This window comes from Helicobacter pylori (assembly GCF_003637685.1).
In the GTDB taxonomy this organism is placed as follows: Bacteria; Campylobacterota; Campylobacteria; order Campylobacterales; family Helicobacteraceae; genus Helicobacter; species Helicobacter pylori_CJ.
This window is the reverse complement of record NZ_MVWW01000003.1, coordinates 57672-115342: the sequence shown is the minus strand read 5'-3', so window position 1 is coordinate 115342 and position 57671 is coordinate 57672. Positions and strand designations below refer to the sequence as shown.

Annotated in this window: 46 protein-coding genes and 4 pseudogenes (2 of these 50 cut by a window edge); 35 read left to right on the top strand and 15 right to left on the bottom strand. The window is 39.2% G+C overall.

What is annotated here, in order from left to right:
- On the top strand, positions 1-4919 hold the 3' portion of the coding sequence (locus EAL44_RS03540) for a vacuolating cytotoxin domain-containing protein (RefSeq protein ID WP_121074743.1). 4645 nt of this gene lie to the left of the window's left edge; only the last 4919 of its 9564 coding nucleotides appear in the window; the start codon falls outside the window, past its left edge; its stop codon occupies positions 4917-4919.
- A 59-nt stretch (positions 4920-4978) separates the two neighbouring features.
- Here the strand turns inward: EAL44_RS03540 and EAL44_RS03535 are convergent.
- The 4 genes and pseudogenes from EAL44_RS03535 to ligA form a co-directional block, all read right to left on the bottom strand.
- Positions 4979-5735: pseudogene (locus tag EAL44_RS03535) on the bottom strand (ABC transporter permease).
- A 157-nt stretch (positions 5736-5892) separates the two neighbouring features.
- A pseudogene (locus EAL44_RS03525) lies at positions 5893-6430 on the bottom strand (ATP-binding cassette domain-containing protein).
- A gap of 296 nt (positions 6431-6726) precedes the next feature.
- Complete coding sequence (locus tag EAL44_RS03520; RefSeq protein WP_001875765.1) at positions 6727-7059, bottom strand: hypothetical protein; 333 nt, start codon at positions 7057-7059, stop codon at positions 6727-6729.
- A 124-nt stretch (positions 7060-7183) separates the two neighbouring features.
- A complete protein-coding gene (gene ligA / locus EAL44_RS03515) occupies positions 7184-9154 on the bottom strand; it encodes an NAD-dependent DNA ligase LigA (protein WP_121074740.1) in 1971 nt (656 codons plus the stop codon).
- Positions 9155-9229: 75 nt separating this feature from the next.
- Here ligA and EAL44_RS03510 point away from each other — a divergent pair, with 75 nt between their 5' ends.
- From EAL44_RS03510 to ppa, 7 genes are read left to right on the top strand one after another with little or no spacing between them, the layout of a single operon-like run.
- A complete protein-coding gene (locus tag EAL44_RS03510) occupies positions 9230-10171 on the top strand; it encodes a chemotaxis protein (RefSeq protein ID WP_121074737.1) in 942 nt (313 codons plus the stop codon).
- Between the two features lie 34 nt (positions 10172-10205).
- The gene (gene aspS / locus EAL44_RS03505) at positions 10206-11939 is read left to right on the top strand and encodes an aspartate--tRNA ligase (protein ID WP_121074735.1); all 1734 of its coding nucleotides are present in this window, start codon (positions 10206-10208) and stop codon (positions 11937-11939) included.
- 16 nt (positions 11940-11955) lie between these two features.
- Positions 11956-12531 (top strand): adenylate kinase, encoded by a 576-nt coding sequence (locus tag EAL44_RS03500; RefSeq protein ID WP_121074732.1) that lies wholly within the window; start codon positions 11956-11958, stop codon positions 12529-12531.
- Positions 12532-12555: 24 nt separating this feature from the next.
- The gene (locus EAL44_RS03495) at positions 12556-13554 is read left to right on the top strand and encodes a glycosyltransferase family 25 protein (protein ID WP_121074730.1); all 999 of its coding nucleotides are present in this window, start codon (positions 12556-12558) and stop codon (positions 13552-13554) included.
- A gap of 40 nt (positions 13555-13594) precedes the next feature.
- On the top strand, positions 13595-14149 hold the full coding sequence (locus EAL44_RS03490) for a glycosyltransferase family 25 protein (protein WP_240448879.1): 555 nt from the start codon (positions 13595-13597) through the stop codon (positions 14147-14149).
- Complete coding sequence (locus EAL44_RS03485) at positions 14094-14885, top strand: glycosyltransferase family 25 protein (protein WP_121074724.1); 792 nt, start codon at positions 14094-14096, stop codon at positions 14883-14885. The genes EAL44_RS03490 and EAL44_RS03485 overlap by 56 nt, the downstream gene beginning before the upstream one ends.
- A 51-nt stretch (positions 14886-14936) precedes the next feature.
- Complete coding sequence (gene ppa / locus EAL44_RS03480) at positions 14937-15458, top strand: inorganic diphosphatase (protein WP_121074721.1); 522 nt, start codon at positions 14937-14939, stop codon at positions 15456-15458.
- Positions 15459-15603: 145 nt separating this feature from the next.
- Here ppa and EAL44_RS03475 read toward each other — a convergent pair whose 3' ends face one another.
- Genes EAL44_RS03475 through EAL44_RS03460 form a run of 4 tightly spaced genes read right to left on the bottom strand, consistent with a single transcriptional unit; the run spans position 15604 to position 20681 of the window.
- On the bottom strand, positions 15604-17850 hold the full coding sequence (locus EAL44_RS03475; RefSeq protein ID WP_162970341.1) for an endonuclease MutS2: 2247 nt from the start codon (positions 17848-17850) through the stop codon (positions 15604-15606).
- Positions 17850-18212 (bottom strand): hypothetical protein, encoded by a 363-nt coding sequence (locus EAL44_RS03470; protein WP_000537713.1) that lies wholly within the window; start codon positions 18210-18212, stop codon positions 17850-17852. The genes EAL44_RS03475 and EAL44_RS03470 overlap by 1 nt, the downstream gene beginning before the upstream one ends.
- Positions 18212-19561, bottom strand: a complete 1350-nt coding sequence (gene murC / locus EAL44_RS03465; RefSeq protein ID WP_121074715.1) for a UDP-N-acetylmuramate--L-alanine ligase — start codon at positions 19559-19561, stop codon at positions 18212-18214. The genes EAL44_RS03470 and murC overlap by 1 nt, the downstream gene beginning before the upstream one ends.
- Positions 19554-20681, bottom strand: a complete 1128-nt coding sequence (locus tag EAL44_RS03460; RefSeq protein WP_121074712.1) for a succinyldiaminopimelate transaminase — start codon at positions 20679-20681, stop codon at positions 19554-19556. Before EAL44_RS03460 ends, murC begins: the two co-directional genes overlap by 8 nt.
- A 153-nt stretch (positions 20682-20834) precedes the next feature.
- Between EAL44_RS03460 and ispG the strand changes: the two genes are divergently transcribed.
- From ispG to EAL44_RS03440, 4 genes and pseudogenes are all read left to right on the top strand, one after another.
- On the top strand, positions 20835-21914 hold the full coding sequence (gene ispG / locus EAL44_RS03455) for a flavodoxin-dependent (E)-4-hydroxy-3-methylbut-2-enyl-diphosphate synthase (protein WP_000892478.1): 1080 nt from the start codon (positions 20835-20837) through the stop codon (positions 21912-21914).
- Between the two features lie 2 nt (positions 21915-21916).
- Positions 21917-23122, top strand: coding sequence for a 2,3,4,5-tetrahydropyridine-2,6-carboxylate N-succinyltransferase (locus EAL44_RS03450; RefSeq protein ID WP_121074709.1), 1206 nt, complete (start codon positions 21917-21919; stop codon positions 23120-23122).
- 11 nt (positions 23123-23133) lie between these two features.
- A complete protein-coding gene (locus tag EAL44_RS03445) occupies positions 23134-24192 on the top strand; it encodes a tetratricopeptide repeat protein (RefSeq protein WP_121074706.1) in 1059 nt (352 codons plus the stop codon).
- 242 nt (positions 24193-24434) lie between these two features.
- A pseudogene (locus EAL44_RS03440) lies at positions 24435-26484 on the top strand (DUF262 domain-containing protein).
- A 45-nt stretch (positions 26485-26529) separates the two neighbouring features.
- On the opposite strand, the gene mdaB reads toward EAL44_RS03440, so the two are convergent.
- Positions 26530-27114, bottom strand: coding sequence for an NADPH:quinone oxidoreductase MdaB (gene mdaB, locus EAL44_RS03435; RefSeq protein ID WP_001945454.1), 585 nt, complete (start codon positions 27112-27114; stop codon positions 26530-26532).
- Positions 27115-27273: 159 nt separating this feature from the next.
- Between mdaB and EAL44_RS03430 the strand changes: the two genes are divergently transcribed.
- From EAL44_RS03430 to hydE, 5 genes are read left to right on the top strand one after another with little or no spacing between them, the layout of a single operon-like run.
- Positions 27274-28431: a hydrogenase 1 small subunit gene (locus EAL44_RS03430; protein ID WP_121074703.1), complete on the top strand. Its 1158-nt coding sequence runs from the start codon at positions 27274-27276 to the stop codon at positions 28429-28431.
- Between the two features lie 9 nt (positions 28432-28440).
- Entirely contained in the window at positions 28441-30177 is a 1737-nt protein-coding gene (locus EAL44_RS03425; RefSeq protein ID WP_120883994.1) for a nickel-dependent hydrogenase large subunit, read from the top strand.
- A gap of 12 nt (positions 30178-30189) precedes the next feature.
- Positions 30190-30858 (top strand): Ni/Fe-hydrogenase, b-type cytochrome subunit, encoded by a 669-nt coding sequence (gene cybH, locus EAL44_RS03420; RefSeq protein WP_121074700.1) that lies wholly within the window; start codon positions 30190-30192, stop codon positions 30856-30858.
- Positions 30855-31391: a hydrogenase biosynthesis protein HydD gene (gene hydD / locus EAL44_RS03415; RefSeq protein WP_000078616.1), complete on the top strand. Its 537-nt coding sequence runs from the start codon at positions 30855-30857 to the stop codon at positions 31389-31391. Before cybH ends, hydD begins: the two co-directional genes overlap by 4 nt.
- Position 31392: 1 nt before the next feature.
- A complete protein-coding gene (gene hydE, locus EAL44_RS03410) occupies positions 31393-32931 on the top strand; it encodes a hydrogenase biosynthesis protein HydE (RefSeq protein WP_121074697.1) in 1539 nt (512 codons plus the stop codon).
- Positions 32932-32935: 4 nt separating this feature from the next.
- On the opposite strand, the gene EAL44_RS03405 is transcribed toward hydE, so the two are convergent.
- Together EAL44_RS03405 and EAL44_RS03400 are read right to left on the bottom strand one after the other, a co-directional pair.
- Positions 32936-33349, bottom strand: a complete 414-nt coding sequence (locus tag EAL44_RS03405) for a hypothetical protein (protein ID WP_064436501.1) — start codon at positions 33347-33349, stop codon at positions 32936-32938.
- A gap of 67 nt (positions 33350-33416) precedes the next feature.
- Positions 33417-33869, bottom strand: coding sequence for a hypothetical protein (locus EAL44_RS03400; protein WP_000554089.1), 453 nt, complete (start codon positions 33867-33869; stop codon positions 33417-33419).
- Positions 33870-34049: 180 nt separating this feature from the next.
- On the opposite strand from EAL44_RS03400, the pseudogene oipA reads away from it, so the two are divergent.
- Positions 34050-34975 (top strand): annotated as a pseudogene (gene oipA, locus EAL44_RS03395) (outer inflammatory protein OipA).
- A gap of 236 nt (positions 34976-35211) precedes the next feature.
- On the opposite strand, the gene queC reads toward oipA, so the two are convergent.
- A complete protein-coding gene (gene queC, locus EAL44_RS03390; RefSeq protein WP_000434389.1) occupies positions 35212-35889 on the bottom strand; it encodes a 7-cyano-7-deazaguanine synthase QueC in 678 nt (225 codons plus the stop codon).
- A gap of 62 nt (positions 35890-35951) precedes the next feature.
- Here queC and EAL44_RS03385 point away from each other — a divergent pair, with 62 nt between their 5' ends.
- The 12 genes from EAL44_RS03385 to EAL44_RS03330 all read left to right on the top strand — a co-directional run bounded on the left by EAL44_RS03385 (position 35952) and on the right by EAL44_RS03330 (position 47276).
- The gene (locus EAL44_RS03385) at positions 35952-37160 is read left to right on the top strand and encodes a CCA tRNA nucleotidyltransferase (protein ID WP_121074692.1); all 1209 of its coding nucleotides are present in this window, start codon (positions 35952-35954) and stop codon (positions 37158-37160) included.
- Between the two features lie 13 nt (positions 37161-37173).
- Positions 37174-37677, top strand: a complete 504-nt coding sequence (locus tag EAL44_RS03380; RefSeq protein WP_121074689.1) for an SRPBCC family protein — start codon at positions 37174-37176, stop codon at positions 37675-37677.
- 14 nt (positions 37678-37691) lie between these two features.
- On the top strand, positions 37692-38549 hold the full coding sequence (locus tag EAL44_RS03375; protein ID WP_121074686.1) for an NAD(P)-dependent oxidoreductase: 858 nt from the start codon (positions 37692-37694) through the stop codon (positions 38547-38549).
- Between the two features lies 1 nt (position 38550).
- Positions 38551-39204, top strand: coding sequence for an NAD(P)H-dependent flavin oxidoreductase FrxA (frxA, locus tag EAL44_RS03370; protein ID WP_121074682.1), 654 nt, complete (start codon positions 38551-38553; stop codon positions 39202-39204).
- 164 nt (positions 39205-39368) lie between these two features.
- A complete protein-coding gene (gene gltX / locus EAL44_RS03365) occupies positions 39369-40688 on the top strand; it encodes a glutamate--tRNA ligase (protein WP_121074680.1) in 1320 nt (439 codons plus the stop codon).
- Entirely contained in the window at positions 40685-40978 is a 294-nt protein-coding gene (locus tag EAL44_RS03360) for a YggT family protein (RefSeq protein ID WP_078268767.1), read from the top strand. The genes gltX and EAL44_RS03360 overlap by 4 nt, the downstream gene beginning before the upstream one ends.
- 8 nt (positions 40979-40986) lie before the next feature.
- On the top strand, positions 40987-42669 hold the full coding sequence (locus EAL44_RS03355) for a lytic transglycosylase domain-containing protein (protein WP_121074677.1): 1683 nt from the start codon (positions 40987-40989) through the stop codon (positions 42667-42669).
- Positions 42666-43487 carry a UTP--glucose-1-phosphate uridylyltransferase GalU gene (galU, locus tag EAL44_RS03350; RefSeq protein ID WP_000591474.1) on the top strand — a complete coding sequence of 274 codons (822 nt, stop codon included), beginning with the start codon at positions 42666-42668 and terminating at the stop codon, positions 43485-43487. Before EAL44_RS03355 ends, galU begins: the two co-directional genes overlap by 4 nt.
- Positions 43488-43498: 11 nt before the next feature.
- Positions 43499-43906 carry a hypothetical protein gene (locus EAL44_RS03345; protein ID WP_108510618.1) on the top strand — a complete coding sequence of 136 codons (408 nt, stop codon included), beginning with the start codon at positions 43499-43501 and terminating at the stop codon, positions 43904-43906.
- 2 nt (positions 43907-43908) lie between these two features.
- The gene (gene murA / locus EAL44_RS03340; protein WP_121074674.1) at positions 43909-45177 is read left to right on the top strand and encodes a UDP-N-acetylglucosamine 1-carboxyvinyltransferase; all 1269 of its coding nucleotides are present in this window, start codon (positions 43909-43911) and stop codon (positions 45175-45177) included.
- 57 nt (positions 45178-45234) lie between these two features.
- On the top strand, positions 45235-46641 hold the full coding sequence (gene aspA, locus EAL44_RS03335; protein ID WP_120934306.1) for an aspartate ammonia-lyase: 1407 nt from the start codon (positions 45235-45237) through the stop codon (positions 46639-46641).
- Positions 46642-46685: 44 nt separating this feature from the next.
- Positions 46686-47276 (top strand): uracil-DNA glycosylase family protein, encoded by a 591-nt coding sequence (locus tag EAL44_RS03330; RefSeq protein WP_121074671.1) that lies wholly within the window; start codon positions 46686-46688, stop codon positions 47274-47276.
- 8 nt (positions 47277-47284) lie between these two features.
- On the opposite strand, the gene EAL44_RS03325 is transcribed toward EAL44_RS03330, so the two are convergent.
- Genes EAL44_RS03325 through EAL44_RS03315 form a run of 3 tightly spaced genes read right to left on the bottom strand, consistent with a single transcriptional unit; the run spans position 47285 to position 49812 of the window.
- On the bottom strand, positions 47285-48631 hold the full coding sequence (locus EAL44_RS03325) for a glycosyltransferase family 10 domain-containing protein (protein ID WP_121074668.1): 1347 nt from the start codon (positions 48629-48631) through the stop codon (positions 47285-47287).
- Between the two features lie 39 nt (positions 48632-48670).
- Entirely contained in the window at positions 48671-49294 is a 624-nt protein-coding gene (gene serB, locus EAL44_RS03320) for a phosphoserine phosphatase SerB (RefSeq protein ID WP_121074666.1), read from the bottom strand.
- Positions 49295-49308: 14 nt separating this feature from the next.
- Complete coding sequence (locus tag EAL44_RS03315; protein WP_045005255.1) at positions 49309-49812, bottom strand: ferritin; 504 nt, start codon at positions 49810-49812, stop codon at positions 49309-49311.
- Between the two features lie 295 nt (positions 49813-50107).
- On the opposite strand from EAL44_RS03315, the gene mqnE reads away from it, so the two are divergent.
- The 5 genes in view from mqnE to gatB are tightly spaced (at most 37 nt apart) and all read left to right on the top strand, a layout consistent with a single transcriptional unit that may run on beyond the window.
- Positions 50108-51190, top strand: coding sequence for an aminofutalosine synthase MqnE (gene mqnE / locus EAL44_RS03310; protein ID WP_121074822.1), 1083 nt, complete (start codon positions 50108-50110; stop codon positions 51188-51190).
- Between the two features lie 37 nt (positions 51191-51227).
- The gene (gene bamA / locus EAL44_RS03305) at positions 51228-53987 is read left to right on the top strand and encodes an outer membrane protein assembly factor BamA (protein WP_162970340.1); all 2760 of its coding nucleotides are present in this window, start codon (positions 51228-51230) and stop codon (positions 53985-53987) included.
- A gap of 1 nt (position 53988) precedes the next feature.
- Complete coding sequence (locus EAL44_RS03300) at positions 53989-55050, top strand: dehypoxanthine futalosine cyclase (RefSeq protein ID WP_001873862.1); 1062 nt, start codon at positions 53989-53991, stop codon at positions 55048-55050.
- Between the two features lie 5 nt (positions 55051-55055).
- Positions 55056-56354 (top strand): M16 family metallopeptidase, encoded by a 1299-nt coding sequence (locus tag EAL44_RS03295; RefSeq protein WP_121074663.1) that lies wholly within the window; start codon positions 55056-55058, stop codon positions 56352-56354.
- Positions 56354-57671: the 5' portion of an Asp-tRNA(Asn)/Glu-tRNA(Gln) amidotransferase subunit GatB gene (gene gatB / locus EAL44_RS03290; protein ID WP_162970339.1), read on the top strand. Its footprint extends 107 nt past the window's final position; only the first 1318 of its 1425 coding nucleotides appear in the window; the start codon lies at positions 56354-56356; its stop codon lies off the right edge, out of view. The genes EAL44_RS03295 and gatB overlap by 1 nt, the downstream gene beginning before the upstream one ends.

Here is a 57671-nt window from a genome sequence, read left to right as displayed (position 1 = left end):
ATATTGGGGGTAGCCAAACCCAAACGACTTTAGAAAACGCTTCAAGCCTTTCTTTTTATAATAATAGCGTGGCGAATTTTAACGGCGCAACCGCTTTTAATGGGGTGTCTTATTTAAATCTAAACCCTAACGCTCAGTTAAGCTTCAATCAAGCGAATTTCAATAACGCTAATGTCACCTTTTATGGCATTCCTTTATTTGGTAAAACGCCTGATTTTGGCAACTCTACACGCCTGATTAATTTCAAAGGGAATACGAATTTCAATCAAGCGACGCTCAATTTAAGGGCTAAAAATATCCATTTGAATTTCAAAGGCGCTTCTACTTTTGAAAATAACTCTACGATGAATTTGGCTGAAAGTTCTCAAGCGAGTTTTAACGCTCTTAGCGTAGAGGGGGAAACGGATTTCAATCTTAATGGCTCAAGCTTACTGAATTTCAATGGTGATAGCGTTTTTAACGCTCCTGTGAGTTTTTATGCCAATCATTCTCAAATTTCTTTCACTAAATTAGCGACCTTTAATTCTAATGCCTTGTTTGATTTAGAAAACAACAGCACCTTGAATTTTCAAAGCGTTTTTTTAAATGGCGCTTTAAGCCTTTTAGGCAATGGCGGTAACGCTCTAGCTATTAATGCAAGCGGGAATTTCAGCTTTGGATCTCAAGGCGTTTTGAATCTGTCCAATGTGAATTTGTTTGATGCAAAAAACAAGCCCTTAGTTTATAATGTTTTACAAGCTCAAAACATTCAGGGTTTAATGGGGAATAACGGCTATGAAAAGATCCGTTTTTATGGCATACAGATTGACAAGGCTGATTACTCGTTTAATAATGGCGTTCATTCTTGGAGTTTCACTAACCCACTCAACACAACCGAAACGATTACAGAAACCTTACACAATAATCTTTTGAAAATCCAGATCTCTCAAAATGGCGCTTCCAATAATGCAATGTTTAATCTCGCCCCTAGCTTGTATGATTACCAACAAAACCCTTATGATGAAAACTCTAATTCCTATAATCACACGAGCGATAAAGCCGGCACTTATTATTTGAGCAGCAACATCAAAGGTTTGAATCAAAACAATGAACCCGGGACTTATAATGCACAAAACCAGCCCTTACAAGCCTTACACATTTATAATCAGGCCATCACTAAGCAGGATTTGAGCGCGATTGCCAGTTTGGGTAAGGAATTTTTGCCTAAAATAGCCAATCTTTTATCTTCAGGGGCTTTAGACAATCTCAATCTCAATAGCCCGAATGGTTTTGACACTCTTTTTGATCTTTTAAAGAAATACGATATTACTTTAGATCAAGCAAATTGGAAGAGCTTGTTGGGTATTATCAATGGCTTTTCCAACACGGCTAATTATGATCTCTCTCAAGGCAATCTCGTTGTAGGAGCGATCAAAGAAGGGCAAACGAATACTAATAGCGTGGTGTGGTTTGGAGGCGATGGCTATAAAAATCCATGCGCAATTGGGGATAACACTTGCCAGATGTTCAGGCAGACTAATTTAGGGCAATTGCTTTATTCCACTTCGCCTTATTTAGGCTACATCAACGCTAATTTTAAGGCTAAAAACATTTACATTACCGGGACAATCGGCAGCGGGAACGCTTGGGGGAGTGGGGGGAGCGCGAATGTGTCTTTTGAAAGCGCAACGAATTTAGTGCTTAATCAAGCCAATATTGACGCTCAAGGGAGCGATAAAATCTTTTCTTATCTAGGGCAAGGTGGCATTGAAAAGCTTTTTGGAGAAAAAGGTTTAGGGAATATTCTTTCTAATATTGTTTATGAAGAGAGTTTGAACAATAACGCTATCCCTAAAGATTTGAATAATATGATCCCTAAAGATTTTGGATCTAAGACTTTAAGCTCCTTGCTTAGCCCTACTGAAGTGAATAATCTTTTAGGCGTGAGCGCTTTTAAAAGCGCGATCATGGAAATTTTAAATTCTAAAACGGTGGGCGATGTTTTTGGTGAAAACGGGCTTTTAAACGCGCTAGATCCTATAAAAAGAAAAGAAATTGATCAAATGCTTTTAGAACAGATTCAAGCCCATTCTTCGGGGTTTGAAAAATTCATTGTTAAAACTTTAGGGATTGAAAATGTAGAGAATTTCATCAATAACTGGTATGGCAAGCAAAGTTTGAGTGCTTTTGCGAATAATTTTGTGCCTGGAGGCTTGAATCAAGCTCTTGATCAAATAGGTTCTAGCGCTGATCCTAAAGAATTGCAAGGCTTTTTGAGCAAAACGACCTTTGGGGATATTCTCAATCAAATGATTGAACAAGCCCCCTTAATCAATAAGCTCATTTCTTGGCTGGGCCCACAGGATTTAAGCGTGTTAGTCAATATCGCTTTAAATAGCATCACTAACCCTAGTAAGGAATTATTGGGCGCGATTTCTGGCATGGGTCAAAAAGTGCTGAATGATTTGCTGGGCGAAGGCGTAGTGAATAAAATCATGAGCAATCAAGTCCTAGGGCAAATGATTAATAAAATCGTCGCTGATAAGGGATTAGGAGGCGTTTATCATCAAGGTTTGGGATCCATACTGCCTAAATCCTTACAAGATGAGTTGAAACAATTGGGCATGGGATCTTTACTCAAACCTAAAGGCTTGCACAATCTCTGGCAAAAAGGGAATTTCAATTTCGTGGCTAAAGATTATGTGTTTGTGAATAACAGCTCGTTTAGTAACGCCACAGGGGGGGAATTGAATTTTGTGGCGGGCAAGTCCATTATCTTTAATGGGAAAAACACGATTAATTTCACGCAATATCAGGGCAGGCTTTCTTTTGTATCTAAAGATTTTTCTAATATTTCATTAGACACCTTAAACGCTACCAACGGCTTAACGCTGAATGCACCACGAAATGACATTAGCGTTAAAGAAGGTCAAATTTGCGTGAATGTCTTAGATTGCATGGGCAAGAAAAAAGCTCATTCTTCAAGCGCAACAGCCCCAACCGATGAAACTTTAGAAGTGAATGCTAATAATTTCGCTTTCTTAGGTGCAATTAGAGCGAACGGATTAGTGGATTTTTCAAAAGTCTTACAAAATACCACGATCGGGACTTTAAATTTAGAGCCAAACGCCACTTTTAAAGCCAACAACTTGATCGTGAATAACGCTTTTAACAACAACTCTAATCATAGGGCTGATATCAGCGGTAATCTCAATGTGGTTAAAGGAGCGGCTCTCAGCACGAATGAAAATGGTTTGAATGTGGGGGGGAATTTGAAGAGTGAAGGGCTATTGATCTTTAATCTTAACAATAAAACCAATCAAACGATTATTAATGTGGCTGGCAATTCTACGATCATGTCTTATAACAATCAGGCTTTAATCCATTTTAATACCCAACTCAAGCAAGGCGCTTACACGCTTATAGACGCTAAACGCATGGTTTATGGTTATGACAATCAAATCATTCGTGGAGGGAGCTTGAGCGATTATCTCAAGCTTTACACCCTCATTGATTTTAACGGCAAACGCATGCAATTAAAGGGCGATTCACTAAGCTATGACAACCAACCGGTCAATATTAAAGATGGGGGTCTTGTGGTGAGCTTTAAAGACAATCAGGGGCAAATGGTGTATTCATCTATCCTTTATGATAAAGTTCAAGTTAGCGTCTCTGATAAACCCATGGATATTCAAGCCCCTAGTTTGGAGTATTACATTAAATACATTCAAGGCAGCACTGGTTTGAATGCGATCAAATCTGCGGGCAATAATTCCATTCTGTGGTTGAATGAGCTTTTTGTGGCTAAGGGGGGTAATCCCTTGTTCGCTCCTTATTATTTGCAAGACACGCCCACTGAACACATTGTTACCTTAATGAAAGATATTACCAGCGCTTTAGGCATGCTTTCTAAACCCAATCTTAAAAATAATTCCACCGATGTTTTACAGCTCAACACTTACACGCAACAAATGAGCCGTTTAGCCAAGCTTTCTAATTTCGCTTCCTTTGATCCAACGGATTTTAGCGAACGCTTGAGCAGCCTTAAAAACCAAAGATTTGCTGATGCGATCCCTAATGCGATGGATGTGATTTTAAAATACTCTCAAAGGGATAAATTAAAAAACAACCTTTGGGCAACCGGCGTTGGGGGCGTGAGCTTTGTGGAAAATGGCACAGGAACGCTCTATGGTGTCAATGTGGGCTATGACAGATTCATTAAGGGGGTGATTGTTGGAGGGTATGCGGCTTATGGGTATAGTGGTTTTTATGAGCGCATCACTAATTCTAAATCCGATAATGTGGATGTGGGCTTGTATGCGAGGGCTTTCATTAAAAAGAGCGAGCTGACTTTTAGCGTCAATGAAACTTGGGGGGCTAATAAAACCCAAATCAGTTCCGCCGACACTCTGCTTTCTATGATCAACCAGTCTTATAAATACAGCACATGGACGACGAACGCAAAAGTCAATTACGGGTATGATTTCATGTTTAAAAACAAAAGCATCATTTTAAAACCTCAAATTGGTTTAAGGTATTACTATATTGGCATGACCGGTTTAGAAGGGGTAATGAATAATACGATTTATAACCAGTTTAAAGCGAACGCCGATCCATCTAAAAAATCCGTTTTAACGATTGATCTTGCTTTGGAGAACCGCCATTATTTCAACACAAACTCTTATTTTTATGCGATTGGCGGCATTGGTAGGGATTTGCTTGTAAGGTCTATGGGGGATAAGTTGGTGCGTTTTATTGGTGATAACACTTTGAGTTACAGGAAAGGCGAGCTTTATAACACTTTTGCGAGCATCACTACAGGCGGGGAAGTGAGGTTGTTTAAAAGCTTTTATGCGAACGCTGGGGTGGGGGCTAGGTTTGGATTGGATTATAAAATGATTAACATTACCGGGAATATTGGAATGCGTTTAGCGTTTTAAGGGGTTGGGGCTTACCCCTTTTTTGAGCCATTAAACGAATCAATGGTGGGATTAAGGATTTAACGCATGCGTTCTTTTGGTGTTAGTAACATGCGATTAGCGCTTAGTAAAAATAAAATAATGCCACCAATAATGAAAAATGTTGAAGTTGCTAAAACCAGTATCGTATCAATCCCTTGAAAAGCTTTGATTAGAAGTTGATTAAGGTAGTAAAAAATAGATGTTTTGATAAATAATTGACCGATATTAGGTAGGTATTCTAAAGGAACAAAAACATTACAAGACATTAGCGCATAGAGATTGATGATATTACAAAATCCTAAGATGCTTTGTTCGTTTTGAAAAATTCTAGCTACAAAAATTGCCAAGCAAAAACAAAACAATGCACTTGAAAAAACACTAACAAACCCCAAAATAAGCGCTTTAAAATTAAGAATAGTGATGATATTGAGTGCATAAAAAGAAAGAACAATAAAGATAAAAGCATATAGAATTACAACGATTAGCCTTGAAGCGATTAATGCTAGAGTTATTTGTTTGAAAGTTGCTGGTGATAGCATGTAGAACAAGAATATATTATGCGATTCTCAAGCTTGTTATAGCTTGTGTGAGACCAAAGATCGCGCTAGAAATAATAAGAAGTCCCATTAGACCTATAATGTTATTAAAGTAAAAAATTTCAGTGGTATTTTTTGAAAAAACAAAAATTAGTAATAGGAGCATTAAAATAGGATAAATAAAAGTCCAAAATAGTGCACTTGTATTGGTGAGATAAGATTTGATTTCAAGTTTTAGGATAGATAGAATTTCTCCCATTAAATATCCTTTAGTAATGCTAATAAGTCTTTTGTGGTTGGTTTTTCTTTAAAGTTAAAAGTTTTAGCTACAGATTTTAATATAGAATTTAAAGGTTTGTATTGAGCAATGTTGCCATTCTTAAGGAACAATACCCATTCGCAACTATCTAAGACAATCAGATCTGAGTGGCGATGATGCTTGTAAGTTGTTGGGTGTTGCGCAAGCTTATTAGATTTGATAGTCTTATAAGAGCGTTTTGCTCTAAACTGGTTTCTGGTTCATCCATAATAATTAATTGGGGGTGGTAGCTAAGAGCTAAGTCAATCTTTAAGTGCTGTTTTTGTCCATCGCTGTTCGTAGGTTTTATTCAAAAGATTTTTTTCAAATAGATTTGGAGTGCAGTTTTTGTGAAAAAATTGATAGAATTTAAAAAGGTCGTTTGCGTTTAATCCAGGCGGGTAGTTGAATAGGTTAGAGACAACTCCCAATTGCTTGCGTTGTGGTATAACATTGTCGTGGTATGGAATATTATTGTTTTGTGCTTTAAAATTATAGTCTGATCTAATGCCTAGAATAGTGTTGATAAGCGTTGATTTTCCAGCACCATTTGTGCCAATAATGGCTGTGCTAGTATGACTTTTAAATGAAAAATCTTGTATATTTAAAGCGTTTTTAAACATGGTTTTTGGGTGTATGCTGATATTAGAAATCATAAAATCCCCTTATATAAAAATGATTTAAAATCCCATTTAGGGTTATTGTATTCAAATGATGGTTTTATTTAGTGCAGTGTTACTAAAAAATTAACTGATCTTGGTTAAAACGAGCTAAAAGCGTTACTGATAGATACATTCTAATCGCATGAAACGATTTTAAAAAGCGTTCCAACCCTAAAAATGGAAAAAGCCAAAGCTTAAAAAAAGAAATCCCCTAAAAACCAGAGAAACGGAGTTTTTGATTTTCATTATCAAAACCCTAAATATCCTCTCGTTTTTTGTCCGTTATTGGTTTATGGGTGTTTTAACATATAAAATTCCAACGCTTTTTCAAAGAGAAGCGAGCGATTAGGAAAACCTTTCTCTTTCATGTATTCATCCACTTTAGCCATAAAACTGGGCGAAAGCAAAACGCTATGGTTGATTCTTCGCTCTTTACTTGTTTTTTCTTCGTATTCTATCTCTTCTATTTCGGCTAACAAACTCGGTGAAAGTGAAATGTTAAAACTGCTCTTTCGTTCGCTACTCACTTTTATTTCTGCTTCTAGCTCGGCTAATTCGGTTAGCAACCTTTTGCGTTTGGCTTGTAAAGCCTGAATGGTTGTGTGCACTTTATGGTGTTCCATCATTGCTCCTTAAAATGTCTTTATTTTTCGCATTCTACTATAAAATAGGATTTTGTGAGTAAATTCATTAAGAATGAAAATTGGAATTTTTCTTTAGAATTTAACTGGGTATTTGATTTTAATTTTAATACAATTCTTTAAGGCACTTTAACAATTCTTCTTCATTCAAAACGCTCACGCCATGTTTTTGTGCTAGAGCGAGTTTTGAGCCGGGGTTTTCTCCAGCGATTAAAAAATCGGTTTTAGCGCTCACGCTTGAAGCAATTTTTGCCCCTAAATTTTCTAACATTTGAGCGTATTCTTGCCGTGGTTTAGAAAGCGTGCCGGTTAAAACAATCGTTTTATTATTGAAAACAGAAGAGCTTTTTTGCTTTTCTTCAGCCATATCGCTATTTTTAGGGTTTAACAGATCAAATAACGATCGGATAAATTCTTGATTGCTCGCATAAAAATTGACTAAAGAACGCGCCATTTCCACCCCAAAACCTTCCATTTCTAAAAACTCGGCTTCGCTTTTTTCTAACACATTTAAGCCGTATTTGGCTAGCGTTTTACTCGCTCCCTTACCAATATGCTCAATCCCTAAAGCGTTGATCAAACGCCATAAAGGAGGGTTTTTGCTCTTTTGGATAGTGTCTAATAGATTTTGAGCTTTTTTGATTTTGAATTTGTCTAGCCGCATTAAATCTTCTAATTTTAAAGCATACAAATCCAGGGCGTTAACAATGAGTTTTTCTTCAAAAAGTTGCTCTATGACTTTATCGCCCAAGCCTTGAATGTTTAAAGCGTCCTTAGAAGCGAAATGAATCAAGCTTTCTTTCAATCTTGCCGGGCAATTAAGGTTTTGACAATAAGTAAAAATCTCTTCACACAAAAGCTCATGCGAGCATATAGGGCAAACTTTGGGGCGTTCAATTTTATGTTGCGAGCCGTCTCTATAAGATTCTAAAGGCTTGATGATTTTAGGGATCACATCGCCGCTTCTAATGATGACGACCCTATCATTGAGCATGATATTCTTTTTTTCAATTTCAGAATAATTGTGCAAGGTTGCTTTGGTAATCATAGCTCCAGCAATTTCCACAGGTTCTAAAAGAGCGACCGGCGTGATCGCCCCGCTGCGCCCCACTTGGTTCATGACTCCCACAATTTTGGTGTGTTTTTCTAAAGCTGGGAATTTATAAGCGCAAGCGAATTTAGGGGATTTTTGCGTGTAGCCTAGCTCCTTTTGGATATCCAATTCATTCACGACGATCACCATGCCGTCTAAAAGGGCAAAAAAGCCCTCCCTTTCTCTAATCAGAGTGTGGTAATTTTCTTCTATTTCTTGGTGGTTTTTGTTTAGGTTTAAGTATTGGATAGCGCTAAAACCTAGCGAGACGATAAAATCCAAACACTCCTTAAAGCTTAAAAAATCTAAAGAATGCTTGCCTACGCCCCAAGGAATGAATTGCAATTTACGCTTTTTAGTGATTTCACTATCAAGCTGCCTCAAACTCCCTGATGCGGCATTTCTAGGGTTAGCGAATAGGGGCTCATTAGCGTTTAGGCGTTCTTTGTTTAAAGCGTCAAAATCCTTTTTAGAAATGATCACTTCGCCCCTGATTTCTATTTCTCCATTATAAGCGATAGCGTGGGGGATATTAGCGATGTGTTTAGCGTTTGCGCTAACGAGTTCTCCTTCTAAGCCATTGCCCCTAGTGGTCGCTTTCATTAACTTGCCATGTTGGTATAAAAGATTGAGCGAAACCCCATCAAGTTTGGGCGAACACACGAACGAAGCGCTAGGGTAGGCTTTTAAAATGCGTTGCAACCACGCTTGCAATTCGTTTTGATTGAACACATCATCTAAGCTCCACATCCGCATTAAATGGGGGTTTTTATTGAATGGAGTGGTGGTAGTAGCCCCCACTTTTTGGGTAGGGGAATTCGCTTGAACATCATTAGGGTTTTTTTCTTCATAAGCTTTTAATTCTTGATAGAGTTCATCATAGATCGCATCGCTTACGATTGACTCATCAAGGTTGTAATAATGGTGTGATAGGGTGTTTAAATATTCAATTCTTTCTAAATATTCTTTTTGGCTTTTTATCATATTCTAAAAACCTTTTAAACTAAATTAGGGTAGTATTATAACATTTAATCTTTGATAGGGCTTTAGGGGAAGTAGGTGGTAAGAGACATTGATAAAACGACTTCGTTGCATTTAAACAACGAAGCGCAATTTCTGTGCTTTAGATTAGATGAAAAAGAAGACGCCCAACTTTATGGCGTGAATATTTTTAAGATCCGAGAAATCATCCATTATGATGGGGAGGTTACAGAGATTCTTGGAGGGAGCGATGGCGTGATGCTCGGGTTTCTTAGCGTTAGGGGCGAGTCCATTCCTTTAGTGGATGTGAAAAGGTGGTTGCATTATGACGCGAACGATCCGAGTCGCAATCTAAAAGAATGCAGCGTTAAAGATAACCACAATTTAGTGATCGTGTGCCATTTTTCTAACCATTCCATCGCTCTAAAGGTTTTAAAAATTGAAAGGATTATCCATAAAAATTGGACTGAGATCAGTGCTGGGGACAAACAAGGCATTGAGGCTAATAACAAACTTAGCGCTCTCACTCGTTTTGATGAAGATCGAGTGATGCAGATCTTAGATGTGGAAAAAATGATCAGCGATGTTTTCCCTAGCTTGAAAGATTTAGACGATTTGACTTTGCGTTGCATCAAAGCCATTCAAAGCCAAAAACTCATTTTAATCGCTGAAGACTCTCTAAGCGCTCTTAAAACCCTAGAAAAAATCGTTCAAACTTTAGAATTGCGTTATTTAGCCTTTCCAAACGGGAGGGAATTGTTGGATTATTTGTATGAAAAAGAACATTACCAACAAGTCGGCGTGGTCATTACGGATTTAGAAATGCCTAACATTTCAGGGTTTGAAGTGTTAAAAACCATTAAAGCTGATCACAGGACTGAGCATCTTCCTGTGATCATCAATTCGTCCATGAGCAGCGATTCTAACCGCCAGTTAGCCCAATCTTTAGAAGCGGATGGTTTTGTGGTAAAATCTAACATTCTTGAAATCCATGAAATGCTTAAAAAAACGCTTTCATAAATTTAATTTTTGTTTTAATTTAAAGGGATAAAACATGCGAAGTCATTTTTGCACAGAAATTAGTGAAAAAGATGTGGGTAAAATCATCAAAGTGGCCGGGTGGTGTAACACTTATAGAGACCATGGAGGCGTGGTTTTTATTGATTTGAGGGATAAGAGCGGTTTGGTGCAATTAGTCTGTGATCCTAGCTCTAAAGCTTATGAAAAGGCTTTAGAGGTTAGGAGCGAATTTGTGCTAGTGGCTAAAGGGAAAGTGCGTTTGAGAGGGCTTGGGTTAGAAAACCCTAAACTAAAAACGGGTAAAATTGAAATCGTTTTAGAAGAATTAGTTATTGAAAATAAAAGCGCTACCCCACCGATTGAAATTGGCAATAAAAGCGTGAATGAAGATTTGCGCTTGAAATACCGCTATTTGGATTTGCGCTCTCCTAATTCTTATGAAATCTTCAAATTGCGCAGTGAAGTGGCTTTAATTACTCGTAACACTCTAGCCCAAAAGGGTTTTTTAGAGATTGAAACCCCCATTTTGTCTAAAACCACGCCTGAGGGAGCTAGGGATTATTTAGTGCCAAGCAGGGTGCATGAGGGCGAATTTTTCGCACTCCCTCAAAGCCCGCAATTATTCAAACAGCTTTTAATGGTGGGGGGAATGGATAGGTATTTTCAAATCGCTCGTTGCTTTAGAGATGAAGATTTGAGGGCGGACAGGCAGCCGGAATTCACGCAAATTGATGCGGAAATGAGTTTTTGTGATGAAAATGATGTGATGGGCGTGGTGGAAGATTTGTTGCAAGAGATTTTTAAAGCGATTGGGCATACTATTTCTAAACCTTTTAAACGCATGCCTTATAAGGAAGCGATGGAAAATTACGGGAGCGATAAGCCGGATTTACGCTTTGAATTGCCTTTAATAGAAGTGGGGGATTGTTTTATGGACAGCTCAAACGCTATTTTTTCTAATATCGCAAAAGATCCTAAAAACAAACGCATCAAAGCTTTGAACGTTAAGGGGGCTGATGCGCTTTTTAGCCGTAGCGTTTTAAAGGAATTAGAAGAATTTGTGCGCCAGTTTGGGGCTCAAGGCTTGGCGTATTTGCAGATCAAAGAAGATGGGATTAAAGGGCCTTTAGTTAAATTTTTGAGCGAAAAGGGGCTTAAGAATATTTTAGAAAGGACTGATGCGCAAGTTGGGGATATTGTCTTTTTTGGAGCCGGGGATAAAAAAATCGTGCTAGATTACATGGGGCGCTTGCGCTTGAAGGTAGCTGAAACGCTTGATTTGATTGATAAAGACGCTTTGAATTTCTTATGGGTAGTCAATTTCCCCATGTTTGAAAAAACCGAAAATGGCTATCATGCCGCGCACCACCCTTTTACGATGCCTAAAAATATAGAATGCGAAGATATAGAAGAGATTGAAGCGCATGCGTATGATGTGGTGCTTAATGGCGTGGAGCTTGGTGGGGGGAGCATAAGGATTCATAAAGAAGAAATGCAAAAAAAAGTCTTTGAAAAAATCAATATCCATGAAGAGGAAGCGCAAAAAAAATTTGGCTTTTTACTAGAAGCGCTAAAATTTGGCGCTCCTCCTCATGGAGGCTTTGCGATAGGTTTTGATCGCTTGATCATGCTAATGACAAAATCTCATAGCATTAGAGATGTGATCGCTTTCCCTAAAACGCAAAAAGCTTCATGTTTATTGACTGATGCGCCTAGCCCCATTAATGAAGAGCAACTAAGAGAATTGCACATTCGCTTGAGAAAATAATTTAAAAGGATATGATATGAAACAACTATTTTTGATTATTGGAGCCCCAGGGAGTGGTAAAACCACGGATGCGGAATGGATCGCTAAAAACAACAGCGCAACAATCGCTCATTTTTCTACCGGGGATTTACTCAGGGCTGAGAGCGCTAAAAAGACCGAGCGAGGCTTATTGATTGAGAAATTCACTTCTCAAGGCGAATTAGTGCCTTTAGAAATTGTGGTAGAAACGATCCTTGTAGCGATTAAAAGTTCTAGCAAAGGGATCATTTTAATTGATGGCTATCCCAGGAGCGTGGAGCAAATGAATGCTTTAGACAAAGAATTGAACGCTCAAAACGAAGTGATCTTAAAAAGCGTGATTGAAGTAGAAGTGAGTGAAAACACCGCTAAAGAAAGGGTTTTAGGGCGCTCTAGGGGGGCTGATGATAATGAAGTTGTGTTTCATAACCGCATGCGGGTGTTTTTAGACCCCTTAATGGAAATCCAAAATTTCTACAAGGCTAAACATTTGCATAAAATCATCAATGGCGAAAGAAGCATTGAAGAAATCGTGCATGAAATGCAAGAATATATTTTGTCTTTTGCAAATTAAAATGCGTTCCAAAGAGAATGATCTGTGATTGGTGTCTATATCATTTCTTTAAAAGAAAGCCAAAGGCGTTTGGATACTGAAAAACTCGTTTTAGAATCCAATGAAAAATTTAAAGGGCGTTGTGTTTTTCAAATTTTTGACGCTATTAGCCCTAAGCACCAAGATTTTGAAAAACTGATTCAAGAGCTTTATAACGCTCCTAGTTTATTGCAATCTGATTGGTACCATTCTTATGTGGGTGCTGGTTTGACTTTGCCTGAATTGGGGTGCTATTTAAGCCATTATCTTTTGTGGAAAGAATGCGTCAAATTAAACCAACCGGTCGTCATTTTAGAAGATGATGTAACGCTAGAATCTCATTTCATGCAAGCCTTAGAGGATTGCTTGAAAAGCCCTTTTGATTTTGTGAGACTCTATGGGTGCTATTGGTATTACCACGAGACAAAATTCCATGTTTTACCCAAAGAATTTGTATTTCCTCCCTTTGATTATCCTTTTAAAAATAACCCTATTTTAGAAAAATTTAAAAAATTTTTTGATGTTTCTAGATTTTTAAATCTTTCTACCCATAAAGTCATCCATTACATTCTCAAAAAAATACAAAAAAGCTATTACGCAACGCATGAAAAAGAAGCCTTTTTTTTAGAGCATTTTTACCTCACTAGCGTGTATGTGGCTTCTACAGCCGGTTATTATTTAACCCCTAAGGGCGCTAAAACTTTTATAGAAGCCACGGAGCGTTTTAGAATCATAGAGCCTGTGGACATGTTTATGGATAATTCTGCTTACCATGATGTGGCGAATCTGACTTATGTGCCTTGCCCTGTTTCTTTAAGCGAGCATTCTTTAGACAGCACCATTCAAAAGCCCCAAAAAAAGAGCTTGAAATCTTACCCATTTCCGCCTAAAAAATCAACTTTTAAGAATCTTTTCTACTACAGCATTAACGCTAAAAAGCGTTTAAAAGCCTTTCAACAATACAGCAAACAATACGATTATTTAAAAACCCCTAAAGAGGTTTAAAAAGAAATTTTATGGTAGAATGCTATATTTAGGAGTTCATTTGACACAAGTTTATATCATTTCTTTAAAAGAAAGTCAAAGGCGTTTGGATACTGAAAAACTAATTTTAGAATCCAATGAAAAGTTTAAAGGCCGTTGTGTTTTTCAAATCTTTGACGCTATTAGCCCCAAACATCAAGATTTTGAAAAATTACTTCAAGAGCTTTATGATTCTTCAAGTTTGTTAAAATCCGATTGGTTCCATTCTGATTATTGTTATCAAGAATTATTGCCCCAAGAATTTGGGTGCTATTTAAGCCATTATTTTTTGTGGAAAGAATGCGTTAAAACAAACCAACCGGTCGTTATTTTAGAAGATGATGCAACGCTAGAGTCTCATTTCATGCAAGCCTTAGAAGATTGCTTGAAAAGCCCTTTTGATTTTGTGAGACTCTATGGGCATTATTGGGGAGGGCATAAAACCAATTTGTGTGCTCTCCCTATCTATACAGAAATTGAAGAGGCTGAAGTGCCTATGGAAAAAACGCCTATTGAAAATCATGAAGTTACCCCCCCCCAATCCCACACAAGATACGCAACAAGATTTTATTATTGAAACGCAACAAGACCCTAAAGAACTATCTGAGCCTTGCAAAATAGCGCCCCAAAAAATCTCTTTTAATCCAGTGGTTTTTAGAAAGATTAAAAGAAAACTTAACCGCTTCATTGGAAGTATTTTAGCTCGGACAGAAGTGTATAAGAATGTCGTGGCAAAATACGATGATCTCACCAAAAAATACGATGATCTCACCACAAAATACGATGATCTCACCACAAAATACGATGATCTCAATAAGAATATTGCGGAAAAATACGACGAACTCACAGAAAAATACGAATCCTTATTGGCAAAAGAGGCAAACATTAAAGAGACCTTTTGGGAAAGGCGTGCTGATAGTGAAAAAGAAGCGCTATTTTTAGAGCATTTTTACCTCACCAGCGTGTATGTGGCTACTACGGCAGGCTACTACCTCACGCCTAAGGGTGCTAAAACCTTTATAGAAGCCACGGAGCGTTTTAAAATCATAGAGCCGGTGGATATGTTCATAAACAACCCCACTTACCATGATGTGGCTAATTTTACCTATTTGCCTTGCCCTGTTTCTTTAAACAAGCATGCTTTCAATAGCACCATTCAAAATGCAAAAAAGCCTGACATTTCATTAAAGCCCCCTAAAAAATCTTATTATGATAATCTTTTTTACCATAAGTTTAATGCAAGGAAATGTTTAAAAGCCTTTCACAAATACAGCAAACAATACACTCCTTTAAAAACCCCTAAAGAGGTTTAAAAAGAGCGGGCTTTATGTTAGAATAATTCTTTTTATTCAAAGGAGATTGCAATGAATTTAGACCAATTAGAAGTGAGCCATGACGCTGATTCTTTGTGCGTGGTGATTGAAATATCCAAGCATTCTAATATCAAGTATGAATTGGATAAAGAAAGCGGGGCTTTAATGGTGGATAGGGTGCTTTATGGGGCGCAAAATTACCCCGCAAATTACGGCTTTGTGCCTAACACTTTAGGATCTGATGGCGACCCCGTAGATGCGCTGGTTTTAAGCGATGTGGTTTTTCAAGCCGGGAGCGTAGTGAAAGCGCGCCTGGTTGGGGTTTTGAACATGGAAGATGAAAGCGGAATAGATGAAAAACTAATCGCTCTGCCCATAGATAAGGTCGATCCCACGCATTCCTATGTCAAAGATATTAATGATTTATCCAAACACACTTTAGATAAAATCAAACATTTTTTTGAAACTTACAAAGATTTAGAGCCTAATAAATGGGTGAAAGTCAAGGGGTTTGAAAACAAAGAGAGTGCGATTAAGGTTTTAGAAAAAGCCATAAAAGCCTATCAAGGCTAAAGATTTTAAAGGGTTTTGGCTCAATTAAGCGATAAAAGCCCTTTTTCAACGCTCTTTTAAAACTTTATTCTCATTGGGTGTTGGTGTAAAATGGCTTTATGGTTTAAAGTGGGTTTTTGTATTTCCCATAAAAAAGCGCTAAAACCTACAATTTAACGATTTTAACCCCACTGCCGCCTAAATTAATGGGAGCGTCGCTAAAACTTACCACTTTGGGGTGGTTTTTTAGAAATTCTTTCACAAACTTTTCTAAAATCCCGCTCCCTTTGCCATGGCAAATCAGCACTTCTTCAAAGCCCCCTAAAAGCGCATCATTTAAAAAAGCGTCTAGTAAATCCAGGGCTTCTTCGCTGCGTTGCCCTCTTAAATCAAGGCGTAAGCTCGCTTCTTTAGGTTTAGGAACGATGGTTTTAGGGGGTTTGAATTTGTTTTTAGGGGGTTTTTGGATTTTTTTCAACCAACTCCCATGCGCTTTCAAACGCATGCCAAGCTCGGTTTCTACCAAATAATAGCCCTTGTCTAAAATTTGTGCTATCAGCACGCTTTCATTTTTATAGCGCGCTTTTTCGTTAATTTGAAAGCTTGTTATTATTTGTGGGATCTCTTGGTCTGTTTTATGCTTGTTTAAAATCTCGCTCGCTTTATGGATTTCTTTATGCATGGAGCTGGTATCTTTTGAAGCGACTTCGCTTTTTAAGATATTTAGGGCTTGCTGGTAGGATTTTTCCAATTCCAATTTTTTATGGTGAAAGATTTCTTTTTGTTTTTCCATTTCTAAAAGCCATGCGTTTTTTAAATCTTCTTGCTCTTTTAAAGCGTTCTCTAAGCTTTCATTTTTTTGTTTTAATTCCCTTTCTAGCGCGCTGGAATTTTCAATCAAAACATTCAATTTTTCCTTATCTTCGCCATAGAAGGCTTTCGCTTTTTCAATCAAAAAATGCGGCACGCCATAGCGCAAAGCGGTTTCAAACGCATAGCTTTTGCCAACAACCCCTTTTAAAAAAGTGTAAGTGGGCCGTTCTTTTTCTTCATCATAAAGAGCGGCTAGTAATTCCACTTCCTTGTTTTCTGCCATTAACACGCTCAAGCGTTTGTGGTGCGTGGTGATAATGATTTGGTTGTTTTGCTTAAGCAATTTTTCTAACAGGGTTTTATACAAGCTGCTCGCTTCATCAGCGTCAGTCCCTAGCTCAATTTCATCAACGCCTAAAAGCATGTTTTCTTTGGATAAAAGAGCGCTAAATTGCTTCATTCTGCCGGCGAAAGTGGAGATATTGTTCGCGCTGTTTTGGGGGTCGTTGATAATGGCGTGGATTTCTTTAAAATAGGGGATAATGGAATGATGGGCGTTGATTTTCATAGGAATGAGATGCTTGCTCAAAAAAGCCGCGCTTAAAAGCGATTTTAAGAGCATGGTTTTCCCGCCCGCATTCACGCCGGTAACAGCGAGCATGGATTTTTCAAACTTCAAATTTAAGGGCTTTGGCTCTTTTAAAATGGGGTGCGAAAAGTTTTCTAAAATCATTTTTTTTTGCGTAAAGCTTGGCATGACAAATTCTAAATTGTAGGCTTTAGCGAAATTAAGTCTGGCTTGCAAGCTGTCTAAAAAATCAAATTCTTTGAAAAGGAATTTTAAAAATAAAAGGTGTTTTTGCAAGCTGTGGCTTAGAGTTTGACACATTTCAATAATACAGCAATCTATTTCATTGTCAATTTGCGCGATTTTTTGCGCGATTTTTTGCGCGCTTTCAGGCAAAAGATAAAAATAGCCATTAGCGCTCCTTTCTAGCACAACGCCTTTGATCGCACTAGAAAACCCACTCTTCAATAAAAGGCATTCATAACCATGTTTAAAATGGCTTTGCGTATCCACTAAATAAGGGGCAAGCTCTTTAGAGTGGGCGTAATGGTGAATGATTTTAGCGCTCTCTTTTTTAAGGCGGTTCAAGCTTTCATTCAAAGCGTCTAGGGTAGCGTTAGCCCCTTGTTTGATTTTGCCTTCATCATCCAATAAAGCGATTAGATCATTAAAAAAAGGGGGCAAAACAATAGCGTTAAGGCGTTCATGAAATTTTAAATGCGTGAAAGGTTTAAAAGCGTTTTGCAAAATGACAATGTAGCGCAATCGTTTGACAATCTCATAGATCTCATCTAAATGGAGCGTTCCTAATTTGGTGAGCTTGATAAGAATAAGATCGCTTTCTTTCACGCTTTTGGGGGCTGGCAAACCGATTGCATCCACTTCAGTCAAATAAGTGAAAGCCTGTTTGAGATCGTTTTCTAAAGTAATAGTATCTCTTTCTTTTGCAAAAAAGGTTTTAAAAAGAGCGATAAACTCTTTTAGATCCAGGCTTTCTTCTAGGGGTTTGGGTAGGGTATTATTATTCATCATTAGGGTTGGATTAAGGGATCTTTTTGAAGCGTCTGACAAGAATCCAAATCCACAAGAACGTCTTTCATAGGGGTTTGTTTTTTGCCTAAAAAACTCAAAGTCCCACTCACTAAATTAAAGGTTTGGTTATTGACTTTAATGCCTTTACACAACAAAGTTTCCCCCCTTAAAAACGCTCTTTGCAGAGCGATTTCTTGTTGGTTTTGTTGGTTTTGCTTGTAAGTATAAACGCTGATGCTTGCCCCTATAATCCCCACGATTAAAAAAGCTAAAATCTTTTGTTTGGGGCTAACTAAACCAAAATCCCTTAACACTAAAAACAATAAAATCAGCGTCAAAAATAAAACAACCGCTACGCCCATTACATTTCGCCTCTCAATTGATAGGTAATATCCCCCGCTCCAAAGCCTATCACAAAGCCTTTTTCAATCGTTTCTACCACATTATCATTGACTAACAGCTCTAAAAAATCCCCCTTTTTACGCACCCTGTCTATAAAGGTGGGGTTATAATGCTTAAAATGGGCTTTCAAATCAATGTCTCTTTTAACTTCACTCGCGCTATAAACGGGTAAAATGATCAATCTGTCGCAATGCTCTAAAAAACATTTTTTAAACTCTTCTAAATTATCCATTAAGCGAGAGTATTTGTGCGCTTGCCAGATCACAATAATTTTTTCTTGCGTGTTCAATAGGTTAGCATAAATCCTAGCGCTTTTTAAAGTGGCGCTGATTTCAGTAGGGTGGTGGGCGTAATCATCAATGAGGATGAGCGCGTTTTTTTGCAAAATATCAAAGCGTTTTTTAATGCCTTTAAAATTCAATAAATTATTTCTAATTTCTTCTAAATGCAATTCATCTAAAGCGCTTAAAATCGCCAAACTCGCATTCGTAGCGTTATGTTCGCCTAACCCCCACACCAAAAAAGCCCCCAAATCTTTCAATTCAAATGAAGTGTAAGGCTCGCCGTCTTTTAAAATGTATTGGATATTATAAATGTCTTTTTTTTCTAAAACAATGGCGTCTTTAGAATAGTTTTTCAAAAAAGGATCTTCTTTATAAATCACTCTTTTTTGAGCATGGTCTAAAAAATATTCATAAGCGAAGAAAAAGCGCTCCAAGTCGTGATCATAATGTTCTAAATGTTCTGGCTCTGTGTTAGGCACAATCGCTGCATAAGGGTTGGAAAATAAAAAACTTGAATCGCTCTCATCGGCTTCAAAAACCAAACTCATATCCGTGCTCTCTCGCACATTGGAATCAAACTCTTTAGAATGCGCCCCAATAATCGCTCCAAAAGCGGGACAAATCGCGCTCAACATGGCCGTGATACTGCTCTTTCCATGAGCCCCGCACACGCTAAAAACGCGCTTGTCTTTAAGGATAGAATACAAAGCGTCTTTACGAGACAAAATAGGGATTTCTAGTTCCTTAGCCCTTTGTATTTCGGTATTGTCTTCTTTGATAATGGCTGAATGGATGATAACATCTTGATGGTTGATCGCTTTTGGATCATGCGGGATATTAACCTCTACGCCTAAAGCTTTCAAATACTTAACGCTAGGGCTTATGGCAATATCAGATCCGCTGATCTTAGCCCCTTGCGCTTTAAGGTATTTGGCTAAGCCTGAAATGCCAATCCCCCCTATACCGATAAAATGGATCTTGCAATCTTGCAAATTTTTGAGTAAAACTTTTGGGGTTTCAAGCATGATTTTCTCGGTAAGCTTCTATGATTTCTAAAGGCTTTTCTAAAAGGGGGGTGTCATAGACAAGGGCTAAACGCACATAGTCAGCGCCGATATGATTACGCCCTAAATACAAAGCCGGTAAGGTGGTAATGCCTTCGTTTTGATAAAGCGTTTTGGCAAAATTTTCGCCGTTTTTAACCGGCAGATACACATAAAAACTATAAGGATAAATGAGCGTGTCTTTAAAGATTTTTCGCGCTAGTTTCAAATTATTCGCATAAATATTACGGAAAAATTCTGCATGCTCATCATCTAGCCAAGCGATTTCACTAGCCTTTTGGATCGCATTAGCGCTCGTATAGCCTAAATAGGTGCGAAACGCTTTGTATTTTTCTAAAAGGCTGCTATCCCCAGCGATAAAACCACTCCTTAGCCCTGGAGCGCTGGAGCGTTTGGAGAGCGAATGGATCACTAAAACATTTTTGAACGCTTCATTACCAGCCAGCATGCAAGCTTCTAAAAGCGAGGGGGGAGGCGTATTTTCATAAATTTCACTATAACATTCATCATTGATTAAAATAAAATCATGTTTTAAAGCGAGTTTGACCCAAGCGATCAGCTCTTCTAAAGAAAGGGTTCTTCCGGTGGGGTTGTTAGGGGAATTTAAGATCACTAAATCCACTTCTTTTAACTCTTTTTCATTCAAGCTTGGAGTGAAATCATTTTCTTTAACTAAAGGCATTAAAAGGCTTTTAGCTCTAGCGAATTGGGCTGATCCTTCATAGATTTGATAAAAGGGGTTAGGGTAGGCGATAGTGGGGTTTGGATAGTCAAATAAAACAAAACTAGGGAAATTGAATAACACTTCCCTAGATCCTAGCGTGGAAACTAATTCGTTTTCTTTCAATTCTATCTTAAAACGGCGTTTAAAAAAACCCCTTTGAGCCTCTCTCAAACCCTCTTCAAATGCGCTTTTAGGGTAGATATTGAGCGAATGAGCATGCTGTTTGAGAGCGTCTTGAATGAATTTGGGCGTTTCAAATCGCGGCTCGCCGATGCCTAAATCTAGCCCCTTTTTTTTAGGGGTGATCTCTTTAAACAAGGCTCTTAATCGTTCAAAAGGATAAGGTTCAAAGGTCATAGGGTTACTTTAATCTTAAAATGGAATAGTTGATCTTACCTAAAATTTAAGCGTTTATCATTGAAAGCGTTAAAAAAGAGCGAAAGAGAGCATAAAAGAAAGGGCATAAGAGAGTATAATAGCGCATAAGAATTTAACTGATGAAGAGGTTTGATGCTAGAAAATAGAGTTAAGACCAAGCAAATTTTTATCGGTGGCGTCGCCATAGGGGGTGATGCTCCTATTAGCACGCAAAGCATGACCTTTAGTAAAACCGCTGATATTGAAAGCACTAAAAATCAAATTGACCGACTCAAACTCGCCGGGGCTGATTTGGTGAGGGTGGCGGTGAGTAATGAAAAGGACGCTCTGGCCTTAAAAGAATTGAAAAAAGTGTCTCCTTTGCCTTTAATTGCTGATATTCATTTCCATTATAAATTCGCTCTCATTGCCGCTCAAAGCGTGGATGCAATCAGGATCAACCCCGGAAACATCGGCTCTAAAGACAAAATTAAAGCGGTGGTTGATGCTTGTAAAGAAAAAAACATTCCTATAAGAATTGGCGTGAATGCCGGGAGTTTAGAAAAGCAGTTTGATCAAAAATACGGGCCGACCCCAAAAGGCATGGTAGAAAGCGCTTTGTATAACGCCAAACTTTTAGAAGATTTGGATTTTACCAATTTTAAGATTTCTTTAAAAGCGAGCGATGTGATGCGCACCATGCAAGCTTACAGAATGCTACGCCCTCTTGTGATCTATCCTTTCCATTTGGGGGTTACTGAAGCGGGGAATCTTTTCAGCTCCAGTATCAAATCCGCCATGGCTTTAGGGGGGCTTTTAATGGAGGGCATTGGGGATACGATGCGCGTATCCATCACAGGGGAATTAGAAAATGAAATCAAAGTGGCTAGAGCGATTTTACGCCATAGCGGGCGTTTGAAAGAGGGGATCAATTGGATTTCTTGCCCCACTTGCGGGCGCATTGAAGCCAATTTAGTGGATATGGCGAGCAAGGTAGAAAAACGCCTAAGCCACATTAAAACCCCTTTAGACATTAGCGTGATGGGCTGTGTGGTGAACGCTTTAGGTGAAGCCAAGCATGCAGACATGGCGATCGCTTTTGGGAATCGCAGCGGTTTGATCATTAAAGAGGGTAAAGTCATCCATAAACTAGCCGAAAAGGATTTGTTTGAAACCTTTGTGATAGAAGTGGAAAATTTAGCTAAAGAAAGAGAAAAAAGTTTAAAGGATTAGGCATGATGAATAAATTTAAAAATTTTGTGAGCAACTACCAGCAATCTAATAACTATAAAGAGCCTTTAGGCTTTGGCATTGCCAGAGTGGATATTGCCCCTATTTCCAAAAAGATTTTATGCGCTACTTACCCTGTTTTGAACTGGAAAGAGGAGAATCTAGGCTCTTATGCGGTGTTTTGCAATGCATTTTCTAAAGACAAAATCCTAAAAGAGAGCGCGAGCGAGCGCGTCGTTGAGATTGATGAAAGTTTTGTGTTAAAAGCGCTAGATTTTTATACGCCCTTTTTGAATGAGGCCTATTCTAATAAAATGACTCATAAAAACATTCAAGTGGTTTTAGAGCTTTTAAAGGCTTTAGAAGAAAATCGTTTGAAAAATAATAATGGGGAGTCTCTTTATCGCTTGGTGATCTTGTATGAAGATAAGCCTTGCGAGAGCGTGGAGAGCGCGTATATGAAACTTTTAGCGCTCTCTTTAGGGAAAGCCCCTTTGAGGAGTTTGAATTTAGAGGGCATTTTTAACCAATTTTCTAATGCGGCCTGGAGCGGCAACAAGCCCTATGAATTAGAATGGCTTAGAATAAACGAAGTGGCTTTAAAAATGCGAGGCCATTTCCCCAGCATTGATTTTATAGATAAATTCCCACGCTATTTGATGCAATTAATCCCTGAATTTGATAATATCCGCTTATTGGATAGCTCAAAAACGCGCTTTGGGGCGTATTTAGGGACCGGAGGTTATACCCAAATGCCTGGGGCGAGTTATGTGAATTTTAACGCAGGGGCTATGGGAGTGTGCATGAATGAGGGGCGTATCTCTTCATCAGTGGTGGTTGGAGCAGGTACTGATATTGGTGGGGGAGCGAGCGTTTTAGGCGTTTTAAGCGGAGGGAATAACAACCCTATTAGCATCGGGAAAAATTGTTTGCTAGGGGCTAATAGCGTTACCGGAATCAGTCTAGGCGATGGCTGTATTGTGGATGCAGGCGTTGCGATACTAGCCGGGAGCGTGATAGAAATTGAAGAAAATGAGTTTAAAAAGCTTTTAGAAGTGAATAATAATTTAGAAAAGCATGCCAACAATCTTTACAAAGGCAAAGAGCTTTCCGGAAAAAATGGCGTGCATTTTCGTTCCAATAGCCAAAATGGCAAGCTGATCGCTTTTAGGAGCGTGAAAAAAATTGAGTTGAATCAAAACCTGCATTAAGGATTAAAAGAATGCTCAAAAAAAGTTTGTTATGGCTTGTTTTTTTAATCTTACAGCTTAGCGGCGCTGAAGAAAACAATCAAGCCCCAAAAAACACGCCCCCTGAATTAAACCCCGCTAATACTAAGGGCACACCAAACCCTAACACCCAAATCACCCCTAAAAACGATAACTCCAATCTATTAGACAAATTAGGATCGCCTGAAAACGCTCAAACCGAGCTTTCTGCCGGTATTGATTTGGCTAAAAAGGGCGATTATCAAGGGGCTTTTAAGCTTTTTTCCCAATCGTGCGATAACGGCAATGCGGCCGGGTGTTTTGCGGTGGGGGCGATGTATGCTAATGGGGTAGGGATCCAAACCAACAGACTAAAAGCCGCTCGCTACTATGAAATGGGTTGCAGTGGGGGCGATGCGACCGCTTGCGCGAATTTAGCTCAAATGTATGAAAACAAAAAAAACGCTGATTCAAACGACAAAGAAAATGCTTTGCAATTGTATGCGGTGGCTTGTCAAGGGGGGGACATGCTCGCATGCAATAATTTGGGGTGGATGTTTGCTAATGGGAGTGGGGTCCCAAAAGATTATTACAAAGCGATAAGTTATTATAAATTTTCATGCGAAAATGGGAATGATATGGGGTGCTATAATTTAGGCTTGATGTCTAATGTGAATAATATTTATGGCATTGATAAGGCACAACTCAGTCAAGTGGATTTGAATTATTTGGCTTGTAACGCTGGGGATATGATGGGGTGCGCGAATTTGGGCTGGATTTATGCGAATGGGGATTTAGGGGCTCCTTTGAATAACCACTATGCGGCGAAGTATTTTCAAATGGCATGCGATGGGGGGATTTTGGGGAGCTGTAACAATTTAGGCGTGCTGTATCAAAAGGGCTTAGGCGTGCCTCAAGACGACCAAAGGGCTTTGGATTTATTCTCGTATGCGTGCGATAATGGTTTTGAGTCAAGCTGTCGTAATTATGGGAATTTTAAAGAGCATTTATTGCGCGTGAACCCTAATTACGGGCGCTTGTTCATGCCGTATAATTCTTATGAGATGCCCTAGTAATAGCAAAACTCTTTCTTAAGGGATAGAGGGTATTTTGAAATCATTCTCGCTCCCATTAACTTAACCCCCCAAAGATCGCATTTTTAAGAGATTAGTGCTTGCTTTGCGCAAAGCTCTTTTACCTTTTTTTAGATAAATTCAGCCACAAATTGCGGTTTTTTCACAAATTTAAGCTATTTTTTTTTTTTTTTGATTTAATATACTCGGTGCGATGATAATTGATTTAAAAAGGAAAAGCGATGAAAGCGACACAAAGCACCATTAACGACTTTTTTGCCTTAACAGGCACGATATTTTCTATCCCTGTATACCAGAGGAACTACACTTGGGAAGAAGAAAATTGTGAAAAATTACTGCAAGATATTGTCAGTATTTCACAAAACAAGAAAACGCATTTCATGGGTTCTATCACTTATATTTTGCATTTGATTGATGATGAAAAGAGCTTAAGACAACTGCAAGAATTTGTCATCATTGATGGGCAGCAAAGGATTACCACCATCATGCTTTTGCTTAAAGCCATAGAGACAAAGATACAAAATGAAGGGATAAAAAAAGAGATTGATGGGCTACTCAATTTTACAGGACAAAGGCTACGCCTAAAGCCCATTAAAAGCGACAAAGAAGCCTTTGAGCTTGTCATGCAAAATCGATCGCATGAAATACAAGGCGTATCCCATGTGAGAAACAATTATAGATTTTTCACCAAAGAGCTTGACAAGTATCTAGAAAAAGGGTATCGCATTGAAGAGATTTACGGCGCGTTTTTGCGGCTTAAAATCGTAGCCATAGGCTTAGAGCTAGGCGAAGATGATCCGCAAGTGGTGTTTGAAAGCATTAACGCTACCGGCGTGCAATTAAAAGGGCTGGATCTCATCCGCAACTATCTGATGATGGGGGAAAATTCTGACAGACAGAAACATCTTTATGACACTTATTGGATTTCTTTAGAAAATTGGCTTGGCGAAAAGGATTTGAATGATTTTATCAAAACCTATTTAAGAATCTATTTTGAGGATAGATTTAAGGAGGGAGAGCGTGAAGTGTATTACACGCTAAAAGCCCACCACAGAGACAATTTCCCTGATGATATACAAGGTCTTATGAGCGATATGCGTGAGTATGGCAGAATCTATCAAATCTTTTTAGACAGAGATCATCATATTTTATATTTTAGAGTGTGGGGATCCGCAGCAGTTAGCGAATTTACGCTTGCGTATTAAAGATCTTATGAAAGTCAAATTTGGCGTGGCAAAGCCTTTTATTTTGCGTTGCGCCAGAGATTTTGAAGAAGGCAAATTGGATTATGAAAACTTCCACGAAATTTTGCAAATCCTTATCAGCTACTATGTGCGCCGGAGCGTGTGCGGAGATCCTACCGGTGCACTTAACAAAGTTCTTTATATTTTATACAGACAGCTAGAAAACGTTTCAGCCGATGCGTTGAAGCGGTATTTGGGTAAGAGCGTTGGTCAAACGGCGTTCCCTAATGACGATAGAATTAGATCGGCGTTTCTTGTGCGTAACGCTTATGCAACAAATCAAGTGTGCAAATTCATTTTGCTTGAGATAGAAAAGCTAAGCAACGCCGAACCGCCAAGAGAAGAAAATCTAGAAGTGGAGCATTTCTACCCCAAAACCCCCACACAAGAATGGCGCGATAGGGTGGGGGACTATTTCACTTTTGAGCAAGACTACCTCAATAATTTTGGGAATTTAACCTTATCAGGGCAAAATCAAAAGCTTAGCAACAAATCTTACGAGGTAAAAATAGAGCTTATGGAAGAATACAGCTCCTTGCATTTAAACGACTATTTCATCAATAACACCCATTCTTGGGGGATAGAGGAAGTGAGGGCCAGGAGCGAATATTTAGCAAATCAATTCTGTCAAGTGGGATTGTTTAAAGATTTGCCTAAAGAATACCGCACAAGAGAGCTTCACAAAACCCTTGGTGATGACTTAACTAACCATAATCTTCAAAGCGTCAAGCTCCCCAATGGCCAAAGGCAAATGGCAAGAAACGCTAAGGAATTAACTAGCGCTGTCATAGACTACTTGCTAGAAAATGCCAGAGAAGCCTTTGAAAGCTACACAGATGAAGAGCCAAGATATATTTGTTGGGATAAAGCAAAAGCGCAATTAAGGGATAGAGATGGCACTTTGGTTGTGCCTTTTGAAAAATACGGATTCTACTTTGTAAGCAATGCGAGTTATCAAACTACGGGCAGTAATCTTAAAGATCTTATCTTAGGCTGCGATCTCAATCCCAGAGACTTTATTGTGTAACAAACAAGCCCCCCAAAGAAATGGGGGGTTAAAAAAATTTTAAAATCACTTGCCAAAAGCTTGGCACAAATGCGTGGTTAGGGAGTTGAGATACTGCTCCACTTGGGGGTTTTTCATCACATCATTACAAATAAAAGTAGGCAACGCTGAAAGCCCTAAAAATTGGAACGCTTTATGCAAATGCAAATACACAACATCCACGCCCACCCCTTCAAAAAATTCATTAGGATCATTAAAGGCTTCAATGGGAGCGTTCCAAGTCAAGCTCAACATGTATTTTTTGCCTTGCATCAAGCCCCCTTTCCCATAGTTTTTAGTGGGGTTTTGCGAACTTCTGCCATCGCTAGCATAAAGCTTCCCATGCCCTGAAGTGAAAACTTCATCAATGTATTTTTTCACAATCCAAGGCTCTCCCATCCACCAGCCAGGCATTTGCCAAATCGTCGCATCAGCGTTAAAGAATTTCTCCACTTCTTGGCTCTTTTCATAGCCTTTATCCACGATCGTTGTATCCACTTCTAACCCTAAAGACTCTAGAGTTTTTTTTGCATGGTGGGTTAAGGTTTCATTGAGTTTCCCCCCAGAATGCCCGAACGCTTTGGCTCCATTAATGATGAGTACTTTTTTCATTTTGTTCCCTTTTTAATAAAATAGGGGGGAATTTTATCCAAATGAAACTTAATGTTAAAGAAATTCCTTTCATCTAAAATAAAAGTTAAAAAATAATCAATTGCCACTACATTATTTTTATTATGTTAAGATAATGCAAATTTTTATGAAGGAGTGGCGATGTTCTACGATGAAAAAAAGACCTATCAAAAGATTGAAGAACGCCTTGAAATAGTCAGCTCGTTTAACGCTCATAACGAGCATAAAAACTTGCAAGACGAGTTTAAGGGTGCGGGCATTTCCAGGCGTGATTTGTTGAAGTGGGCGGGCATGATGAGCGCGACTTTAGCCTTGCCGGCTAGTTTTGCCCCCTTGACTTTAAAAGCGGTAGAAGTGGCTAACAGATTGCCTGTGATTTGGTTGCACATGGCAGAATGCACCGGTTGCAGCGAGAGCTTGTTAAGGAGTGCAGACCCCACCATTGATAGCATCATTTTTGATTACATTAACCTAGAATACCATGAGACCATCATGGTAGCGAGCGGTTTTCAGGCTGAAAAAAGCTTGCATGACGCCATAGAAAAGCATAAAAACAATTACATTTTAATGGTAGAGGGCGGTATCCCCCAAGGCACGGAATACTTTCTCACTCAAGGCCCAAACGCTGAAACGGGGGCTGAAGAGTGCAGGAAAGCCGCTCAACACGCAGCCGCTATTTTTGCCATAGGCACATGCTCAAGTTTTGGGGGCGTTCAAGCGGCTTACCCTAACCCCTCTAACGCGCAACCCTTACACAAAATCATTGATAAACCCGTAATCAATGTTCCCGGTTGCCCGCCTAGTGAAAAAAATATCGTGGGCAATGTGCTTTATTACTTGATGTTTGGGGCTCTCCCTAAATTAGATGTGTATAACCGCCCCTCTTGGGCTTATGGGAATAGGATTCATGATTTGTGCGAAAGGAGGGGGCATTTTGATGCGGGCGAATTTGTGGAGCATTTTGGCGATGAAAACGCTAAAAGGGGCTTTTGTTTGTATAAAATGGGCTGTAAAGGGCCTTACACTTTCAACAATTGCTCCAAACTCCGCTTCAATTCACACACCTCTTGGCCCATAGGCGCAGGGCATGGGTGCATAGGGTGTTCTGAGCCTAATTTTTGGGATACGATGAGTCCTTTTGAAGAGCCTTTGGCGAATCGCTCCATTAAAACCGCCTTTGATGGCTTAGGGGCTGATAAAGTGGCCGATAAAGTCGGCACGACTTTACTCAGTGCAACCGCTATTGGGATTGCCGCGCATGCGCTCCTTTCTAAAGCGATCAAAAATAAAGAGCAATAAGGGATTAACATGTCAAAAAAAATCGTAGTCGATCCTATCACTAGGATTGAGGGGCATTTAAGGATTGAAGTGATCGTAGATGATGATAATGTGATCACCGATGCATTTTCTTCTTCTACGCTTTTTAGGGGGCTAGAGACGATCATTAAGGGCAGAGACCCACGAGATGCAGGCTTTATCGCTCAAAGGATTTGCGGGGTGTGCACTTATTCGCATTATAAAGCCGGTATCACTGCGGTAGAAAACGCTCTAGGCATCACCCCCCCATTGAACGCGCAATTGGTGCGATCTTTGATGAACATGGCGTTGCTTTTTCATGACCATGTGGTGCATTTTTATACTTTGCATGGGCTTGATTGGTGCGATATTATGAGCGCTTTAAAAGCCGATCCCATTCAAGCGGCAAAACTTTCTTTCAAATACAGCCCTTATCCCATTAATACCGGTGCGGGCGAATTAAAAGCGGTTCAAAAACGCTTGAATGATTTCGCTAAAAGCGGATCTTTGGGGCCTTTTAGTAATGGCTACTATGGGCATAAAACCTATCGTTTAAGCCCAGAGCAAAATTTAATCGTCTTAAGCCACTACCTCAAGCTTTTAGAAATCCAAAGGGAAGCGGCGAAAATGACCGCTATTTTTGGGGCCAAACAGCCTCACCCACAAAGCCTAACGGTGGGGGGTGTTACGAGTGTTATGGATATATTGGATCCGACGAGATTGGCTGAATGGAAGAGCAAGTTTGAAGTGGTAGCCAATTTTATTAACCATGCATACTACCCTGATTTGGTGATGGCAGGCGAAATGTTCGCTAACGAACAATCTGTCATTAAAGGCTGCGGCTTAAGGAATTTTATCGCTTATGAAGAAGTGTTGCTCGGGAAAGATAAATACCTTTTGAGTAGTGGGGTGGTGCTTGATGGGGATATTTCTAAACTGCACCCCATTGATGAAAGTTTGATTAAAGAAGAAGTTACGCATTCTTGGTATCAATATGAAGACACTAAAGAGGTGCAACTCCACCCTTATGACGGGCAAACTAACCCGCATTATACCGGTTTAAAAGACGGCGAGAGCGTGGGGATTGAAAATAAAATAATCCCTGCTAAAGTGCTTGACACTAAAAATAAATATTCTTGGATCAAATCGCCCAGATACGATAGTAAGCCCATGGAAGTAGGCCCTTTAAGTTCCGTAGTGGTAGGTTTAGCGGCGAAAAACCCTTATGTTACTGAAGTGGCTACTAAATTTTTAAAAGACACGAAACTGCCTTTAGAGGCGTTGTTTTCAACGCTTGGGCGCACAGCTGCAAGGTGTATTGAAGCTAAAACGATTGCTGATAATGGCCTTTTGGCGTTTGATGCGTTAGTGGAAAATCTAAAGAGCGATCAAAGCACTTGCGTTCCTTATCACATTGATAAAAATCAAGAATATAAAGGGCGCTACATTGGTCAAGTGCCAAGGGGCATGCTAAGCCATTGGGTGCGTATTAAAAACGGCGTGGTGGAAAATTATCAAGCGGTGGTGCCTTCTACTTGGAATGCAGGGCCTAGAGATTCTCAAAATCAAAGGGGGGCTTATGAAATGAGCTTGATTGGCACTAAAATCGCTGATTTAACCCAGCCTTTAGAAATCATTAGGACTATCCATTCTTTTGACCCATGCATCGCATGCTCAGTGCATGTGATGGATTTTAAAGGGCAGTCTTTAAACGAGTTTAAAGTAGAGCCTAATTTCGCTAAATTCTAAAAAGGGACACGCATGGATAAAAAGGTCGTTTTACACAAAGAGTATTCAGGTTTTGTGCGCTTTTTCCATTGGGTTAGGGCTTTGAGTATTTTTACTTTAATCGCTACAGGGTTTTACATCGCTTACCCTTTTTTGCAACCTAATTCTAGCTTTTATAAAGGGGTGTATCTTTTACAAGCTTATGTGCGCTCTTTTCATGTCATGTTTGGGTTTTTGCTCATTAGCGCATTAATCTTTAGAACTTATCTTTTTTTCACTAAAGAAAGCTTAATGGAACGCAGGAGTTTTGGCCAACTTTTAAGCCCAAAAGCTTGGATAGATCAGATGAAAGCGTATTTTCTTATCAGCGGCAAAACCCACACTAAAGGAGCGTATAACCCTATCCAACTCGTGGCTTATTTGACTTTGACTATTTTAGTGGTATTGATGAGTTTGAGCGGAGTGGTGCTGTATTATAATGTCTATCATGCGGGGCTTGGGGCGTTTTTAGCAAGCGCTTTTAAGTGGTTTGAAGCGCTTTGTGGGGGGTTAGCGAATGTGCGTTTTATCCACCACTTAGCGACTTGGGGGTTTATTTTGTTTGTCCCTGTGCATGTTTATATGGTGTTTTTCCATTCTATCAGGTATGATAGTTCAGGGGCGGATTCTATGATTAATGGCTATGGTTACACCAAAGAATGAGTCAAAAAATCCTAATTTTAGGCATTGGCAATATCCTTTTTGGCGATGAAGGGATTGGGGTGCATCTAGCCCACTATCTTAAAAAGAATTTTTCTTTTTTCCCTAGCGTGGATATTGTGGATGGGGGGACTATGGCTCAGCAACTCATTCCTTTAATCACTTCGTATGAAAAGGTTTTGATTTTGGATTGCGTGAGTGCTAAAGGCGTTGAAATAGGATCAGTTTATGCCTTTGATTTTAAGGACGCTCCTAAAGAAATCACATGGGCTGGGAGCGCGCATGAAGTGGAAATGCTGCACACTTTAAGGCTCACGGAGTTTTTAGGGGATTTGCCTAAAACTTTTATCGTGGGGCTTGTGCCTTTTGTGATAGGGAGCGAGACCACTTTCAAGCTTTCAAGCGAAATGTTAAACGCTTTAGAAACAGCCCTAAAAGCCATAGAAACCCAACTCAACGCATGGGGGGTTAAAATGCAACGCACGGGCAATATCGCCCTAGATTGTATCGCTGAACTCTCTTATAAGGGTTTTTGAATTGGTTTTTGTTTTTCTTTTTAGATGCGTTAATGAAAAAACAAGCTTGATTTTTACGCCCCTTTTAGAGCAAATGGCGCTCCATTTGCAAGCACGTTTTTATAGCGTTTATAAGGATAATACGACTTCTTTCTACCTCCAAGCGAGTGCTGAGATCACTTTAGAATTCGCGCAAAAACTCAGTGAGATTCTGCCCTTTTCTTTAGATTTTAGCTTTTTGTCTTTAAAGGAAATCACAGAGCCTTTAGATGAAAATCTTTTCCAAACAGCAAGCCCTTCAAAGCCCCTTTTTATGAACGCTAAAGAGCATCAAGATTTTTTAGACAACAATTCATCTTTGTATGCCAATACTTTGGGCTTGATTGAAAACACCGCTTTTAAAGGGAAAATGATTCATAGCCCTAAAGAGCTTATAGATTGCTTAACCCAATTAAAAGGCATGCTCAAAACACAAGATTTTATCCCTATTTTCACTTCTAGGGGGCCGTTATTTTTTTCTTTAAAAAAGCCCTCTCCAAGCGTTATTTTTAGCGATCTTTCTAGCGTTTTAACCTGCACTAAATTGCCTTTAGAGGACGCTCAATATTTAGCCAGTTTGGAAAAACCCTCCATCAAAGCCCCATTAAAAAGCGTGTTTAAAGACACTTTCAAAAACGATGAAATCATAGCCCAACTACCCTATGACCCCATATTGAATTTATTGTGTCATATTTTACAAGATGAGGGGATAGAATTTGTTTTTACGCATGAAAGCCATTCTTGTGAAACGCTTTTGCATTATGAAGCGCTTTTTAAAACCCCTAAGCGCTTGATCACACCCACTAAAAAATTCGTGCTAGAAAACCATCTTTCAACCCTTCCTTTTAAAGATGAATTAGAGTTTTTAAGAGAAACCCCCAATTCTATCGTTTTGTATTTTAGTTTCAAGCACCCTACAAGGTTGTTATTGCATGCTAATGATTCTTTAAAAACGCTTTTAAGTGTTGGTTTTGATTTCAATCAAATATTTAATCTCCTCAAACAAGATGAAAAAGCCTCCAGAATGCTACAAAACTACGCGGCTAAATTCCCTGATTTTTACGCGCGCATTGCAGAGCTTTCTCAATACAATCTATGGGGCGCGAATTTATTGGATTTTTTTCGCATTTTAGGCTTTATTTTGGGGTATAGCGAGGATTTTCATTCGCATAGCGTTATTTCTTTGGCTAAAGAATGCTTACGCCCTAAAGGCCCTAGGATTGATTATAAAATCCTTAAAGACGATTCTTTGAAAATGGCTTTAAACTTTTCAAAGATCATGCACAGCGCGATGAGTTTCAGGCTCGCAGGCGTGGAAAATGAAATTTTGAGTTTGGGGATTTTGGATTCTTTAGCGGAGTTTTTAGGGAATTTCATTTGGGATAACGCACAAAATTTTAGCGTCCAAGAAGTAACGATCGCTGGGGATTTCTTTGGTGAAAAAGTGTTTTTGGATTTGTTTGTGCGGTATTTCCCTAAAACCCTCGCTCTTAAAACGCATGCGTTTTTGGATTATGAATAAGGGCTTAAAAGCGGATGTGCATCATCAGCCCGCCGTCCATGTATTGGGTTTTTTTGCTTTTAGTCCTTTCAAAATAAGGCCCAAAAGACAGGGCTTTATTGAAATTCACAATCGGCATGCTCACCCCTTCGGCGATATTGTTTTTAGCGAGTTGTTTGTAAAACTTTTTGTCGCTTTTTTTATGGCTTTTAAGGTTAGGGCTTTTTTCTAAATCCACGCCTTCTAATCCGCTATTTTTAGTGAAATCATAAAGCTTTTTGTCGTTTTTAGCCTCGGTTTCTGAGCCATGGTTTTTATGGAGTTTGTAAAATTTTTTACCGCTCTTTTTTTCGCTTTTAGTTTCGGTTTCTAAATCCGCTGCGAACGCACTACTATACGCCACAAACGATACAAGAAATAAATTTCTAACTATACGCATAAGATCTCCTCTTATATAGCCGTAGCCTTTCTTTATCACACTACCATAGCATGTTAGAATAAACTAATCAATAAAAAGCGTAAGGGAAGTATCCAGGTGCTCCATACCCATAAGGCCCATAAGGCATAAGACCTGACCCATAAGGCATGAAACCATAAGGCATGTAATAATAAGGCATGTAATAGCCTCCATACATGCCGTTTTGCATGGGCGAATTGAGGTTATCCACTGAATTGTAAAAGCCGTTTAGAGAACCATAAGCGTTATAATTAGTGAAACGATTGATTAAAGGCGTGGTGCGCGCATCAATAGTGGCGTTTTCTTGCTGGATGGCGTTTTCTTCTCTGGCGACTTCTTGAGCTTTGGTTTCTTTAGGATCTTTAACTATCACTTCTTCTATAGGCACATTCGCCCCACAAGCACTTAACAGATAGGCTAAAAAGCCGGTGTTTAAAAAAAGAACGATTTTAGAAAGATGAGCGGATTGGTTGGGTAAAAAAGTTTTATTGTTTTGATGCATGGGTTTTCCTAAATTTTAAAATAACTAAAGATTAACATGTTTTTGATTTAATGTTGGTTAAGCGGTGGTTTTTAGGGTTAATTCATTTTAACTTTGTTTTTCATTAAAACCCCATACTAAAATCTTATTTTATGATAAAATACCTAGCAATAATATCAAATCTTAAACCAAAGAAAAACCATGAAAAAAGCCCTCTTACTAACTCTCTCTCTCTCTCTCTCTCGTTTTGGCTCCACGCTGAAAGGAACGGATTTTATTTAGGTTTAAATTTTGCAGAAGGAAGCTATATTCAAGGACAAGGTAGCATCGGCGAAAAAGCTTCAGCAGAAAACGCCTTAAATCAAGCGATCAATAACGCAAAAAATTCATTATTCCCTAACACAAAAGCCATAAGAGATGCACAAAACGCCTTAAATGCAGTGAAAGATTCAAACAAAATCGCTAACCGATTCGCAGGAAATGGCGGGTCTGGCGGTATTTTCAATGAACTCAGCTTGGGGTATAAATATTTTTTGGGTAAAAAAAGGATTATAGGGTTTAGGCACTCTCTTTTTTTCGGTTACCAACTTGGTGGCGTTGGTTCTGTTCCTGGCAGCGGTTTAATAGCTTTTTTACCCTATGGTTTCAATACGGATTTACTCATTAATTGGACTAACGATAAACGAGCGTCCCAAGAATACGTTGAACGAAGGGTAAAAGGACTCTCTATATTTTACAAAGATATGACCGGCAGAACGCTAGATGTTAACACATTAAAAAGAGCATCAAGGCATGTAATCAGAAAATCTTCAGGACTTGTGATTGGCATGGATATAGGGGCTAGTACTTGGTTTGCAAGCAACAATCTCACCCCTTTTAATCAAGTCAAGAGCCGCACGATTTTTCAGTTACAAGGGAAATTTGGCGTTCGTTGGAGTAGTGATGAATACGATATTAATCGCTATGGCGATGAAAACTATCTTGGGGGTTCTAGTGTTGAATTAGGGGTTAAAGTGCCAGCGTTTAAAGTCAATTACTATAGCGATGATTACGGGGATAAATTGGATTATAAAAGAGTAGTGAGCGTTTATCTTAACTATACATATAACTTTAAAAACAAACATTAAAACACGCTTTTACCGCTCTTTGATTGTTTTGTAAAAACGCTCAAAGGCATTTTTTAAACAAAAATATAAAACAGCTTGATCTTAATCAAGCGACAAGCTCTTAAAAAAACGCTCTTTTTGGGTTAGGGGTTTTAGTTGGGGGTTGTAGGGGGAATTATTTCAAAATCCCTTGTTCTCTTAAGAAATTTATTATAAAAACAAAGTTTTAAAAACCCCATTTTTTAAAAAATTATTTTTTACAGCATGGCTTGAAACTCTTCAAAGCCTTTTTTTCTTAATTGGCATGCCGGGCATTTATCGCAGCCATAGCCATAAGCATGCAAAATCTTTCGCTCTCCTTGATAGCAGGTGTGCGTTTCTTTGATGATCAAATCTAAAACCCCTAAATCTTTAGCCATTTGAAATTCTTGCGCTTTACTTAAAAACATTAGAGGCGTTACAATTTTAATCGCCGTGTTTGATCCTAAATTTAGGGCATGCTCAATGCTTTTAATAAAATCTTCTTTACAATCCGGATAGCCGCTAAAATCCGCTTGCGAAACCCCTAAAGCGATGTTACTAGCCCCAAGTTTTTGCGCGTAAGAATGCAAAAGGGTGATAAAAATGGCGTTACGATTAGGCACAAAAGAGTTGGGTAAATCTTTATTTTGCGCATGCGAATGCCCCATTAAATCGTTAGAGTTTTTAAAAAGCGCGGAGTGGGTGATATTCTCTAAAAAATCTAATGGGATGATTTCATAAGGGAGTTGTAAAAGAGAAGCGATTTTTTGAGCGCATTCTAATTCCACAGAGTGTTTTTGCGCGTAATCAAACCCCACTAAACAGACTTTTTTAAAACGCTTTTTCGCCCATACGGCTAAAGTGGTGCTGTCTTGCCCGCCGCTAAAACCGATCACGCAAATTTCTTGTTCCATCAAAATTCCTTAAAAATTCTAAAAAGATATAATAACACAAAGAAATTTTAAGAGTAAAAAGCGTGTTTGAGTTGGAAGAAGGATTAAAAGAATTGTTTGATATTTATGAAAAATCCCCTTATGAGCTTTACTTGGTAGGGGGGTGCGTGCGCGATTGTTTAATGGGTATTACCCCTAAAGATTACGATTTGACCTCAAACGCTTTAGTGAATGAAAGTAAAGAGCTTCTTTTAAAGCACCATTTTAGGGTGCTAGAAACCGGTATCAAACATGGCATGATCACGGCTCTTAAAAACCATCAAAGCTATGAAATCACAACTTTTAGAATGGAAAAGGGGCATATCAAACACCGAAAGCCTAAAGAATTGGTTTTTAACGTGCGTTTAACGGACGATTTAAAGCGGCGCGATTTTAGCATGAATGCGATCGCTTATAGCCCTACAAAAGGGATTATTGATCCTTTTAAAGGGCAAAATGCGATTGAAAATCAAACGATTGCATGCGTGGGGGGAGCGCGATTGAGGTTTTTTGAAGACGCTTTAAGGATTTTAAGAGCGTTGCGATTTGGTGCAACTTTAGGCTTTAAGATAGCAGCAAGCACCAAAAGAGCGGTTTTTGCATGTAAGGATTTGTTAAAACACCTTTCTAAAGAGCGCTTACAAAGCGAGTTGAATAAGCTTCTTATGGGGAAAAACGCCTATGAAGTGGCTAAAGAATATCAAGAAATTTTGGAGTTGGTTATTCAAGAAAAAATAGAAAATTTAGGGTTTTTAAAAAACGCGCCTTTGAATTTGGAATTAAGATTATTGGGGTTTTTTAAACATCAAAAAAGTTTAGAAAATTTACGCTACCCTAAAAAAACTTGTATTTTATTTTCCAAAGCCAAAGAATGCCATAAAGCTTTTTTAAATATCCATAACAAAACAGAGTTAAAATTTTTATTGAAAAACCACGATTTAGAGCCTTTTAATTTGGCTTTAGATTTTTATGCGCTAGAAAACCCCAAACACGCTTTAAAAATTAAAAGATTGTTAAAAGAAATCTTTGATTCTAACGAGCCTTTTAAAAAAGAACACCTAGCCCTTAAGGGCGGCGCGCTTCAAAGCTTGGGCTACCAACACCAAAAAATCGGCGAAATTTTAAACGCATGCTTAAATTTAGTCATTGAAAATCCTAAAAATAACGCTTTAGAGTGGCTGATTGAATGGGTTAAAGGTCATTATTTACCTAATGATGCTATAAACCTTTCGCCAATAGGCAGAAAAAATTAAAAACAGAGAAAACATGATAACGATGAATGCGATTCAATGGCCTGAAAAATGGATACCAGGAGAGACTGATAATTTTGTGTCCAATGAAGTCATTGTCAAAGGTTTGGATTTTAAAAAAGTGGTGCAGCATTTAAGAGATGCGTCCCATTGGGAAAAGTATTACAAAAACTCAGGGAATGTTCATGTGTACCATCAAGACAATACCATTCTTAAAGATAAGACTCGTTTCCGCTTTGAAACTTTTGGCTTTCTCATTGAAGTGCAAGTGGAAGAGTTTGAATTGAAAGACACCATACTGCGTTTGGCTTGGAGAGGTTGGAATGAAGCTAAAGGCGATGAGTATCTTGAAGTGTATCACGCATGGCTAGTTGAAAAATTAGACAATAATCGTGTGCGTATTTTAACCCAAGAAAGCCAATCAGGAGTCCCTGCTAAAGCTTTAGCGGAATCTGTGCCTAATGCGATGTTGAATGGCCATCAAGCTTGGTTAGATGGTTTAGTGGCGTATTCACGCTAATTAAGGAGAATTGAATGAAAATTGGATGGATTGGACTAGGGGCTATGGGGACTCCTATGGCGGCTCGCTTGTGCGATGCAAATTTAGAAGTGTCGGTTTATAACCGCACAGAGAGCAAAGCAGTCTCTTTAAAAGAAAAGGGCGTAGCGGTTTATACTAACCCTATAGATTTAGCCGCTAAAGTTGATCTGATTTTTACCATGCTTTCGGATAAAGTGGTGATTGATGCTGTTTTAGTGCCAGAATTTTGGGAACAGATGTCTAAAAAAATCGTGGTGAATATGAGCACCATCGCTCCTTTGGAAAGCTTATCTTTAGAAAAAACCGCTCAAAAGCATCAAGTAACTTACCTTGAAGCGCCTGTTTCAGGATCGGTTGGTGCGGCCAAAGCCGGGGCGTTATTGATTTTAGCGGCAGGTGATGAAGAAGGGGTTGCTCAACTCAAACCTGTTTTGGCGCATTTAGGGAGTCAGATTTTTTATTTGGGTAAGATTGGTCAAGGGGCAGGGGCTAAATTATCCATTAATAGCCTTTTGGCTCAAATGGGGGTCGCTTATTCAGAAGCTTTGCTATTAGCCAAACATTTAGGGGTTGATGCAGAGTCATTTTTACAAATTATTGGCCAATCTGGCATGAATTCGCCTCTCTTTCAAGCTAAAAAAGGCATGTGGCTGCAAGATAGCTATCCGGTCGCTTTCAGCTTGAAACTCATGCTCAAGGATATTCGTCTAGCTAAAAATGAAGCAGGGGAGGCGATTGAATTGCCATTCTTATTTCAAGCAGAAGAGCTTTATTCTCAAGCGGAAAAATCCGGTTTAGGCGAAATGGATATGGCAGCCGTTTATCATTATTTAGAAAAAGGAGAACATTAAAATGGACAGAGAACAAGTGGTTGCTTTACAGCACCAACGATTTGCTACAAAAAAATACGATTCGAATCGTCGTATTTCCCAAAAGGATTGGGAAGCGTTGGTTGAAGTGGGGAGGTTAGCCCCTTCTTCAATCGGGCTTGAACCATGGAAAATGCTTTTATTAAAGAATGAACGCATGAAAGAAGATTTAAAACCGATGGCCTGGGGGGCGCTTTTTGGTTTAGAGGGAGCGAGCCATTTTGTCATTTATCTTGCGCGAAAAGGCGTTACTTATGACAGCGATTATGTTAAGAAAGTGATGCATGAGGTTAAAAAAAGGGATTATGACACTAATTCCAGGTACGCTCAAATCATCAAAAATTTCCAAGAGAACGATATGAAACTCAATAGCGAACGATCTTTGTTTGATTGGGCTAGCAAGCAGACTTATATCCAAATGGCGAACATGATGATGGCAGCGGCCATGTTAGGGATTGATTCTTGCCCGATTGAAGGGTATGATCAAGAAAAAGTGGAGGCTTATTTAGAGAAAAAAGGCTGTCTAAACACCGCAGAATTTGGCGTGTCGGTAATGGCTTGTTTTGGTTATCGTAACCAGGAAATCACCCCTAAAACCCGCTGGAAGACAGAAGTTATTTATGAAGTGATTGAATAAAAAACGCTGTTAGCTTTTTGATAACCAATCATGAAAAGCTTGGCGTTAGCCAAGCGCTAATCTCTTGAATAATGCTTATCCATGTTTGATAAAACAGAACTACCACAACACAATTAAGTATTCTTTAGGTATAATCAAAAACTATTTTTAAATAAAGGGTTTTTATGCTTCGTTTTGCGCCTTCGCCTACAGGGGATATGCACATAGGGAATTTAAGGGCAGCCATTTTTAACTACATTGTGGCTAAACAGCAACATAAACCCTTTCTCATCCGCATTGAAGACACGGACAAAGAGCGTAACATTGAAGGCAAAGACCAAGAGATTTTAGAAATTTTAAAGCTTATGGGGATAAGCTGGGACAAGCTCGTGTATCAAAGCCATAATATAGATTACCATAGGGAAATGGCAGAAAAATTACTGAAAGAAAATAAAGCGTTTTATTGTTATGCGAGCGCGGAGTTTTTAGCAATAGAAAAAGAAAAAGCCAAAAATGAAAAACGCCCTTTTAGGTATTTAGACGAGTGGGCCACTTTAGAAAAAGACAAAAACCATGCCCCTGTGGTGCGTTTGAAAGCCCCAAATCATGCGGTGTCTTTCAACGATGCGATTAAAAAAGAAGTGAGATTTGAGCCTTATGAATTGGATTCTTTTGTGCTTTTAAGGAAAGATAAAAGCCCGACTTATAATTTCGCTTGCGCATGCGATGATTTGCTCTATGAAATCAGTCTCATTATTAGAGGCGAAGATCATGTGAGCAACACCCCTAAACAAATCTTAATCCAAGAAGCTTTAGGCTCTAATAATCCCATTGTTTATGCGCATTTGCCTATTATTTTAGATGAAGTAAGCGGTAAAAAGATGAGCAAAAGGGACGAAGCGTCCAGCGTGAAATGGCTTTTGAATCAAGGGTTTTTGCCGGTTGCGATCGTGAATTACCTCATCACTATCGGTAATAAAGTGCCTAAGGAAGTTTTTAGCCTTGATGAAGCGATAGAATGGTTTGATTTAGAAAACCTTTCTAATTCCCCGGCTCATTTTAATTTGAAATATTTAAAACACTTAAACCACGAGCATTTAAAGCTTTTAGACGATGAAAAGCTATTAGAACTCACTTCAATAAAAGATAAAAACCTCCTAGGGCTTTTAAGATTGTTTGTAGAAGAATGCGGCACGCTTTTAGAATTGAAAGAAAAAATTTCGTTGTTTTTAGAGCCAAAGGATATTGTTAAAACTTATGAGAACGAAGATTTTAAAGAGCGTTGTTTAGCGCTTTTTAACGCCCTAAAAGGCATGGATTTTCAAGCGTATAAGGATTTTGAAAGTTTTAAAAAGGAAGCCATGCGATTGAGCCAGCTTAAGGGTAAGGATTTTTTCAAACCTTTACGCATTCTTTTGACCGGGAACTCGCATGGCGTTGAATTGCCGTTGATTTTCCCTTATATCCAAAGCCATTATCAAGAAGTCTTAAGGCTAAAAGCATGATTTTTTCCACTCTCATTAATGCGATAGCGGTGATTTTAAGCTCGCTCATTACGATTTATATGTGGATAGTGATCATTTATTCGCTTATCAGTTTTGTGCAGCCTAACCCCAATAACCCTATCATGCAAATCCTCGCTCGTTTGTGTGAGCCGGTGTTTTATTTTTTACGCTCTAGATTCAAGCTGGTGTTTAACGGGTTGGATTTCGCTCCTTTAGTGGTGGTCATTGTTTTGAAATTTTTAGATTTAACTCTCATCCAATGGCTTTTTATGCTCGCCAAAAGCCTTTAAAGAAAATCATGCGTTTTTTTATTTTATTTTTTATGGGTGCGTTTGGCGTTGGTTTTTCTCAAACTGAGTTGAGTTTAAAAGATTTAGAAAAAAAGCCCGCCGGGATCGTTAGGGATTATTATTTATGGCGTTATATTAGCGATAAAAAAACCACTTTAGAAAACGCTAAAAAAGCCTATGAATTGACTCAAAATAAAAATAACGCCCTACAAAAGGCCATGCAAGAAAAAGGCTCAGACAATGCAGAAAAAAGCCCTGATGTTAAATTGCCTGAAGATATTTATTGCAAACAAACGGCTTTAGAAAGCATGCTAGAAGAAATAGACACTTTCCAAAATAGCTGTATCGCTATCGCTTTAAAATCAAAAATCAAAGATTTTGATAAAATCCCCCTTCAAACCTTTAAACCTTTACAAGAAAAAATCAAAGAGGCTTACCCCGTTCTTTATGAAGAATTAGAAATCTTGCAAAGTAAGCATGTGAGCGCTTCTTTGTTTAAGGCTAATGCGCAAGTGTTTAGCGCGCTTTTCAATCATTTGAATTATGAAAAAAAGCTCCAAATTTTTGAAGAGCATATCCCTATTAAAGAGTTAAACCGCCTTTTAGATGAAGATTACCCGGCGTTTAACCGCTTGATCTATCAAGTCATCTTAGATCCTAAATTGGATCATTTTAAAGACGCCCTCACTAAAAGCAACGCTACCCACAGCAACGCGCAAACCTTTTTTATTCTAGGTATTAATGAAATCTTGCACAAAAAACCCTCTAAAGCGCTCAAGTATTTTGAACGATCAGAAGCGGTTGTTAAAGACGATGATTTTTCAAAAGACAGAGCGATTTTTTGGCAGTATTTAGTCTCCAAAAAGAAAAAAACTTTGGAACGCCTTTCACAAAGCCCAGCTTTAAACCTCTATAGTCTTTATGCGAGCCGAAAACTCAAAACCACGCCCAGTTATCGCATCATTTCTCATATCCAAAATTTAAGCCAAGAAGATCCTCCTTTTAACACTTACGATCCTTTTTCGTGGCAAATTTTTAAGGAAAAAACCTTGAGTTTGAAAGGTGAAGACGCGTTTAACACGATGCTAAAAAGCCTGTATTACGAAAAAAGCGCTCCTGAATTGACCTATCTTTTAAGCCAACGCAATAAAGACAATACTTATTATTACTTATCCCCTTATGAGGGCATTATTGAGTGGCAAAGCGTGGATGAAAGGGCGATGGCGTATGCGATCGCTAGACAAGAAAGTTTCTTGCTCCCGGCTTTAATCTCTCGCTCCTTTGCTCTAGGGCTTATGCAAATCATGCCCTTTAATGTAGGGCCTTTCGCTAAAAGCCTTGGCATGGATAATATTGATTTAAACGACATGTTTAACCCCAATATCGCCCTCAAATTTGGGAATTATTACTTGAACCATTTGAAAAAAGAATTCAACCACCCCCTTTTTGTCGCCTACGCTTATAACGCTGGGCCTGGGTTTTTAAGGAGGTGGTTAGAAAGCTCCAAACGATTCAAAGAAAAAAATCATTTTGAGCCATGGCTTAGCATGGAGCTTATGCCTTATAGCGAGACTCGCATGTATGGCTTTAGAGTCATGCTCAATTACTTGATTTATCAAGAAATTTTTGGGAATTTCATCCCTATTGATGCGTTTTTAGAACAAACTCTTAACTCAAAGGACAAACCATGATTAAAAAATGCCTTTTTCCTGCCGCTGGCTATGGCACGCGCTTTTTGCCGATCACTAAAACCATTCCTAAAGAAATGCTGCCCATTGTGGATAAGCCTTTAATCCAATACGCTGTGGAAGAAGCGATGGAAGCGGGCTGTGAAGTGATGGCGATCGTTACGGGTAGGAATAAACGAAGTTTAGAAGATTATTTTGACACGAGCTATGAAATAGAGCATCAAATCCAAGGCACTAACAAAGAAAACGCCCTAAAAAGCATTCGTAACATTATAGAAAAATGCTGTTTTTCCTATGTGCGTCAAAAGCAAATGAAAGGCTTAGGGCATGCGATTTTAACCGGGGAAGCCCTCATAGGCAATGAGCCTTTTGCGGTGATTTTAGCCGATGACTTGTGCATAAGCCATGATCACCCTAGTGTGTTAAAGCAAATGACTTCATTGTATCAAAAATACCAATGCTCCATTGTAGCCATTGAAGAAGTGGCGTTAGAAGAAGTTTCAAAATACGGCGTGATCAGGGGCGAATTGTTAGAAGAGGGGGTGTATGAGATTAAAGACATGGTAGAAAAACCAAGCCAAGAAGACGCCCCAAGCAACCTAGCCGTGATAGGGCGCTACATTCTGACTCCGGATATTTTTGATATTTTGCGTGAGACTAAACCGGGTAAAAACAATGAAATCCAAATCACAGACGCTTTACTCACTCAAGCCAAAAGAAAGCGCATCATCGCTTACCAATTCAAAGGCAAACGATACGATTGCGGGAGCGTGGAAGGCTATATTGAAGCGAGTAACGCTTATTATAAAAAACGCTTATAAATCTTATCAACATGGGCAATTTGACTTATTACGCTTACATGTATTTGATCCTCTTTGTATGCTTGCTGCCTGTGTTATTGGTGGGGCTTGTTTGGAGGCTTACTCGCCCCCCCTTAAAGCAAAATATTCCTAATAAAAGCCTCTCTTTAGAAAATTTAAACGAACAAATCAAAAACCTTAAAAGTGCACCAGCTTTAGAAAAACTGAAAAACGACTTCAATGAGCGTTTTAAAATTTGCCCCAAAGATAAAGAAACTCTGTGGTTAGAAACGATCCAAAAATTAGTCGCTTCAGAATTTTTTGAATTAGAAGACGCTATTAATTTTGGGCAAGAATTAGAAAACGCTAACCCTAATTACCAACAAAAAATCGCTAACGCTACCGGCTTAGCCCTTAAGAATAAAAAAGAAAAAGGATAGAATTGGATTTTTTAGAGATTGTAGGACAAGTCCCTTTAAAAGGAGAGGTAGAAATTTCAGGGGCGAAAAATTCCGCGCTCCCCATTTTAGCCGCCACGCTTTTAAGCCGCCAAGAAGTCAAAATCAAATCCTTGCCCCAAGTGGTGGATATAAAGGCGATGGCGTTATTGTTGCAAAATTTAGGCGCAGAATTAGAATGGCTTAACCCCCACACGCTCCAACTCAGCGCTAAATCCCTGCACCACACCGAAGCCACTTACGATTTGGTGCGTAAAATGCGCGCTTCCATTTTGGTGTTAGGCCCTTTATTAGCACGCTTTAAAGAATGCTTAGTGAGTTTGCCCGGTGGGTGCGCTATAGGAGCTAGACCTGTGGATTTGCACCTAAAAGCGATGCAACAATTAGGGGCTGAAATCAAAATTGAGCAAGGCTATATCCATGCAAAAGCCCCTAAAGGCTTGAAAGGGAATGACATTTTATTTGATAAAATCAGCGTTACAGGCACAGAAAACGCCCTCATGGCAGCAAGTTTAGCTAAAGGGATCACGCGCATCATTAACGCCGCTAAAGAGCCAGAAATCGCTCAATTGTGCGCGTTTTTACAGAGTGGGGGGGTAGAAATTGAGGGCGTTGGCAGCAGCGAGTTAAAGATTAGGGGGGTAGAAAGCGACGCTTTAAATTTAAAAGACATTCAAATCATACCCGATAGGATTGAAGCAGGCACTTATTTGTGCGTGGGGGCTATCACTAACAGCCAGCTTAAAATCAATCGTATCATTCCTAATCATCTTCAAGTGATTACGGATAAGCTTATAGAAATTGGTTTTTCGCTAGACATTCAAGAAAATTCTATAGAAATTTATCCGGCTAAAAAACGCCAAGCCTTTGAAATCACCACGAAAGAATACCCAGGCTTTCCCACAGACATGCAAGCGCAATTCATGGCGCTAGCCACGCAGTGTTTGGGGACGAGCGTGATTGAAGAAACGCTTTTTGAAAACCGCTTCATGCATGCAAGCGAATTGCAACGCTTGGGGGCTAATATCAGTCTAAAAACCAATATCGCTACCATTAGCGGATCCACAGAGCTTACCGGGAGCGATGTGATGGCGACCGATTTAAGGGCCTCTTCGGCTCTCATTTTAGCCGCTTTAGTGGCTAAGGGTGTGAGTAGGGTGCATAGGATTTACCACTTGGATAGGGGTTATGAGAGATTGGAGGATAAAATCAACGCCTTAGGGGCAAAAGTTGCACGCTTAAAAGAAAAATAGCTCAAGATTTGGTTACAATAGCTAGAATATTTTTCAATTATTACACAAGGAGCTTTTATGCGTATTGAGCATGATTTCATTGGGCAAATGGAAATTAGCGATGAAGTTTATTATGGGATTCAGACTTTAAGAGCGAGTGAAAATTTTTTCATCACCAACGACAAGCTTTGCAGTTATCCTGTTTTTATCAAATCTTTCGCGCAAGTCAAAAAAGCGGCTGCTTTAGCGAACGCGCAATTAGGCCTGATTGATGAAAAGCTTAAAATTGCCATTTGCCATGCGTGCGATTTGTTGATTGATGGTAAATACCACGATCAATTCGTTGTGGATATGATTCAAGGGGGGGCTGGCACAAGCACGAACATGAACATGAATGAAGTCATTGCTAATTTGGCTTTAGAATACATGGGGCATCAAAAGAGCGAGTATCAATTTTGCCACCCAAACGACCATGTCAACCGCTCTCAATCCACTAATGACGCCTATCCTAGTGCGTTAAAAATTGCGATTTATGAGCGCTTGAGTAATTTAGTCAATCCTATGAAAGCTTTAAGGGACGCTTTCGCTCAAAAAGCTAAGGAATTCGCTCATGTGATTAAAATGGGGCGCACCCAGCTTCAAGACGCTGTGCCTATGACTTTAGGCCAAGAATTTGAAACTTATGCGTTGATGGTTGATAGGGATATTGAGCAGGTTTTAGACGCTAGGAATTGGGTGAGAGAGCTTAATTTAGGCGGCACGGCCATTGGCACAGGGATCAATTCGCACCCAGATTATCGCAGTTTGATTGAAAAGAAAATTCAAGAAGTAACGGGTCGCCCCTTTGTCATGGCTAACAACTTGATAGAAGCCACTCAAAGCACCGGGGCATATGTGCAAGTGAGCGGGGTGTTAAAGCGTATTGCGGTGAAACTTTCTAAGGTTTGTAACGATTTGAGACTACTCAGTTCAGGCCCTAGAGCCGGGTTGAATGAAATCAATTTGCCTAAAATGCAACCGGGTAGCTCTATTATGCCCGGTAAAGTCAATCCGGTAATCCCTGAAGTGGTCAATCAGGTGTGCTTTGCGGTGATTGGGAACGATTTGAGCGTGGCGTTAGCCGCAGAAGGAGGGCAATTGCAACTCAATGTGTTTGAGCCGGTTATCGCTTACAAGCTTTTCCATTCCTTTGTGATTTTAGGGCGCGCGATTGAAACTTTGACGACTAAATGCGTGGAAGGCATCACGGCTAATGAAAAGATTTGCCACGATTATGTCTTTAATAGCATTGGCATTGTTACCGCGCTAAATCCGCATATCGGCTATGAAAAATCCGCTATGATCGCTAAAGAAGCCTTAAAAAGCGATCGTTCTATCTATGACATCGCTTTAGAAAAGAAAATCCTAACTAAAGAGCAACTGGACGATATTTTCAAGCCAGAAAACATGCTAAGCCCTCACGCTTTCAAAAAGCATAAAGACTGAACGCTTTGCAACTTTCATGCCTTCAAACTTTACGCTCCCTTTATATGGAGCGTCTTTTGGGCGAAACTTACACGAATATTAATCTTACCAAACCCCAAAATAAACCCCTTAACAAACAAGTTCATGAGGGTATAGAAAATTGCAATTTGTGCAAACGCCATCAACATTCAAAACCGGTGATCGGGCTTTTTAACCCCACTTCCAAGCTCACTTTCATCACGCTAACCCCTATGTTGGATAGCCAATTACATTTCTTAAACAATTTAAAAGCAGCCATGTTAGAGAGCATTATCCAAAAGGTTTTTAATTACCCCTTAAAAGATTGCAGTATTTTATCGCTCCTTAAATGCGACTCTAACAGCCTCAATTTAGACGAAGAAATCAACGCATGCCTGCCTCATTTAACATGGCAATTAGACAACAGCGCTTCAAAAGTCATTATCGTATTTGGCGAGATTTTTCCCAAACGCCTTTTAAACCTTTCTAAAGAAGAGTCCTTTGGGCGCATCGTGTCTTTAAAAACCAAACATTTTTTAAGCACCCATGCTTTAGAGGACATGCTCAAAAACCCCACGCTCAAAAAAGAAGCGTTAGCGCATTTTAAAATAGCGCTCCAATTCCTCAATCAGTCTTAAAATGCGCCTTATTTTTTGATCAACTTTCTTACAGCACGCAACAAAGGCAAGGTTTTTTGATAAGCTTTGCGATAGATTTTAAAAGTGGTGTTTTGAGAGAGTTCTAATAAAGGCGAGGCGTTTTGTAAAAGGCGCTCATAATTAACCCTCAAATCATCATAATTAACCCTCAAATCATCATAATTAACCCTCAAATCATCATAATTAACCCTCAAATCATCATAATTAACCCTCAAATCATCATAATTAACCCTCAAATCATCAATAGATATTAAAGGCTCATGCAAATCACGATAGAGAGTGAAAGGGTTATTATGATAAATCGTGTCGTTTTCTAAAATCGTTTTAAAAAAATCCAGGATTTTTTTAAAACTCAAATCTTGGTAAAAGTAAGCTTTCCCATCAAGGGTGTTTAAAGGGTTTTCATAGAGCATGTCTAAATAAGCGTTTGGGTGCGTGTGCAAGTATCTCACATAATCAATCGCTTCATCAAAATCTTTAAAATCATGCACATTCACAAAACTCTTAGGGTTAAAGTCTTTCGCCACGCTGGGACTCCCCCAATAAATAGGAATGGTATGGCTGAAATAAGCGTCAATGATTTTTTCAGTAACATAGCCATAGCCTTGAGTGTTTTCAAAACACAGATTGAATTTGTATTGGCTTAAAAACTCGTTTTTGTTTTTGACCTTATAGCCTAAAGTGTTTTTCACGCTCCCTCCCCCAGTAACTGGCTCAATAGAATTTAAAGCGTCATAGAAAGCGTTTCTTTTAGGAGCGTTAGGGTTGCTTGCGACAAAACTTGCAAACCCTCTTTTCAAAGGATCGCTCTCATTATTCACTACTGCGCATAAATGGGGGTGTTTTTCTTTAAAATGATGGGAGGGTTTTTTTAAGGTATAAAGGCTGTTGTCTTTGAGTTTGTAGGGTGAAGTGGTGTCATTCACGCTCTCGGCCTTATGGTGTAGTCTATCATAATACAAAGGCATTCTCAAATAACGATTGTTAAAATCCAATTCATCAAATCCTATGGCGTAATCAAAGAGGTTGAAATTAGGGACTTCATTTTCACCGGTGTAAAACACTCTTTTAGTGTTTTTGTAGGATAGGATTTTTCTGGCTGATCCAATAGGACTGCCAAAGACGAGATCTGAAAATTCGTTAGGGTTTTGGTGGAGGGTGATTTTGTAGCGTTGGCTTAAGATGGAATACAAGATAAATTTTTTTCTAAACCCTTTGGTTTCTTTTTTATCCAAAGGCCACCAATTGGCTAGGGCTATATTTAATGGGGGCTTATGGGTTGTCTCTTCTATTTGGGTGCTGTCTATATAAGCGTCTAATAGGGGCTGAAACATTCTTATCCTTTTAAAGGAGTATTTTACAAAAAAATTTTTTTAAATCAAAGGCTTGATTAGGGCTAAGTTAGGCTCATTGATGCAATGCGTGGCGTGCTGTTTTAAAACCTCTTTAGCGTTGAAAGCGATTTTAATATGGGCATGTTTGAACATGCTCAAGTCATTAGCTCCATCGCCCACGACTAAAGTGCGATCTTTACTGATATTCAATAAGCGTTGCAAGGCGAGAAGCATTTCGCCCTTAGAATGTGAAAACATCATATGCCCGGTAACCAAGCCGTTTAAGGCGTTATTTTCCACGATCAGCGTGTTACTGAAAGCCGCATCTAAATTTAATAAATCCCTGTAATGATTGGTCGCTAGATCAAAGCCCCCACTAAAGCAAACCACCTTGTAATTTTTCTCTTTTAAGGCGCTAATGAGATCAAACGCCCCCTCAAACAAAGGCAGACTTTCACAAACTTCTTTGGCTAGTTTTAAGGGCATGTTTTTGAGTTTGGACACCCTTAAAATAAGACTCTTGTGAAAATCTGTCTCGCCATTCATGGCTTGCGAAGTGATTGTTTTCACTTCATCAAACACCCCCCACGCCCTCGCTAAAGACTCAATCGTCTCAGCATTGACTAGCGTGGAGTCAAAATCAAAAACGGCTAGTTTTTGCACCCAATACCCTAAAATTAAGATTTCCTGCTTTTAGCGATCCCTTTGACATACTGATCAGCCAAATACAAGCCATGGTTTTCATTACCAATCAACTCAATTTTATCCAAAATATCCTTGAAAAGCACTTCTTCTTCATGCTGTTCAGCCACATACCATTGCAAGAAATTGAAAGTCGCATGATCTTTGCTTTTTATGGCGTGATCGACGATATTATTAATGGACTCGCTGATGTGTTGCTCATGTTCATAGGCTTTTTGGAAAATTTGAGTCAAACTTTCAAACTTATGCTCAGGCGCACTGATACTGGTCAATTGCACAGGCACATTGTTTTCATTCAAGAAAACGATAAGCTTTTTAGCATGCTCGTATTCTTCAGCCGCATGATCAAACAAGAAAAGCCCCGAGCCATCTAAGCTATGGGTATAGCACCAAGAACTCATGCTCATATACAAGTTGGAAGAGTTCATTTCCTTATTCACTTGTTCGTTTAGCAACTTAATGATGTCTTTTGATAACATAGTATCTCCTTTGTGTTGGTTTAAGTTGTCCCATAATTATAGCATAAATGATAATGAAAAAGTAAACAAGAGTATGAAAATTTTTAAAAACTTATAAAAATGAGAAAGAACGCCAGCTAATGGCTTGATAAAGCTTAGATTTTATCATAAAAGTGCTTTTAATGAGAATTAGGTCAAAAAAAGGGGGCTGGTATCAATAGGGGGTTAAAAGGGGATATTTTTATATAATATAAAAAGCATTCTTCAATCTAAAAATGCTACAATGTTTATCTTTAAAATGAAAGGCAATTTAACCATGGACTTTTTAAAAAAAGTATTAGACAATCAAGTTACTGAAAGTAAAGAATTAGTGAAGCTTTATGATTATGATTTATACACGCTAGGGGAAGCAGCGGATCACATGCGCCAAAACATGCACCAAAAAATCGTGTATTTTAATGTCAATAGGCATTTAAACCCTAGCAATATTTGTGCGGACGCTTGCAAATTTTGCGCTTTCTCAGCCCACAGAAAAAACCCTAACCCTTATGAAATGAGCTTAGAAGAAATCCTAGAAAAGGTTAAAAACTCCTACAACAAGGGGATTAAAGAAGTCCATATCGTGAGCGCTCATAACCCTAATTACTCTTATGAATGGTATTTAAAGGTGTTTGAAACCATCAAACAAGAAATGCCTAACTTACACCTAAAAGCCATGACCGCTGCAGAAGTGCATTTTTTAAGCACTAAATTCAACAAACCTTTTGAATTGGTGTTAGAAGACATGCTCAAAGCCGGGGTGGATTCCATGCCGGGTGGGGGGGCGGAGATTTTTGATGAAGAAATCAGGCGTAAAATCTGTAGTGGTAAGGTGGGATCTTCTCGGTGGTTAGAAATCCATGCTTATTGGCACAAATTAGGCAAAATGAGTAACGCTACCATGCTGTTTGGGCATATTGAAGATAAAATCCATCGCATCGATCACATGTTAAGAATTAAAAAAATTCAAAGCCCTAAAAATAAAGTGGACAATAAAGAAGGGGGCTTTAACGCTTTTATCCCCTTGTTGTATCAAAAAGAAAACAATTATTTGAAAGTGGAAAAATCCCCTAGCGCGATAGAAATCTTAAAAACCATCGCTATATCCCGCATTCTTTTAAACAATATCCCCCACATTAAAGCTTATTGGGCGACTTTGGGCTTGAATTTGGCTTTAGTGGCTCAAGAATTTGGCGCTAACGATTTAGACGGCACGATAGAAATAGAGAGCATTCAAAGTGCGGCTGGCGCAAAGAGCCGGCATGGTTTAGAAAAAGAAGATTTGGTATTTAAAATCAAGGACGCTGGTTTTGTTGCGGTAGAAAGGGATAGTTTGTATAATTTTATACAGAAATTTTAATAATTTTTAGCGTTTTTAAGAATGATTAGTTATAATAATGCTACTAACAACACTCAAGCTAAAATCTATTAAGGAAATCAGTATTAAAAAATTTATTCTATCTTCTCTTGTTTTCGCATGTATGAATACCAGCGTTGAAGCTTTAGAAAATGACGGCTCTAAACCAAACGATTTGACTCCTCCAAAAGAAGCCGAAGCTCCAAAAAATGAAGCTCCAAACGAAACTTCTCAATCCAATCAAACGCCTAAAGAAATGAAAGTCAAATCCATTTCGTATATCGGGCTTTCTTACATGTCTGACATGCTCGCTAATGAGATTGTAAAGATTCGTGTGGGCGATATTGTGGATTCTAAAAAAATAGACACTGCTGTTTTGGCTTTGTTCAATCAAGGGTATTTTAAAGACGTTTATGCCACTTTTGAAGGCGGCATATTAGAGTTTCATTTTGATGAAAAAGCCAGGATTGCCGGAGTAGAAATCAAGGGTTATGGGACTGAAAAGGAAAAAGACGGCTTAAAATCCCAAATGGGGATCAAAAAGGGCGACACCTTTGATGAGCAAAAATTAGAGCATGCTAAAACGGCTTTAAAAACGGCTTTAGAGGGGCAGGGCTATTATGGGAGCGTGGTGGAGGTGCGCACAGAAAAGGTCAGTGAGGGCGCGTTATTGATCGTGTTTGATGTGAATAGGGGGGATAGTATTTATATCAAACAATCCATTTATGAGGGAAGCGATAAATTAAAACGCCGTGTGATTGAATCTTTGAGCGCGAACAAACAGCGCGATTTCATGGGCTGGATGTGGGGCTTGAATGACGGGAAATTGCGCTTAGATCAATTAGAATACGATTCTATGCGTATCCAAGATGTGTATATGCGTAGGGGTTATTTGGACGCTCATATTTCTTCGCCTTTTTTGAAAACGGATTTTTCTACCCATGACGCTAAGCTTCATTATAAAGTCAAAGAGGGGATCCAATACAGGATTTCAGATATTTTAATAGAGATTGACAACCCGGTAGTCCCCTTAAAAACCTTAGAAAAAGCCCTTAAAGTGAAAAGAAAAGATGTCTTTAATATTGAGCATTTGAGAGCGGATGCACAAATTTTAAAAACCGAAATTGCCGATAGGGGTTATGCGTTTGCGGTGGTGAAGCCAGACTTGGATAAAGATGAAAAAAACGGGCTTGTGAAAGTCATTTATCGTATTGAAGTGGGCGATATGGTGCATATCAATGATGTCATCATTTCAGGGAATCAGCGTACGAGCGATAGGATCATTAGGAGGGAATTGTTACTAGGGCCTAAGGATAAATACAACTTGACCAAATTGAGAAATTCTGAAAATTCTTTAAGGCGTTTAGGGTTCTTCTCTAAAGTCAAAATTGAAGAAAAAAGGGTCAATAGCTCGCTTATGGATTTATTAGTGAGCGTAGAAGAGGGGCGCACCGGGCAGTTGCAATTTGGGTTAGGCTATGGCTCTTATGGAGGGCTTATGCTTAATGGGAGCGTGAGCGAAAGGAATCTTTTTGGGACCGGGCAAAGCATGAGCTTGTATGCTAACATCGCTACAGGGGGGGGTAGATCTTATCCGGGCATGCCAAAAGGAGCGGGGCGTATGTTTGCCGGGAATTTGAGCTTGACTAATCCAAGGATTTTTGACAGCTGGTATAGCTCTACGATCAATCTTTATGCGGATTATAGGATAAGCTATCAATACATCCAACAAGGCGGAGGCTTTGGGGTGAATGTCGGGCGCATGCTGGGTAACAGAACCCATGTGAGCTTAGGGTATAACTTGAATGTTACCAAACTCCTTGGTTTCAGCAGCCCTTTATACAACCGCTACTATTCCTCTGTTAATGAAGTGGTCTCTCCAAGGCAATGTTCTACCCCCGCATCAGTGATTATCAACCGCTTATCAGGCGGTAAAACTCCCTTACAACCTGAAAGCTGTTCTAGTCCTGGAGCGATCACCACTTCACCAGAAATAAGAGGTATTTGGGATAGGGATTACCATACGCCTATCACCAGCTCTTTCACTCTTGATGTGAGCTATGACAACACCGACGATTATTATTTCCCTAGAAATGGGGTTATCTTTAATTCCTATGCGACAATGTCTGGCTTGCCAAGCTCTGGCACGCTCAATTCGTGGAACGGGTTAGGCGGGAATGTCCGTAACACCAAAGTTTATGGTAAATTCGCCGCTTACCACCATTTGCAAAAATATTTATTGATAGATTTGATCGCTCGCTTTAAAACGCAAGGGGGTTATATCTTTAGGTATAACACCGATGATTACTTGCCCTTAAACTCCACTTTCTACATGGGGGGCGTAACCACGGTGAGAGGCTTTAGGAACGGATCGGTTACGCCTAAAGATGAGTTTGGCTTGTGGCTTGGAGGCGATGGGATTTTCACCGCTTCTACTGAATTGAGCTATGGGGTGTTAAAAGCGGCTAAAATGCGCTTAGCGTGGTTTTTTGACTTTGGTTTCTTAACCTTTAAAACCCCAACTAGGGGGAGTTTCTTCTATAACGCTCCCTTCACGACGGCGAATTTTAAAGATTATGGCGTGATAGGGGCTGGGTTTGAAAGAGCGACTTGGAGGGCTTCTACAGGCTTACAGATTGAATGGATTTCGCCCATGGGGCCTTTGGTGTTGATTTTCCCTATAGCGTTTTTCAACCAATGGGGCGATGGCAATGGCAAGAAATGTAAAGGGCTATGCTTCAACCCTAACATGGACGATTACACGCAACATTTTGAATTTTCTATGGGGACAAGGTTTTAAAATGCGCATTAACAGAGAAGAAATTTTGGATTTAATGAAAAACGCGCCCTTGAAAGAATTAGGGCAAAGGGCTTTGAGAGTGAAGCAACGCTTGCACCCTGAAAACTTGACGACTTTTATTGTGGATAGGAATATCAATTACACCAATATTTGTTTTGTTGATTGCAAGTTTTGCGCGTTCAAACGCACCTTAAAAGAAAAAGACGCCTATGTGTTGAGCTATGAAGAAATTGATCAAAAGATTGAAGAATTGCTCGCTATTGGCGGCACGCAGATCCTTTTTCAAGGGGGGGTGCACCCGCAGCTCAAAATAGATTATTATGAGAATCTAGTCAGCCATATCGCTCAAAAATTCCCCACCATTACCATTCATGGTTTTAGCGCGGTTGAGATTGATTACATTTCTAAAATCTCTAAATTGTCTTTAAAAGAAGTTTTAGAAAGGTTGAAAAACGCCGGTTTAAGCTCCATTCCAGGAGCGGGAGCAGAAATACTAAGCGATAGGGTGCGCGATGTCATTGCTCCTAAAAAATTGAGCAGCGATCGGTGGATTGAAGTGCATAGAATGGCGCATCTTTGCGGGATTAAAAGCACGGCTACCATGATGTTTGGGAGCGTGGATAATGAAGAAGATGTAATAGAGCATTTACAAAGAGTGCGCGATTTGCAAGACGAAACCGGCGGCTTTAGGGCTTTTATTTTATGGAGTTTTCAGCCCAACAACACCCCCTTAAAAGAAGAAATCCCAAGCATTAAAAAAGCGAGTTCCAATCGGTATTTACGCTATTTGGCATGCAGTAGGATTTTTTTGGATAACATTCAAAACATACAAAGCTCATGGGTTACTCAAGGCTCTATGATAGGGCAGTTAGCCTTATTGTTTGGAGCGAATGACTTAGGGAGTGTGATGATGGAAGAAAATGTAGTGAAAGCGGCCGGAACGAGTTTTTGCATGAATGAAGCGGAAATGATAGAGCTTATTGAAGACATTGGGAGCGTGGCGGCTAAACGAAACACCGCCTATGAAATCTTAAAGCGTTATCCGGCAAAAGCAAAGGTATAAACAGCATGAAAAAAATTTTAATCATTTTATTATTAGGAGTTTTTATGGGGTTACAAGCGAGCGCTTTGACACACCAAGAAATCAATCAAGCTAAAGTCCCTGTGATTTATGAAGAAAACCATTTGTTGCCCATGGGGTTTATCCATTTAGCTTTTAGAGGGGGTGGGAGCTTAAGCGATAAAAACCAGTTGGGTTTGGCGAAATTATTCGCGCAAGTTTTAAACGAAGGCACTAAAGAGCTTGGTGCGGTGGGGTTTGCGCAACTTTTAGAGCAAAAAGCGATTAGTTTGAATGTGGATACCAGCGCAGAAGATTTGCAAATCACTTTAGAATTTTTAAAAGAATACGAAGATGAAGCCATAACGCGTTTAAAAGAGCTTTTAAAATCCCCTAACTTCACGCAAAACGCTTTAGAAAAAGTCAAAACCCAAATGTTGGCCGCGCTTTTACAAAAAGAAAGCGATTTTGATTATTTGGCTAAATTGACTTTAAAGCAAGAACTTTTTGCTAACACCCCTTTAGCTAACGCAGCCTTAGGCACTAAAGAGAGTCTCCAAAAAATCAAGCTAGAGGATTTGAAACAGCAATTTTCTAAGGTCTTTGAACTCAATAAACTCGTGGTGGTGCTTGGGGGCGATTTGAAAATCGATCAAACTCTTAAGCGTTTAGATAACGCTCTTAATTTCTTACCACAAGGTAAAGCGTATGAAGAGCCTTATTTTGAAGCGAGCGATAAAAAAAGCGAAAAAGTCCTCTATAAAGACACTGAACAGGCTTTCGTGTATTTTGGCGCACCCTTTAAAATCAAGGATCTAAAACAGGATTTAGCGAAATCTAAAGTCATGATGTTTGTGCTTGGTGGGGGGTTTGGCTCTCGTTTAATGGAAAAAATCAGGGTTCAAGAGGGCTTAGCTTATAGCGTGTATATCCGCTCTAATTTTTCTAAAGTGGCGCATTTTGCTAGCGGGTATTTGCAAACCAAGCTCAGCACTCAAGCTAAAAGCGTTGCCTTGGTTAAAAAAATTGTTAAGGAATTTATAGAAAAAGGCATGACGCAACAAGAATTAGACGACGCTAAAAAGTTTTTGCTAGGCTCTGAGCCTTTAAGGAATGAAACGATCTCTAGCCGCTTGAACACCACTTACAATTATTTTTATTTAGGTTTGCCTTTAAATTTCAACCAAACGCTCTTGGATCAAATCCAAAAAATGAGTTTGAAAGAGATCAATGATTTCATTAAAGCGCACACCGAAATCAACGACTTGACTTTTGCCATTGTGAGCAATAAAAAGAAGGACAAATAATGCCATTTGAAGCTGTAATCGGGCTAGAAGTCCATGTCCAACTCAACACCGAAACCAAAATCTTTTGCTCTTGCTCTACAAGCTTTGGAGAAACCCCCAATTCTAACACATGCCCTGTGTGTTTGGGCTTACCGGGAGCTTTGCCGGTATTGAATAAAGAAGTGGTTAAAAAAGCCATCCAATTAGGCACAGCCATTGAAGCCCATATCAACCAGTATTCCATTTTTGCGAGGAAAAATTATTTTTACCCTGATTTGCCTAAGGCTTATCAAATTTCGCAGTTTGAAGTCCCCATTGTGAGCGATGGGAAGTTAGAGATTGACACCAAAGAGGGCGCAAAAATCGTGCGTATTGAAAGAGCCCACATGGAAGAAGACGCCGGCAAAAATATCCATGAGGGCAGTTATTCTTTGGTGGATTTGAATCGCGCTTGCACCCCTTTATTAGAAATTGTCAGCAAGCCGGACATGAAAAATAGTGAAGAAGCCATAGCGTATTTGAAAAAGCTCCATGCTATCGTGCGTTTTATAGGGATTTCTGATGCGAACATGCAAGAGGGGAATTTCAGGTGCGATGCGAATGTGTCCATAAGGCCTAAAGGCGATGAAAAGCTTTACACGAGGGTGGAGATTAAAAATTTAAATAGCTTTAGATTTATCGCTAAAGCGATTGAATACGAGATAGAGCGCCAAAGCGCGGCGTGGGAAAATGGGCGTTATAATGAAGAGGTGGTTCAAGAAACGCGCCTTTTTGACACCGCCAAAGGGATCACCCTTTCTATGCGCAATAAAGAAGAATCAGCGGATTACCGCTATTTTAAAGATCCGGATTTGTATCCTGTTTTTATTGATGAGAAACTTTTAAAAGAAGCTCAAAAGATCAATGAATTGCCCAGTGCGAAAAAAACCCGCTACATGAAAGATTTTAACCTTAAAGAAGACGATGCGAATTTATTGGTGAGCGATCCTTTATTGGCGGAGTATTTTGAAAGCATGCTCAATCTTGGGGTTAAGGCTAAAACGAGCGTGACATGGCTTTGCGTGGAATTATTAGGGCGCTTGAAGGCTGAAATCACTTTAGAAAATTGTGGGATTAGCGCTCATGCGCTAGGCGCTTTAGCCAAACGCATTGATGAGGGCAAGATTTCGGGTAAGAGCGCTAAAGATGTGTTAGACAGGCTTTTAGAAGAGCATGGGGGCGATGTGGATACCCTTATTGAACAAATGGGCTTGTCTCAAGTCAATGACACGGAAGCGATTGTTAAAGTTATAGAAGAAGTGTTAAAAAACAACGCCGACAAGGTGCTTGAATACAAAA

Coding starts and splice junctions, on each gene's coding strand:
- EAL44_RS03520 (WP_001875765.1), bottom strand. CDS start 7,059: ATGGAACACCATAAAGTGCACACAACCATTCAGGCTTTACAAGCCAAA.
- ligA (WP_121074740.1), bottom strand. CDS start 9,154: ATGATAAAAAGCCAAAAAGAATATTTAGAAAGAATTGAATATTTAAAC.
- aspS (WP_121074735.1), top strand. CDS start 10,206: ATGCGAAGTCATTTTTGCACAGAAATTAGTGAAAAAGATGTGGGTAAA.
- EAL44_RS03500 (WP_121074732.1), top strand. CDS start 11,956: ATGAAACAACTATTTTTGATTATTGGAGCCCCAGGGAGTGGTAAAACC.
- EAL44_RS03485 (WP_121074724.1), top strand. CDS start 14,094: ATGAAGTTACCCCCCCCCAATCCCACACAAGATACGCAACAAGATTTT.
- ppa (WP_121074721.1), top strand. CDS start 14,937: ATGAATTTAGACCAATTAGAAGTGAGCCATGACGCTGATTCTTTGTGC.
- EAL44_RS03475 (WP_162970341.1), bottom strand. CDS start 17,850: ATGATGAATAATAATACCCTACCCAAACCCCTAGAAGAAAGCCTGGAT.
- EAL44_RS03470 (WP_000537713.1), bottom strand. CDS start 18,212: ATGGGCGTAGCGGTTGTTTTATTTTTGACGCTGATTTTATTGTTTTTA.
- murC (WP_121074715.1), bottom strand. CDS start 19,561: ATGCTTGAAACCCCAAAAGTTTTACTCAAAAATTTGCAAGATTGCAAG.
- EAL44_RS03460 (WP_121074712.1), bottom strand. CDS start 20,681: ATGACCTTTGAACCTTATCCTTTTGAACGATTAAGAGCCTTGTTTAAA.
- ispG (WP_000892478.1), top strand. CDS start 20,835: ATGCTAGAAAATAGAGTTAAGACCAAGCAAATTTTTATCGGTGGCGTC.
- EAL44_RS03450 (WP_121074709.1), top strand. CDS start 21,917: ATGATGAATAAATTTAAAAATTTTGTGAGCAACTACCAGCAATCTAAT.
- EAL44_RS03445 (WP_121074706.1), top strand. CDS start 23,134: ATGCTCAAAAAAAGTTTGTTATGGCTTGTTTTTTTAATCTTACAGCTT.
- mdaB (WP_001945454.1), bottom strand. CDS start 27,114: ATGAAAAAAGTACTCATCATTAATGGAGCCAAAGCGTTCGGGCATTCT.
- EAL44_RS03430 (WP_121074703.1), top strand. CDS start 27,274: ATGTTCTACGATGAAAAAAAGACCTATCAAAAGATTGAAGAACGCCTT.
- EAL44_RS03425 (WP_120883994.1), top strand. CDS start 28,441: ATGTCAAAAAAAATCGTAGTCGATCCTATCACTAGGATTGAGGGGCAT.
- cybH (WP_121074700.1), top strand. CDS start 30,190: ATGGATAAAAAGGTCGTTTTACACAAAGAGTATTCAGGTTTTGTGCGC.
- hydD (WP_000078616.1), top strand. CDS start 30,855: ATGAGTCAAAAAATCCTAATTTTAGGCATTGGCAATATCCTTTTTGGC.
- EAL44_RS03405 (WP_064436501.1), bottom strand. CDS start 33,349: ATGCGTATAGTTAGAAATTTATTTCTTGTATCGTTTGTGGCGTATAGT.
- EAL44_RS03400 (WP_000554089.1), bottom strand. CDS start 33,869: ATGCATCAAAACAATAAAACTTTTTTACCCAACCAATCCGCTCATCTT.
- queC (WP_000434389.1), bottom strand. CDS start 35,889: ATGGAACAAGAAATTTGCGTGATCGGTTTTAGCGGCGGGCAAGACAGC.
- EAL44_RS03380 (WP_121074689.1), top strand. CDS start 37,174: ATGATAACGATGAATGCGATTCAATGGCCTGAAAAATGGATACCAGGA.
- EAL44_RS03375 (WP_121074686.1), top strand. CDS start 37,692: ATGAAAATTGGATGGATTGGACTAGGGGCTATGGGGACTCCTATGGCG.
- frxA (WP_121074682.1), top strand. CDS start 38,551: ATGGACAGAGAACAAGTGGTTGCTTTACAGCACCAACGATTTGCTACA.
- gltX (WP_121074680.1), top strand. CDS start 39,369: ATGCTTCGTTTTGCGCCTTCGCCTACAGGGGATATGCACATAGGGAAT.
- EAL44_RS03360 (WP_078268767.1), top strand. CDS start 40,685: ATGATTTTTTCCACTCTCATTAATGCGATAGCGGTGATTTTAAGCTCG.
- EAL44_RS03355 (WP_121074677.1), top strand. CDS start 40,987: ATGCGTTTTTTTATTTTATTTTTTATGGGTGCGTTTGGCGTTGGTTTT.
- galU (WP_000591474.1), top strand. CDS start 42,666: ATGATTAAAAAATGCCTTTTTCCTGCCGCTGGCTATGGCACGCGCTTT.
- EAL44_RS03345 (WP_108510618.1), top strand. CDS start 43,499: ATGGGCAATTTGACTTATTACGCTTACATGTATTTGATCCTCTTTGTA.
- aspA (WP_120934306.1), top strand. CDS start 45,235: ATGCGTATTGAGCATGATTTCATTGGGCAAATGGAAATTAGCGATGAA.
- EAL44_RS03330 (WP_121074671.1), top strand. CDS start 46,686: ATGGAGCGTCTTTTGGGCGAAACTTACACGAATATTAATCTTACCAAA.
- EAL44_RS03325 (WP_121074668.1), bottom strand. CDS start 48,631: ATGTTTCAGCCCCTATTAGACGCTTATATAGACAGCACCCAAATAGAA.
- EAL44_RS03315 (WP_045005255.1), bottom strand. CDS start 49,812: ATGTTATCAAAAGACATCATTAAGTTGCTAAACGAACAAGTGAATAAG.
- mqnE (WP_121074822.1), top strand. CDS start 50,108: ATGGACTTTTTAAAAAAAGTATTAGACAATCAAGTTACTGAAAGTAAA.
- bamA (WP_162970340.1), top strand. CDS start 51,228: ATGCTACTAACAACACTCAAGCTAAAATCTATTAAGGAAATCAGTATT.
- EAL44_RS03300 (WP_001873862.1), top strand. CDS start 53,989: ATGCGCATTAACAGAGAAGAAATTTTGGATTTAATGAAAAACGCGCCC.
- EAL44_RS03295 (WP_121074663.1), top strand. CDS start 55,056: ATGAAAAAAATTTTAATCATTTTATTATTAGGAGTTTTTATGGGGTTA.